General features: G+C 71.1%; 37 protein-coding genes and 3 pseudogenes (1 of these 40 running past the window's edge). 15 read left to right on the top strand and 25 right to left on the bottom strand.

Translation table 11 applies throughout. The features are described from left to right. A protein-coding gene (locus ABD126_RS32245; RefSeq protein ID WP_343938146.1) for an SAM-dependent methyltransferase crosses the window boundary here: on the top strand, nt 1-53 show its final stretch. Its footprint begins 772 nt before the window's first position; the window shows 53 of its 825 coding nt (coding positions 773-825); its start codon lies beyond the left edge, outside the window; the stop codon is at nt 51-53. Nucleotides 54-428: 375 nt separating this feature from the next. Here ABD126_RS32245 and ABD126_RS38870 read toward each other — a convergent pair. Then, a pseudogene (locus ABD126_RS38870) lies at nt 429-806 on the bottom strand (glycosyltransferase); the annotation flags it as partial. A 199-nt stretch (nt 807-1005) separates the two neighbouring features. Between ABD126_RS38870 and ABD126_RS38865 the strand changes: the two are divergent. Further along, nucleotides 1006-1278 (top strand): hypothetical protein, encoded by a 273-nt coding sequence (locus ABD126_RS38865; protein ID WP_425542913.1) that lies wholly within the window; start codon nt 1006-1008, stop codon nt 1276-1278. A 59-nt stretch (nt 1279-1337) separates the two neighbouring features. Here the strand turns inward: ABD126_RS38865 and ABD126_RS32235 are convergent, their stop codons facing one another. From ABD126_RS32235 to ABD126_RS32215, 5 genes are all read right to left on the bottom strand, one after another. Beyond that, nucleotides 1338-4025: a beta-L-arabinofuranosidase domain-containing protein gene (locus ABD126_RS32235; RefSeq protein WP_343938144.1), complete on the bottom strand. Its 2688-nt coding sequence runs from the start codon at nt 4023-4025 to the stop codon at nt 1338-1340. A gap of 16 nt (nt 4026-4041) precedes the next feature. Continuing rightward, nucleotides 4042-5355 carry a glycoside hydrolase family 43 protein gene (locus ABD126_RS32230; RefSeq protein WP_343938141.1) on the bottom strand — a complete coding sequence of 438 codons (1314 nt, stop codon included), beginning with the start codon at nt 5353-5355 and terminating at the stop codon, nt 4042-4044. Nucleotides 5356-5357: 2 nt separating this feature from the next. Then, entirely contained in the window at nt 5358-6686 is a 1329-nt protein-coding gene (locus ABD126_RS32225; RefSeq protein ID WP_343938139.1) for a family 43 glycosylhydrolase, read from the bottom strand. Nucleotides 6687-7346: 660 nt separating this feature from the next. Next, a complete protein-coding gene (locus ABD126_RS32220) occupies nt 7347-9047 on the bottom strand; it encodes a glycoside hydrolase family 27 protein (protein ID WP_425542912.1) in 1701 nt (566 codons plus the stop codon). 220 nt (nt 9048-9267) lie between these two features. Continuing rightward, on the bottom strand, nt 9268-10338 hold the full coding sequence (locus tag ABD126_RS32215) for a LacI family DNA-binding transcriptional regulator (RefSeq protein WP_343938135.1): 1071 nt from the start codon (nt 10336-10338) through the stop codon (nt 9268-9270). A 45-nt stretch (nt 10339-10383) separates the two neighbouring features. Here ABD126_RS32215 and ABD126_RS32210 point away from each other — a divergent pair, with 45 nt between their 5' ends. The 4 genes from ABD126_RS32210 to ABD126_RS32195 are packed head-to-tail and all read left to right on the top strand — an operon-like array spanning nt 10384 to nt 15490. After that, nucleotides 10384-11700: an ABC transporter substrate-binding protein gene (locus ABD126_RS32210; RefSeq protein ID WP_343938133.1), complete on the top strand. Its 1317-nt coding sequence runs from the start codon at nt 10384-10386 to the stop codon at nt 11698-11700. Nucleotides 11701-11704: 4 nt separating this feature from the next. Continuing rightward, nucleotides 11705-12568 carry a carbohydrate ABC transporter permease gene (locus tag ABD126_RS32205; protein WP_343938130.1) on the top strand — a complete coding sequence of 288 codons (864 nt, stop codon included), beginning with the start codon at nt 11705-11707 and terminating at the stop codon, nt 12566-12568. Beyond that, nucleotides 12565-13404, top strand: coding sequence for a carbohydrate ABC transporter permease (locus ABD126_RS32200; protein ID WP_343938128.1), 840 nt, complete (start codon nt 12565-12567; stop codon nt 13402-13404). Before ABD126_RS32205 ends, ABD126_RS32200 begins: the two co-directional genes overlap by 4 nt. Before the next feature lie 25 nt (nt 13405-13429). Then, a complete protein-coding gene (locus ABD126_RS32195; protein WP_343938126.1) occupies nt 13430-15490 on the top strand; it encodes a family 43 glycosylhydrolase in 2061 nt (686 codons plus the stop codon). Nucleotides 15491-15705: 215 nt separating this feature from the next. Here the strand turns inward: ABD126_RS32195 and ABD126_RS32190 are convergent, their stop codons facing one another. Together ABD126_RS32190 and ABD126_RS32185 are read right to left on the bottom strand one after the other, a co-directional pair. Further along, complete coding sequence (locus ABD126_RS32190) at nt 15706-17490, bottom strand: glycoside hydrolase family 6 protein (protein WP_343938124.1); 1785 nt, start codon at nt 17488-17490, stop codon at nt 15706-15708. Between the two features lie 135 nt (nt 17491-17625). Next, on the bottom strand, nt 17626-20577 hold the full coding sequence (locus ABD126_RS32185; RefSeq protein WP_343938122.1) for a glycoside hydrolase family 3 C-terminal domain-containing protein: 2952 nt from the start codon (nt 20575-20577) through the stop codon (nt 17626-17628). 211 nt (nt 20578-20788) lie between these two features. Here ABD126_RS32185 and ABD126_RS32180 point away from each other — a divergent pair, with 211 nt between their 5' ends. The 6 genes from ABD126_RS32180 (at nt 20789) to ABD126_RS32155 (ending at nt 28390) form a co-directional block, all read left to right on the top strand. Next, the gene (locus ABD126_RS32180) at nt 20789-22468 is read left to right on the top strand and encodes a type 2 periplasmic-binding domain-containing protein (RefSeq protein ID WP_343938120.1); all 1680 of its coding nucleotides are present in this window, start codon (nt 20789-20791) and stop codon (nt 22466-22468) included. Continuing rightward, a complete protein-coding gene (locus ABD126_RS32175) occupies nt 22465-23403 on the top strand; it encodes an ABC transporter permease (RefSeq protein ID WP_343938118.1) in 939 nt (312 codons plus the stop codon). Before ABD126_RS32180 ends, ABD126_RS32175 begins: the two co-directional genes overlap by 4 nt. Beyond that, the gene (locus tag ABD126_RS32170) at nt 23400-24368 is read left to right on the top strand and encodes a carbohydrate ABC transporter permease (RefSeq protein WP_343938116.1); all 969 of its coding nucleotides are present in this window, start codon (nt 23400-23402) and stop codon (nt 24366-24368) included. Before ABD126_RS32175 ends, ABD126_RS32170 begins: the two co-directional genes overlap by 4 nt. A gap of 76 nt (nt 24369-24444) precedes the next feature. After that, nucleotides 24445-25482, top strand: coding sequence for a LacI family DNA-binding transcriptional regulator (locus ABD126_RS32165; protein WP_343938114.1), 1038 nt, complete (start codon nt 24445-24447; stop codon nt 25480-25482). A gap of 144 nt (nt 25483-25626) precedes the next feature. Continuing rightward, nucleotides 25627-27582 (top strand): beta-galactosidase, encoded by a 1956-nt coding sequence (locus ABD126_RS32160; RefSeq protein ID WP_343938112.1) that lies wholly within the window; start codon nt 25627-25629, stop codon nt 27580-27582. A 115-nt stretch (nt 27583-27697) separates the two neighbouring features. Then, nucleotides 27698-28390: a GH12 family glycosyl hydrolase domain-containing protein gene (locus ABD126_RS32155; RefSeq protein WP_425542914.1), complete on the top strand. Its 693-nt coding sequence runs from the start codon at nt 27698-27700 to the stop codon at nt 28388-28390. 66 nt (nt 28391-28456) lie between these two features. Here the strand turns inward: ABD126_RS32155 and ABD126_RS32150 are convergent, their stop codons facing one another. The 5 genes from ABD126_RS32150 to ABD126_RS32130 form a co-directional block, all read right to left on the bottom strand. After that, a complete protein-coding gene (locus ABD126_RS32150; protein ID WP_343938108.1) occupies nt 28457-29557 on the bottom strand; it encodes a ricin-type beta-trefoil lectin domain protein in 1101 nt (366 codons plus the stop codon). A 316-nt stretch (nt 29558-29873) separates the two neighbouring features. Continuing rightward, nucleotides 29874-31205 (bottom strand): CE1 family esterase, encoded by a 1332-nt coding sequence (locus tag ABD126_RS32145; RefSeq protein ID WP_343938106.1) that lies wholly within the window; start codon nt 31203-31205, stop codon nt 29874-29876. Between the two features lie 74 nt (nt 31206-31279). After that, on the bottom strand, nt 31280-32725 hold the full coding sequence (locus ABD126_RS32140; RefSeq protein WP_343938104.1) for a glycoside hydrolase family 62 protein: 1446 nt from the start codon (nt 32723-32725) through the stop codon (nt 31280-31282). A 229-nt stretch (nt 32726-32954) separates the two neighbouring features. Next, the gene (locus ABD126_RS32135; RefSeq protein ID WP_343938102.1) at nt 32955-34373 is read right to left on the bottom strand and encodes a cellulose binding domain-containing protein; all 1419 of its coding nucleotides are present in this window, start codon (nt 34371-34373) and stop codon (nt 32955-32957) included. Between the two features lie 218 nt (nt 34374-34591). Then, nucleotides 34592-35503: a PaaX family transcriptional regulator gene (locus ABD126_RS32130; RefSeq protein WP_343938100.1), complete on the bottom strand. Its 912-nt coding sequence runs from the start codon at nt 35501-35503 to the stop codon at nt 34592-34594. 118 nt (nt 35504-35621) lie between these two features. Between ABD126_RS32130 and ABD126_RS32125 the strand changes: the two genes are divergently transcribed. After that, nucleotides 35622-36941 (top strand): extracellular catalytic domain type 1 short-chain-length polyhydroxyalkanoate depolymerase, encoded by a 1320-nt coding sequence (locus tag ABD126_RS32125; RefSeq protein ID WP_343938098.1) that lies wholly within the window; start codon nt 35622-35624, stop codon nt 36939-36941. Between the two features lie 74 nt (nt 36942-37015). Here the strand turns inward: ABD126_RS32125 and ABD126_RS32120 are convergent. The 6 genes and pseudogenes from ABD126_RS32120 to ABD126_RS32095 form a co-directional block, all read right to left on the bottom strand. Continuing rightward, a pseudogene (locus tag ABD126_RS32120) lies at nt 37016-38251 on the bottom strand (RICIN domain-containing protein); the annotation flags it as partial. 89 nt (nt 38252-38340) lie between these two features. Next, nucleotides 38341-40032 (bottom strand): ThuA domain-containing protein, encoded by a 1692-nt coding sequence (locus ABD126_RS32115; protein ID WP_343938094.1) that lies wholly within the window; start codon nt 40030-40032, stop codon nt 38341-38343. A 17-nt stretch (nt 40033-40049) separates the two neighbouring features. After that, nucleotides 40050-42869 (bottom strand): PQQ-dependent sugar dehydrogenase, encoded by a 2820-nt coding sequence (locus ABD126_RS32110; RefSeq protein WP_343938092.1) that lies wholly within the window; start codon nt 42867-42869, stop codon nt 40050-40052. Between the two features lie 25 nt (nt 42870-42894). Next, nucleotides 42895-44355 (bottom strand): glycoside hydrolase family 10 protein, encoded by a 1461-nt coding sequence (locus ABD126_RS32105; protein ID WP_343938090.1) that lies wholly within the window; start codon nt 44353-44355, stop codon nt 42895-42897. 89 nt (nt 44356-44444) lie between these two features. Beyond that, nucleotides 44445-45752: a beta-xylosidase gene (locus ABD126_RS32100; protein ID WP_343938088.1), complete on the bottom strand. Its 1308-nt coding sequence runs from the start codon at nt 45750-45752 to the stop codon at nt 44445-44447. Between the two features lie 117 nt (nt 45753-45869). Further along, the gene (locus ABD126_RS32095) at nt 45870-46880 is read right to left on the bottom strand and encodes a LacI family DNA-binding transcriptional regulator (RefSeq protein WP_343938086.1); all 1011 of its coding nucleotides are present in this window, start codon (nt 46878-46880) and stop codon (nt 45870-45872) included. A 143-nt stretch (nt 46881-47023) separates the two neighbouring features. Here ABD126_RS32095 and ABD126_RS32090 point away from each other — a divergent pair, with 143 nt between their 5' ends. Then, nucleotides 47024-49843, top strand: a complete 2820-nt coding sequence (locus ABD126_RS32090) for a glycosyl hydrolase family 95 catalytic domain-containing protein (RefSeq protein ID WP_343938084.1) — start codon at nt 47024-47026, stop codon at nt 49841-49843. Between the two features lie 256 nt (nt 49844-50099). Here the strand turns inward: ABD126_RS32090 and ABD126_RS32085 are convergent, their stop codons facing one another. The 6 genes from ABD126_RS32085 to ABD126_RS32060 all read right to left on the bottom strand — a co-directional run bounded on the left by ABD126_RS32085 (nt 50100) and on the right by ABD126_RS32060 (nt 57282). Then, complete coding sequence (locus tag ABD126_RS32085) at nt 50100-51236, bottom strand: inositol-3-phosphate synthase (protein ID WP_343938294.1); 1137 nt, start codon at nt 51234-51236, stop codon at nt 50100-50102. 13 nt (nt 51237-51249) lie between these two features. Beyond that, nucleotides 51250-52257 (bottom strand): sugar phosphate isomerase/epimerase family protein, encoded by a 1008-nt coding sequence (locus ABD126_RS32080; protein ID WP_343938082.1) that lies wholly within the window; start codon nt 52255-52257, stop codon nt 51250-51252. 2 nt (nt 52258-52259) lie between these two features. Beyond that, the gene (locus ABD126_RS32075; RefSeq protein ID WP_343938081.1) at nt 52260-53534 is read right to left on the bottom strand and encodes a Gfo/Idh/MocA family protein; all 1275 of its coding nucleotides are present in this window, start codon (nt 53532-53534) and stop codon (nt 52260-52262) included. 17 nt (nt 53535-53551) lie between these two features. Then, nucleotides 53552-54583 carry a substrate-binding domain-containing protein gene (locus ABD126_RS32070; RefSeq protein WP_343938079.1) on the bottom strand — a complete coding sequence of 344 codons (1032 nt, stop codon included), beginning with the start codon at nt 54581-54583 and terminating at the stop codon, nt 53552-53554. 69 nt (nt 54584-54652) lie between these two features. After that, nucleotides 54653-55669: an ABC transporter permease gene (locus tag ABD126_RS32065; RefSeq protein WP_425542911.1), complete on the bottom strand. Its 1017-nt coding sequence runs from the start codon at nt 55667-55669 to the stop codon at nt 54653-54655. 50 nt (nt 55670-55719) lie between these two features. Then, complete coding sequence (locus ABD126_RS32060; protein WP_343938077.1) at nt 55720-57282, bottom strand: sugar ABC transporter ATP-binding protein; 1563 nt, start codon at nt 57280-57282, stop codon at nt 55720-55722. 202 nt (nt 57283-57484) lie between these two features. Between ABD126_RS32060 and ABD126_RS32055 the strand changes: the two are divergent. Continuing rightward, a pseudogene (locus ABD126_RS32055) lies at nt 57485-57671 on the top strand (hypothetical protein); the annotation flags it as partial.

Here is a 57671-nt window from a genome sequence, read left to right as displayed (position 1 = left end):
CGAACATGAACATGCTCGTCTACGCCGGCGTAGCCCAAAAACCCACCCCCTGACCACCCCCTGACCACCCCCACCAGCGCCGCAGGCGCCAACGGGCTGCCAAGCACAGGAAGGGCCTCGGTGGCCTGCCGCGCGGCGAGCGCCGCTTTGATCGCGGTTGAGCACGGACACGGCCGCAACCCCGCCCGTCGCCGGTGACTCCGTCCCTCGCCGGAAATCTTCGCCCCGGTGTATCCACGCCCGCGCCCGCCGCTCTCTACTTGTGGGGCTCGGGGGAGCTGCGGGTGCGGGTCGGCCGACCGCCGTCTGGCCGACCCGCACCGACCACCCGACGCGCGCACACCGCCCCCCGGCAAGGGCGGCGCTCGTCTCAAGGGTAAGACCAGGTGCGGCACCCCGGTGGCGAACGTGCCCATCGTCGCCCCGGCACCACCGTGGTGCACGACAAGGTCGACGTGCGGCAGCAGGTCGGCCTGCGGCAACCACGGCCGCACCACCACGTTCCCCGGCACCTCCCCCAACGCCTCCACCTCGACGCTCGGACCGGTGGACACCAACACCCGCACGTTCAACGTCGCCAACCCCGCGATCGCCGTCCGCAACACCCCGGCGTCGCCGAACGCGGTCCCCAACGTCAGGTACACCAGCGGTTCCCGGTGCTCCCGCACCCACGACGGCAGCTCACCCGGCTCCGAGAACGGCGCCGAGAACGGCACCGGCCGCAACGGGACCGCGCGGGTCACGGCGAACTCCGGGTCCTGCACCGAGGGCGGGCAGATGTCCAGGTAGGGGTTGCCCAACGACATCAGGTCCCCCTCGGGCAGCTCCACACCGAGGTCCGCGGCGACCTCCGCCAGGTTTCTCCGCAACGCCTCCGGAGGCCCTGTCGGCCGCCACATCCGTCCGAACGAGTGGCACACGGCGGGCACGTCCGCGACCTTCGCCGCCAGGCCCGCGCCGGGGTTGGCCAGCTCGTGCACGACCAGGTCCGGCTTGCGGTCGAGGATGATCGGGACCAGGTCGGCCGCGCACCGGCGCGGCAGGATCGACCCGAACACCCTCGACACCCGCTCGGGCCGGAAGTCCGGCGACCGGCGCGCGGCCGGCCCGGCGTTGGCCAGGTCGAACGCGGCGAGCATGTCCATGCCGCCCGTGACGTGCTCGATCCCGTGCGCCGTCACCGCCGGCGCGAACGGGGCCGTGGTCACGAACGCCACGTCGTGGCCCACCTCGCGGGCGGCGATGGCGAGCGGCATGAGCGGGAAGGTGTGTCCGTAGGAGCCGAGGCTCGAAAAGAGGATTCGCACCGTCCAGAACGTAGTGGGGGCCGGTTCCGGTCAGATGAAACGCCACAGGTGGTCGTCGGTGCCGTTGTCGTCCCAGAGGACGACCTGCGCGCCCGCCGCCGTGGACGCGTCGGCGACGCCCAGCACCCGGCCGCCGTTCGCGCACTGGATGCGGAAGCAGCCGTTGCTACCGTAGCGCAGTCGCCACAAGTGGTCCGATGTTCCGTTGTCCGACCATTGCACCACTCGGGAGCCGTTGGCCGTGGTCGCGTTCTCCACGCCCAGCACCTTGCCGCTGTGGCCGTTGCGCAGCCGGAAGTAGCCGCCGGTGTCGGGCACGGCCGTCCACAGGTGGTCCGCCGTGCCGGTGTCACCCCACTGGATCACCGGGCCGCCGTCGGCGGTGGACATGTCCCGCACCCCCAGGACCAGGCCACTGCGCAGGTTCCGCACCCGGCGCGCACCGAAGGGCACGAACCGCCACCGGTTGTCCGGCGTGCCGTTGTCCTGGTCCTGCACGGCCTGCGCGCCGGCCGCTCCCGAGCCGTCGAGGATCGCGAGCAGCTTGCCGCTGTGGGCGTTGCGGATGCGGTGGGTGCCGTCGCCGTCGTCCACGACCGTCCAGCGGTGGTCGGCGGTGCCGTTGTCGGCCCACTGGAGCACACGGGCGTTGTCGGCGGTGGACATGTTCTCCACGCCCAGCACCTTGCCGCTGTTGCGGTTGCGGAACCGGACCGCGGCACCGTCGACGACCGGCTCCCAGTCGTGGTCCGCCGTGCCGGTGTCGTTCCACTGCACGGCCAGGCCACCGTCGGCGGTGGACATGTCCCGCACCCCGAGGACCATCCCGCTGCTCGCGTTGACCAGCCGGTATCCCCCGCCGGCCGCGGACGTCCGCCAATAGACGGTGTAGTTGTGGCCGTGGGCGTCGTAGAACGGCCCCAGAGCGACACTGGACCCGTTGGCCCTGGCCGTGAACGCCAACCCGCTCGTGCGGGTGATCGAGCCGACGTCGAGGTTCGGCAACACGCTCAACGCCGTGTTGCCGTAGTTCCCCGACAGCACCACCGGTCCGTAAGTGACCGCGGCGACCCCCGCGTCGTCGTTGGCCGCGCGCAACACCACCCGCATCGGCAGCCGAACCGCGACCGTGTCACCGGAGGCCCACGACCGGGTGATCTCGGCGTAGCTGCCCGGCGAGGCGTCCTGCGCGACACCGTTGACGCTGATCGTCGCACCGCCGGCCCACGCCGGGATGCGCACCCGCATCGTCCACGTGCCGCCGACCGTGCCCGTGACGGTGAGCGTCGTGGTGTCGCGCGCCGGGTAGGCGGTCGTCTGGGTGACCACGATCCCCCGCGCCGACCAGGTCAGCACCGACGGGATGAACAGGTTCACCGTCAACGTGGTCCCGTTGTGGAAGTAGACGGAGTCCATCAACTTCGTGTTGGTCTCCAACGCCGTGCCCTGGCAGCACCAGAACGTGCCGTAGTCGGTGCTGAAGCTGCCCCCGCCCATCAACGGCCCCACCTGACCGCGCCGGCCGCCGGGGTTGAGCGCGGTGAAGTAGCAGACGTGGCCGTGCGGGTCGGCCGGGTTCTGCTGCCCCAGCAGGTGGTTGAGCAACGCCTGCTCGTAGAAGTCGAAGTACGCGGCGTTGTCCGGCTCCAACTGCCACAGCTCGCGGGTCAGCTTGAGCATGTTGTAGGTGTTGCACGCCTCGGCGCTGTCGGGTCGCAGGTACGCGGCGATGGCGTTCGGGGCGCGGAAGTGCTCGGCCTGGCTGTTGCCGCCGATGGCGTAGGTGTGCGCGGTGACGGTCGCGGTCCAGGCGTTGCGGGCGATGTCGCGGTAGCGGGTGGCGCCGGTGGCCTTGTACTCGCGCGCCGCCCCGACCCACTTGGGCACCTGGGTGTTGGCGTGCAGGCCGTCGAGCCGGTCCTGACCCGCCGCCAGCGGGTCGAACACGGCCGCGTGGTCGAACCGCTGCGCGGTGGCCAGCCAGCGGGAGTCGCCGGTGTGCTGGTACAGGTCGGTCAGCACCGCGCTCATGCCGCCGAACTCGGTGCGCAGCGTGGTCTGCATCTGGCTGTAGCTCAACCGGGCCGTCCGCCAGTCCACCCACCCCGCGAACCGCAGCAGCACGTCCCGCGCCTGCGTGTTGCCGATCAACCGCCACACGTCCAGCAGGCCCGCCAGCGTCTTGTGGATGCAGTAGTACGGCACGCCCCGCCGGGTGCCCGACTCGACCACGGTCAGGTCCGACTCCGGGAACCCGGACAGGTAACCGGGGTTGAACCCGGCCGCCGCGTTGTTCGCCTGGCACTTGGCCAACTCCGCGACCATGTGGTTGGCCTTGTCCCGGCAGGCGGTGTCGCCCAGCACCGCCCACGCCTGCGCCCACGCGGTCAGGAAGTGCCCCTGGCTGTGCGTGCGGAACTCGAAGTTCGGGGCCTCCCACCCGCCGCACGCCGCCGCGCCGCCGGTGGACAGCCGGTGGTTGGCGCGGAAGTTGTAGAGCAGCCGCTCCACGTCGACGAACCGCAGGTAGTTCAGCGTGCGGTTCTGGTTGTCCAGCCACCGGCTCGCGGACAGCCGGACCTGGCCCGGCTCGAACGGGTGCACCGCCACGCCGATGTCCGGCCGGACCGGCGGCACCGCGGCCACCGCCGTCCCGGTGGCCAGCGTGGCGGGGACCGCGAAAGCGGCCTGCAACACCGTGCGTCGGTTGAAAGGCATCGGGACTCCCGGGTGGTCAGGCCAGCGGCGCGGTCACGGTGAAGGAGGCGTCACCGGCGAAGGTGGCGTCGCCTGCCCGGGGGTCCAGGCGCAGCGCGTAGTCGTAGTGGCGCAGGTAGCGGCCGGGGAAGTTGTAGGACTCGAACGACGTCGTGCCACCCCCGGCGAGCCCGGCCCGTCCGCAGAACGTGGCGTCACCGCGGAACAACGCCGTCCCGTCATCCCGGGCCAACACCAGCCGCATGTTGTTGTGCCGCAGGTAGTGGCCCGGGTAGTTGACCGACTGGAACGAGTAGCACCCGGCGTGGGCCAGCCCCGCGCCGATGGTGAACGTCGCGTCACCGCGGTCCGCCGCCGTCACGACCGGGTCGATCCGGACGAGGTTGTCCCGGTGCCGCACGTGCCGATCCGGGAAGTTGGCCGACCGCAACGACCGGTTCCCCACCGGCACCGCCGTGCTGTCGCCGACGTCCTCCCGCAACACCGTGAAGTGCCGCGCGGTCCCGGTCAGGCCGGGCAGCTCCACCTTCGCGCCGAACGAAGCCAGGTCCCCGCTGTCGGCGAAGTAGTAGCGTCCGGCGGCGTACTGGTCGAAGTAGATGCGCCACCGGCCGTCCGGCAGCCGCACCAGCGCCGGTCCCTCCAGGCCCGAGCCCCAGCCGGCCCAGTCGCCGGTGCCGACGAACTGCCACGGGCCGTTCAGCGAGGTGGCGGTGGCGTGCTCGATGTACTTGGTGGTCTCGTTCTTGAGGAAGTTGTGGTAGGTGCCGCCGACCTTCACCAGGAAGCTGTCGATGTAGTTCGCCGGGATGCCCAAGGGCACCGGCGCGGTCCACGCCGAGAGGTCACCGCTGGTGGCCGTGATGCGGTAGGGCCGGAACTGGCCCGCCGTGCCGGTGGTGGAGGCCGAGAACACGACGTGCACGCTGCCGTCGCCGTCCCGGAACCACTCCGGCGCCCACGTGCTGCCGGTCGAGCCGTTCAGGCCCACGGTCACGTTCCGCAGGAAGGTCCACGTCGTATAGTCGGCGCTGCGCGCGAACCCGATCGTGTTGCCGGTCCACCCGGTCGTGTAGACGACGTAGTAGTAGCCGTCGCTGTGCCGCAGGACGCTGGGGTCCCGGATCAACCCGGACGGCGGCCGATAAGCGTTGGCCCGCACCAGGTTGAAGTTCGACGCGTTCGACGAGTCGTACACGTACATGTTCGACTCGCTGCTGTTGGTGAACGCGGTCATCAGGTAGTGCGGCGCCGGACCGGCCGCCTGCGCCGGCGTGGCGACCAGCAACGACGCGCCCAACGCGAGCACGAGCGCCCAGACGAGTCTCATCTTCACTCCAGCACGAACGTCGCGTCGGCCCGCCCCAGCGCGTCGGGCGCGGTCCGCAGGACCATCTGGTAGTCGAAGTGCCGCAGGTAGTAGCCGGGGAAGTTCACCGACTCGAACGACACCGCCGACCCCGACGCCAGCCCGGCGCGCCGGAAGAAGCTGGCGTCGGCCCGGAACCCGGCACCACCGTCGTCCCGCTCCACCCACACCTCGTGGTTGCGGTGCCGCAGGTAGTAGCCCGGGAAGTTGGTCGACTCCAACGACACCGTGCCCGAGCCGGACAACCCGGCGACCACGCGGAACTGCGAGTCCGCCAACGGCTGCACGCCCGCCTCGATCCGCGCCCGGTACTCCCAGTGCCGCACGAACCGGTCGGGCACGTTGTAGGACTTCAGCCGCACCGGCGTGGCGCCGTCGGCGACCGGGATGCCGAAGTCGGGCGTGCCGTCCGCGCGCCAGTAGAACTTCTGCACGCGCGTGCGGCGGTTCGGGTCGCGCAGCGGGTCGCCGGCGATGTCGCGGTAGTTGCGGTCGTGGTAGACCAGGATGTCGCTCTGCCCGTCCTCGGAGACGGTGAACGAGTTGTGCCCGGGACCGTACTGCCCGGTCGCGGCGTTGCTCGCGAACACCGGAACCGCCGACTTGCTCCACGAGCCGGGGTTGAGCAGGTCCGCCGACGCGCTCGCGCTGAGCATCCCCAGGCAGTAGTTGTGGTCGGTGGCGCTGGCGGAATAGGTGAGGAACACCCGCCCACCACGCTGCACCACCGCCGGCCCCTCGGCGACCTTCACCCCACCGCGAGTCTCCCAGTCCAACGTCGGCACGGTCAGCCGCGCCACCGCCCCGGTGATCTGCCACGGGTTCGCACCCATGCGGGCCAGGTACACGTTGGAGTTGGTGGCAATCCCAGGCTCAGCCTGCGCCCATGTCAGATACCGCACGCCACCCACCACGAAGGTGGACATGTCCAACGAAAAGGTGTCCCACGGAACGTTCACCCGGCCACGTTCGACCCACGTGCCGGTCAACGGGTTGGCGGAGGCGTTCTCCAGCACATACGGCCGGATGCGCCACACGTCGTCAGTACGACCGGCAGCGAAGTAGACGTACCACTTGCCGTTGATGAAGTGGATCTCCGGGGCCCAGATGTGCGCCCCCATCTCCCCACTGGCGTGCCGCCGCCAGATCACCGACTCGGGCGCACTGGCCAACCCTTGGATCGTGGTAGCACGCCGCAACACGATCCGGTCGTACTCCGGTGCCGTGGCGGTGAAGTAGTAGTAGCCGTCGGTGTGCTTGACGATGTGCGGATCGGCACGCTGGTTGGCCACCGGATTGGCGTACTGAACGGCCGGCGAGGCAGCGGCCACAGGCGCACACACAGCAACCACCAAAGCCACGACCACGGCCGCGAAGCCAGATCGTCGGGAAAGGCGCACGTCCATCGGGCAGTCCTCTCTCCACACGCCACGGTCGGCGTTGACCCCACCCACTGTTGTTATCGCTAACAACCACAACACCAACAGCAGACGGTAGGCGTGCTTGCGGGCTCTATGATTAGCGCCACCAAGCCGGTGCTGTCAACAGCCCACCCACCCGCAAACTGTTAACGCTCACACCCACATCCATCATCACCCGCCCAACCCGCCGCCCGACCGCCGCGCGAAGCGCGACTGCTTTCTCCGGGCTGCCAAGCCAAGGAAGGGCCTCGGTTCGTTCCCCGTACGGCCTGGGCGCAGCCCAACCACGCTTGGGGGTTCTTGGCAACCACGCTTCACCGGTTGCCAAGAACCCCCAAGGGTGGTTGCCTCCGGCAGGCCGTACGGGGAACGAACCGACGCCCTTCCACCCCCCCGGGGGCCTGCCGCGCGGCGAGCGCCGCTTTTCGCTCTTCGCTTTCGCTCTTCGCTTTCGATCTTCGCTTTCGCTCTTCGCTTCAGCTCTTCGCTCTTCGCTCTTGAGAGCGCGTCAGCGCATGAGAGCGTGAGAGCTCAAACCCGAGCCCACCGCTGATTCCCCTGACCATTGCACGTCCACAGCACCAGCCGCGCCCCGTTCACCGTAGCCGCCCCCTCCACATCCAGGCACAACCCGGCCCGCACGTTCCGCACAGACCCGTCCGACCCGAACGTCCAACGCTGGTTGTCCTGTCCGTTGCACGGCCACGTGATCACCCGCGTGCCATTGGCAGTGCCACCGTTGTACGCGTCCAGGCACTTGTCGCCGAAGACCCGCACCTCGCCGCCCGCCCACGTCGTCCACAGCTGGTTGGCGGCGGTGTGGCAGTCCCAGATCAGCACCGTCGCGCCGGCGGCGGTCGAGGCGTTGTCCACGTCCAGGCAGCGGCCCGACCCCGCACCACGCACCCGTGCGGTCGTGTTCGCCAGTGGGGTGCCACCGGACACCCGGAACGCCGCCACGCCATGAGCCGGGACGTTCGCCGCAATCGTGCCCGTGCTCGTCGAAACGGCTCCGGTCCACTGGTCGGTCAGCGTGAAGCCGTTGCCGGACAGGCCGACCTGGGCTGCCGTCGTCGTGATGGTGGTCGCCGCGCTACCCCGGTTGAACAGGCCCACCGCCACCGAACCGTCCGACAGGGGCTTGGCGAAGACCTCGGTGGCACCGTCGTCGCGCACCCGTCGCCCGCCGGCGCCCAACGCGTCCTGGTTCACCGCCAGCAGGCGCGGGTTGCGCAGGATGGCGCTGACGTCCGCCGACATCGTGCGGATGTCGTTGCCCGCCATGAGGGGTGCGGCCATCAGTGCCCACAGGGCGAAGTGGGAGCGCGACTCGGTCAGGGTCAGGCCCGGTCGGCCCACGACCAGCATGTCCGGGTCGTTCCAGTGGCCGGGGCCGGCTTGGGCGGCCAGCGGGGCGTTGACGTCGAGCACGTTGCCCACGCCCATCGGGTAGCTGTTGGTGTTGCCGTTCTGCCAGATGTCCAGCAGGTCCTCGGTGGTGCGCCACAGGTCGGCAACCTGGCCCCAGTCGTACTTGTCGCCGGTGATGGCGTGGAAGCTGTTGGGGTTGATGCTGTAGACGATCGGGCGGCCGGTGGCGCGCAGGGCGTCGCGCATGAGGGTGAACCGGGCGACCTGCTCGTCCCGCGTCCCGGCCGAGGAGCACCAGTCGTACTTGAGGTAGTCCACGCCCCAGGACGCGAACGTGCGGGCGTCCTGGACCTCGTGGCCCTTGCTGCCGGTGGAGCCGGGGTGGTTGCCGACCGTCTGCGCGCACGTCCGCTCGTTGGGCACCTGGTAGATGCCGAACTTCAGCCCGCGCGCGTGGATGTAGTCACCCAGCGCCTTCATGCCGCTGGGGAACTTGGTCGGGTGCGCGCGGAGGTTGCCGGCGGCGTCGCGCTGGGGGTCGAACCAGCAGTCGTCCACGACGACGTACTGGTAACCGGCGTCGCGCATGCCGGAGGACACCATGGCGTCGGCGGCCTGCCGCACCTGGGTCTCGGTGATGCCGCAACCGAAGCTGTTCCAACTGTTCCACCCCAAAGGCGGCGTCAGCGCCGGACTCCCGGGCGCAGCGACCCCAGGCGCAGCCAGGATAGGAGCAGCCGGGACAGGATCGGCCGGGACAGGATCGGCCGAAGCGGCCTGATGGGGAGCGGTCGCCGCGGTCGCGGCCAGGACCAGTGTGACGGTGGCGCGGCGGATCGCCGCCCAGGGTCGGATGGGCATCGGGTCTCCCTGTGTCGTCGTCGACACCCGCAATGTAACCAGGCCGTCACAGCCGGTCAAAGCTAATCATGTGAGCGCTAACTTTAGCCACTGACCAATCCAACCACAGCACAAACGCCACACAGCCACCCCCGACCCAAAATCCACCCACCATCTTGTGAGCGTGAACAACCGCCGGCACACTGCCGTTCCGCAGCACTCGGCGCGACCCGGGGAGGTCTCAGCGGGCCCGGTCGGCGGTGCGTGGCGGGGCTACCGAGCCGCCCTCGCGCACCGGCATCGGGACCCGGTGGACCACGGGCGTCCGGTCGCCGCGCCGGCGCCGTTCGAACAGCCCGAGCAGCACCTCGACCGCCCGCACGCCCAGCTCGTGGTGGGGCAGGGCGACCGTGGTCAACCGCGGACGCAGCCAGGAGGCGATGGGATGGTCGTCGAACCCGACCACCGACACGTCGTCCGGCACGGACAGGCCGGCCTCGCCCAGCGCCTGGTACGCGCCGAACGCCAAGCGGTCGTTGAAGCACACCAGCACCCCCGGCCGGTGGTGCCGCAGGACCTCCCGCGTCGCGGCGTAGCCGTCCTCGGGCATCCACTTCGGACACCGCTGGGCGCTCACCACCTCCACCCCGGCGGCCTCGAACACCTCGCGCAGCCCGACCAGGCGCTCCACGGCGGCGGTGCTGTTGGGCGGGATGTCGTCCACCCCCGGCCCCGCGCCGATCAGGTGGACCCCGGACCGGTGCCCGGCCTCGACGACGACCCGAGCCGCCGAACGGCCCGCCTGCACCTCGTCGGGCACCACCGAATGGACGGTCGAGCGCGAAACCGACGTGGCGTTGAGCAGCACCGCCGGACCGTCGTGCAGACCCTCCGGCAGCGCGACCTCCCGGGTGTACATGGCGGCGAAGACGATGCCGTCCACGCGGCGGTCGTGCATCGCCTCCACCAGCGCCCGCTCGACCACCGGGTCACCGCCGGACTCGCCGACGAACACCATGAACCCGCGCCGGTGCGCGGCCTCCACCGCGCCCCGGATCATGTCGCCCGCCAGACCGGAGGACGCGACCGTGTCGGAGATGAACCCGATGGTCTGCGAACGCCCGGTGCGCAGCCCGACCGACAGGGTGTTGCGGCGGTAACCCAGCTCGTGCGCGGTGGCCCGCACCCGCCGCTCGACCGCTTCGGAGATGCGCAGCTCCCGCGCGCGCCCGGACAGCACCAGCGACGCGGTCGTGGCGGACACCCCGCTCGCCTCGGCCACGTCGGCCAGCGTCACCCGCCTGCGTCCCACGAGTCGGCACGCTAACACGATTTAGCAACGCGAGAGGAGACACCGATGCCCCACCGCGCCGGCGCGGTCCTGGCCGCGCTGACCCTGCTCGCGGTCGGCTGCGCCGCGCCCGGCACCGCGAACAATTCCGTTGTGGACACTCGCACCACCCCTGGTTGCGGCACCGAGGACATCACCCTCCAAGCCCGGTTCGAAACCGGTTTCCCACTGGCGAAAGCGCTCGCCGAGGAGTTCACCCGGCAGCACCCGCACGTCACCTGGAGCATCCGCGAGGAGCAGTTCGACGTCCTCACCCGCAACGCGCTCCGCGTGCTCGCCGACGACCCGCCCGACCTCATGCGGCTGCCACAGGTGTCGGAGGCGGTGCGCGCCGGTCTGCTGCGCGACCTCGACGGCTACGCCCGCGCACTGGGTTGGGACCGCCGACCGCCGGCGCAGACCCGTCCCCTGCGCGTCGCACCGGGCGGGCGGCCACGCGGCGAGGGACCGCTCTACGCGACCGGACTGTCCACCAGCGTCACAGGTGTCTTCTACAACAAGGAAATCGCCACAAAACTAGGTCTGAGCGAACCACGCACCCTCGCCGACTTCGATGCCACTCTAGCCCGCGCCAAGGCCGCCGGCACCACCCCCATCGCCGGCTTCAACGGCGGCGCGACCGGCGGCCTGACCTTCCCCCTGCAAAGCCTGATGGGCGTCTACAGCTCGCCCAAAGCCATAGACGACTGGACGTTCCAACGCCCCGGCGGGACCATCGACACCCCCGCCACCACCGAGGCCGCGCGGCACCTCGCGCGCTGGCTCGCGGCCGGTTACTTCGACCCCGACCTCAACGCCACCGACTACGCCCGCATGCTGGACCGGTTCACGTCCGGCCGGGCGCTGTTCATGGTCAACGGCGACTGGGAGTCTGCCGCACTGGACCGCCGGATGCCCGGCCGCGTCGGGTTCTTCCTCATGCCGCCGCTGCGCGCGGGCGGGCCGCGGGCGGCGATGGCCGGTCCCCCGACCTTCGCGATACCGGCGCGCGCCGCGCACCCGGACTGCGCGGCGGCGTTCCTGGACTGGGCGGCCACCGACCCGACCGCCCGCGACCTCGTCGTGCGCGTCGGCGGCGCCCGGCCGCTCGGACCGGCGACGGCCTGGCCGGTCGACCCGGGCTCGGTCACCGCCGCGACGTTCGCCGCGACCGACGAGGTCCAGGCGGGCGACACCGCCATGGACTTCATCGCCAACGCGACCGGCTCGATCTACGCCAAGAGCTGGACGCCCCAGCTCCAACGGCTCGTGGAGGGCGACCAGACCCCCGAGGGGCTGCTGCGGCGGGTCCAGGCCGACTACCTCGCCCAGACCGGGGGCTGACCCGGTGCGGACCCGGTGGGCCGGTTGGCTGTTCGTGCTGCCCGCGTTGGCCGTGCACGGGGTGTTCGTGCTCCGGCCGTTGGCGCTGGTCGCGCAGTACTCGCTGTACCGGTGGGACGGCGTGGGCCCGGCGGTGTGGGTGGGGTGGGCCAACTACGCCGCCGTGCTCACCGACCCCGACCTGCGCCGACCGCTGCTCAACGCCCTGCTGCTGGTGGTCGCCTTCACAGCCGGCCCGGTCACGATCGGCCTGGCCCTCGCCGCCGCGCTGCGGCCCACATCAGCCCTACGAGCCGCATCAGCGCGACCGCTGTCCACGCTGCTGCTCGTGCTGCCGCAAGCCGTGCCGCCGATCGCCGCCGGGCTCGCGTGGAGCGTGCTGCTGTCCTCGACCGGCGCGGTGAACCGGGTGCTCGACGCGATCGGCCTGGGATCGCTGAGCCGCGCGTGGCTGGGCGACTCCGCCACCGCGCTCACCGCCGTGGGCCTGATCGGGGCGTGGTCGCTGCTCGGGCTGTGCACCCTGCTCCTGTCCGCGGGCGTCCGACGCCTCGACCCCGCGCTCTTCGAAGCCGCCCGCCTCGACGGCGCGGGCCGGTGGCGCGAGTTCCGCGCCGTGACGCTGCCGGGCGTGCGCCGGGAGGTCGGCGTGTGCGTCGTGATCACCTCCCTGGCGGCGCTGTCGAGCTTCGACGTCGTCTACGTGACCACGAAGGGCGGCCCCGGCGGCGCGACGGCGGTGCCCGCGCTGGAGGTCTTCCACCTGGCGTTCACCGAGCGCGCGGTGGGGACGGCGTCCGCGCTGGCCGTGGTGCTGGTGGTGCTCGTGCTCGCCGTGACCACCCCTGTCCTGCGGTGGTCACGGTGAAAGCCGGGACGCTCCGGCCCGCCGGAACACTCCGGCCCGCCGGAACGCTCCTTCGGGCCGGGCTGGCCGTCGTCACCCTCCTCCCCCTGGCCGAACTAGTGGTCACCGCCCTGCACCCGCCGGGCACCTACCCGCCCGGCCTGACCTGGCCCGACGACCCCCACTGGTCGAACTTCGCCACCGCGTTCCGCTCGGGACACGCCGACCGGGCGCTGCTGTCCGGCGCGCTTCTCGTCCTCGCCGTGGTGCCGGCGGTCCTGGCGCTGTCGACGGCGGCGGGGTACGCGCTGGCCCGGCTGCCGTTGCCCGGCCGGCGGGTGGTGTCGGGGCTGTTCCTGGTCGGGCTCGTGCTGCCCCGCGAAGCCATCGTGCTCCCCCTCTACCAGCAGGTCCGCGACCTGAACCTGCTCGACACCACCGCCGGGCTCGCGCTGGCGCTCAGCGCGGTCCACCTGCCGTTCGGGGTGCTGTGGATGCGGACCCACTTCGCCTCGACGCCCGCCGAACCGGCCGAGTGCGCCCGCGTGGACGGTGCCGGCCCGTGGGCCGTGCTGCGGTACGTGCACCTGCCGCTCGCGGGTGACGCGCTGCGGTCGCTGGCGCTGCTGCTGTGCGTGTGGACGTGGAACCACCTGCTGTTCGCCCTGGTCCTGGTGGACGACCCGCTGCGCCGGACGGCGGCGGGCGCGTTGGACGCGTTCCAGGGCCGTTGGGGCACCGACGTGCCGCTGCTGTGCGCGGGCGCGCTGCTGGTCACCGCACCGGTGGTCGTGGCGCTCGCCCTCACGCACCACCGTTTCGCCGACGCCCTGGTGCGGGGCGTCGCGTTCCGATGATCACCGACGATCGAAGGAGCACCCCATGGCCGAGCCAGGCCACTCCCCCACCCGACGACGACGGGCCACCGTCATCGTCACCGTCATCACCCTCTTAAGCAGCCTGATGGTCACCGTGAGCACGACCCCCAGCTCCGCGGCCACCGTGGACACCACCGCCTGGTACGTGCTGGTGAACCGCAACAGCGGCAAAGCCCTCGACGTCTACAACTTCGCCACCAACGACGGCGCGCGCATCACCCAGTGGGCGCGCGGCGACGGGGCGAACCAGCAATGGCAGTTCGTGGACTCCGGCGGCGGCTACTACCGCCTGAAGTCCAAGCACTCCAACAAGGTGCTCGACGTGACGGGCGCGTCCACCGCCGATGGCGCCGCCGTCGTCCAGTGGGCCGACCACAACGGCGGCAACCAGCAGTTCCGCCTGGCCGACTCCCCGGACGGGCACGTCCGGCTGGTCAACCGCAACAGCGGCAAGGCCGTCGAGGTGCAGAACGCCTCCACGGCCGACGGCGCGAACGTCGTGCAGTACAGCGACTGGGGCGGCGCCAACCAGCAGTGGCAACTGGTGAAGGTCGGCGGCACCACCGGCCAGTTCACCAACCCGGTGGTGTGGCAGGACTTCGCGGACGTGGACATCATCCGCGTCGGCGACACCTACTACGCCACCGCGTCCACCATGCACTACTCGCCCGGCGCGCCGATCCTGCGCTCGTACGACCTGGTGAACTGGGAGTACGCGGGTCACGCGGTGCCGTCGCTGGAGTTCGGGTCGAAGTACAACCTGAGCGGCGGCCAGGCCTACGTGGACGGGATCTGGGCCTCGACCTTCAACTACCGGCGCAGCAACGCCACCTTCTACTGGGCCGGCTGCATCGACTTCAACGACACCTACATCTACACCGCCTCGGCGGTCGACGGGACGTGGACCCGGCACGCCCAGATCGACAACTGCTACTACGACGCCGGCCTGTTGATCGACGACAACGACACGATGTACGTGGCGTACGGCAACACCACGATCAGCGTGGCCCAGTTGTCGCCGGACGGCCGCAGCCAGGTCCGGGCGCAGCAGGTGTTCCAGACGCCGTCGAACGTCGGCACGCTGGAGGGAGCGCGGTTCTACAAGCGGGGCGGCAGCTACTACATCTGGCTGACCCGGCCCGCCAACGGCCAGTACGTGCTGAAGTCCGACAACGGCCCGTTCGGCCCGTACACGATGCGGCAGGTGCTGCTCGACCTGCCGGGCCCGATCCCCGGCGGCGGCGTGCCGCACCAGGGCGGGCTGGTGCAGACGCAGAACGGCGACTGGTACTACATGTCCTTCGTCGACGCCTACCCCGGCGGCCGGATGCCGGCGCTCGCCCCGATCACGTGGACCTCCGACGGCTGGCCGGTGCTCCAGACCGTCAACGGCACGTGGGGCGCCACGTACCCGAAGCCCAACCTGCCCGCGCCACCCCGGCAGGTCAAGCCGATGGTCGGCACGGACACGTTCACCGGCCCCGCGCTGGGCCCGCAGTGGGAGTGGAACCACAACCCCGACACCAGCCGGTACGCGGTCGGCAACGGCCTGCGCCTGGCCACGGCCACCGTCACCAACGACCTGTACGCGGCCCGCAACACCCTGACCCACCGCATCCAGGGCCCGACCTCGACGGCGACCATCGAGCTGGACTACAGCACGATGCGTGACGGCGACCGGTCGGGTCTGGCGATGCTGCGGCAGTCCTCGGCGTGGATCGGCGTCAAACGGGACAACGGGACCACCCGGGTGGTGATGACCACCGGCCTGGCCATGGACGGCAACTGGAACACCACCAGCACCGGCGCCGAAGTGGCCGGGGCCGCGGTGAGCGGCGGGCGGATCTGGTTGCGGGCCAACGCCGACATCCGGCCGGGCAGCGGGCGGCAGGCCCGGTTCTCCTACAGCACCGACGGGGTGAACTTCACGCCGTTGGGATCGGCGTTGACGTTGAACAACGCGTGGCAGTTCTTCATGGGCTACCGGTTCGCGATCTTCAACCACGCGACGCAGGCCCTGGGCGGCGCGGTCACGGTGCGGAGGTTCGACCTGACCACACCGTAGGGGTCTGACCACACCGAAAATGACGGTTCCCCACTCGGCGGAGGCGTTGCCGAGTGGGGAACCGTCTCAGGGCCGGGAGTCCATGCCGTTCCCGCCCTGTGCGGCGGACACGCCCGGTGTCGGGGTCGTGGGGACCCATCCGTCTCGCGACGGTCCCCGGTTCCCCACCACGACCCCGCGGGTGTGCCCGCCCGACCACGGGCCGGCTTCCCCCGTCAGAAGGCCGGGTAGGCGTTCTGGACCAGGGAGGCGAAGCCGGCGGGGAACCAGGAGCCGGCGTGCGGGGCGCCCGGCATCGCGCCGGTCAGGTTGCCGCCGTTGGCCTGGTTGTCGCCGCGGTAGTTCGGGTCGCACATCGGGTCGTGCTGCTTGCCCTCCTCGTTCGGGCCGTCGGTCTTGGTCGCGATGCCGTCGGACTCACCCGGCGGCTTGACCCAGATGTAGGCGTCGAACCCGGGCCGCGGCGCGGCCGTGGGCCGGGCCCCGATGCCCGCGCCGGCCTGGTTGCACCAGTTGCCGCGGTGCAGCTTGCGGTCGATGCGGCCGGAGTTGACGTAGGCGTCGGCCGTCGTGCCGCTCGCGCCGGTGGGCCGGTTCGGGCCGCCCCAGCCGTTGCGGGAGGTGTCGATCACCATGCCGATGCCGCTGGGGAACCCGGCGGCGATGAACCGGTTGCGCATCTCCGTGCCGAAATCGGCCTCGTCGAAGAACGGGTTCCACTGGTAGTAGTTCGCCGCCTGGAGCTGCGTGCCGCCGATGTTCAGCGTCGGGTCGGGCAGGTGGACCTCGTCGGTCGGCGAGGTGTTGGCCATGTTCGACACGAAGCCGTCGACGCTGTTCACGCCCTTGGTGGTGCCCTTGATCGTGTTGGCGATCAGCGTCACCGCGGGACCCATGTTGGAGTTCCAGCCCAGCCACCCGGAGTGGGCGATGTCCACGTAGTTGTAGACGTTCGGGATCGCGCTGAGCTTGTTCAACGCGTACTGGATGCCCTGCACGTACGCGCCGCTGGAGTTGGCCTCCGCGCACTTGGGCTTGGCCAGGTTGGTGACCAGGTTGGGCAGCGAGTCCGGCTCGACGATGTTGACGATCCGCAGGCTGCTGTACTTCGGGTCGGCGAGGATCGCCGCGATCGGGTCGATGTACTCGGCCTTGTAGCGGGCCAGGCCGTTCTCGCTGACCTTCAGCTCGCCGTTGGACGCCAGCGCCGCGCAGTCGCGGTTGGGCAGGTCGTAGATGACGACCTGGATGACCACGGGGGTGGTGCCGCCCGCCGCCTGCCGCAGCGCCTCGTCGAGGTGGCCCCGGAGGCCGCGCCCGGCGGTGATGGCGCCGATGCGGTCCATCCACACGGCGGTGGAGTGCTGGGCGACCTTGCGCATGGCGGTGCCCAGGGTGCCGCCGGTCGCGTCGGCCGTGGCGTTGACGTTGGCGACGAAGTCCGGGTTCAGGTAGCCCTTGGCCCCCACGAACGGGTTGGCCACGTGCTCACCGGGCTCGCCCGGGTCGGTCGGCGTCGTGCTCGTCGTGGTGGTGGTCGTGGTGGTCGTGGTAGTGGTGGTCGTCGTGGTGGTCGTGGTGGTGGGGCCACCGCCGCACGTGACGCCGTTCAGCTTGAACGACGTCGGAGCGGGGTTCGAGCCCGAGAAGGAGCCGTTGAACCCGATGCTCGCGCTCCCGCCGGCGGGCAGCGACCGCGCCCACTCGGGGTTCTTCGCCGTGACGTGCTGCCCGGACTGGGTGAAGGTCGCGCTCCAGCCGTTGGTGACCCGCTGGTTGCCGGGGAAGTCCCATTCCAGGGTCCACCCGTCGGAGATCGCGTCGCCGACGTTCTTCAGCGTGATGCTCGCGGTGAAACCGGTGTCCCATTGGTTCACCTGGTAGTCGACCGCGCACCCGGGAGCCGCGCCGGCCGACGTGCCGCCCAGGACCAGCAGCCCCGAGCACAGGGTCAGGGCGGCGGCAGCGGCGCCGCCGCGGGCCAGGATCGTTGGTTTCATTCAGGGTCCTCGTAGCGTCGTTGCCGTGGTGAAGGACTTGTACCTCGATATGGGAGCGCTCCCAGAGGGCCAAGGTAGCGACGGCGTTACGAGGGAGTCAATTAGTGCCCGATGCTAAATTTCCCGCCTTTTCCTTTAGCAGGAAGGGAAGGCCTGTTCCGCAATTGTTTCGGTGAAGTGGAAGGACGACAGCCGGAAGTCGCCGTGCAACGTGACCCACACGTCGTGCACACCGACCACCCCCGCCACACCCGCCGACTCAGCCGCGCCGGCCGGCTCGACCGAGCCTGCCGCCTCCGCCGCGCCGGCTTCCGCCACGCGGGCCACCCCTGCCACGCCGGCGGCTTCGGCCAGGTCGGCCACCACGGTCGTCCACGCGTAACGACCACCCGTCACCGGGACCTCGACCACCGCGAGCGGCCGGTCGGCCAGGTGGAACTCCAGCCGCGCCGCGCCGGTCCCCTCGTTCGCCACCCGCGCCGCCACGCCGACGGCACCGGTGAGGTCCGCCGCGCGGTACAGGAGGGTCGCGGGACGGGTCGGGTCGGTCGGGGTCACCGCGTCGCCCGTCGTGCGCGTCGCGTCGGTCAGGGTGGTGTTGGCGTAGTCGTCGAAGTCGACGGCCCGGGTCTCGCGGCCGACCAGGGCGCGCGGCGTCGGGGCCGGGCCGGTCACGGTCAGCGGGGCGGTCAGCACGGCCTCCCGCGCCGAGCGGGCCACCACGACCTCGTACTCCCCCGGGTCGACGGTGAAGCCGCCCGTGGCGACGTCCCAGTGGGCCAGGCGTTCGGCGGGCAGCCGGAAGACCAGCGTCCTCCGCTCGCCGGCGGCCAAGCTCACCTTGCGGAAGTCGGCCAACCGCAGGATCGGAGCCTCGTAACGGGCTTTGAGCGCGCGGACGTAGAGCTGGACGACCTCGGTGCCCGAGCGCGGGCCAGCGTTGGTCAGCGTCACCGCGACCTCGACCGCGCCGGCCGCGGCCGGCTCCGAGGTGGACAGTCGCAGGTCCGAGTACGCGAAGTTCGTGTAGGACAGGCCGTGCCCGAACGCGTAGAGCGGCGCGGCGCGGTGGTACTGGTAGGTCCAGCCGGCCTTGACCACGTCGTAGTCCAACGGGTCGGGCAGCTCGTCGTCCCCCCGGTACCAGGTCTGGGGCAGCCGCCCGGACGGGTCGGCGTCGCCGAGCAGGACCGCGGCCAGGGCGCGGCCGGTCTCCTGGCCGCCGTGGGAGGTCCACAGCACGGCCGGCAGGTGCTCGTCGGCCCAGTCGACGGCGTAGGGGTAGGCGCTCATCACGACCAGCGCCGTCTCCGGGCGGACGGCGGCGACCGCGCGCAGCAGGGCCTCCTGGGACTCGGGCAGCGCGGTGCCGGTGCGGTCCTGGGTCTCGCGGCCGTTGATCAGCGGGTGGTTGCCCAGGACGACGATCGCGACGTCGGCGGCGGCAGCGGCGGCGCGGGCCTCGCCGACGCCGTCGAGCAGCAGTTCCCGGTGCCAGCGCTCGGCGGTCTCGGGCGTCTCGGCGGTGAGGGCGACCCGGCCGTCCGGGTCCACCGCCGCGTAACGGCCGGAGTGGACGCCGCGCAGCAGCACGGTGTCGCCGTCGGCGGCGGGGTCGACCTCCAGCCGGAAGGTCTCGTGCACCTCCCACGTCTTGATCACGTCCTGGGCGACGGCCAGCGGGCCGTCCTCGGCGGTCAGGTGGCGACCGGTCTCGGCGCACCGCAGGGTCACCACGTCGTCGCCCCACTCGACCACGTCGAACGCCGTCCCGCCCAGCAGGTCGCCGCTGGTGCGGCAGCGCAGGGCGATCCGGTCGACGCCCTCGACGCACACCACGTCACCCAGCCGCTCGCGCAGCCCCTCCGCGACGGTGACCCGGTAGGGCATGGTGCCGCTGTACCAGTCCTCGTGCAGCGCGTCGGCCAGCGGACCGAGCACCGCGACCCGCGGCGACCCGGACAGCGGCAGCAGGCCGTCGTTCTTCAGCAGCACCACCGATTCCGTCGCGGCGCGGGCGGCGAGGGCCCGGTGCTCGGGGCAGTCGACGACCTCGGGGACGATGCCCGCGTACGGGTCCAGCCCCGGGTCGAACTCGCCGAGCCGGAACCGCAGCGCGAGCTGCCGCCGCACGGCCCGGTCCACGTCGGACTGGTCGATCAGACCGCGCTCCAGCGCCTCGCGCAGCCGGCCGACCGGGGTCGCGCTGTCCTCGCCGTGGTCGGTGAAGCTGTCGATGCCGGCCTTGAGCGCGGCGGCGTGCGCCTCCGCGTGGTCGTCGAAGTAGTGCTCCGGGTCGACCAGGTTGGACGGGGCCTCGGCGTCGCTGACCACGAACAGCTCGTGCCCGGTCGGCTCGGCCCACCGGCGCAGCTCGTCGGCGATGAGCGGGCTGACGTGGCACGGCCGGCCGTTGACCAGGTTGTAGGCGGCCATCGCGCCGGTCGCCGCGCCGGAGGCGACGACGGGCCGGAACGCGGCCAGGTCGTACTCGTGCAGCACGCGGGGCCGCACACCGGAGGACGTGGTGCAGCGGTCGTCCTCGTTGTTGTAGGCCAGGAAGTGCTTGAGCACGGGGGCCGCGCGCAGGAAGCGGGGGTCGTCGCCGGCCAGCCCCCGGCAGTAGGCCTCGCCCAGGCGCGCGGTGTGCAGCGGGTCCTCGGAGTAGCCCTCCTCGTTGCGGCCCCACCGCGGGTCGCGCAGCGGGTTCAGCACCGGAGCCCACGCCTGAAGACTGGTGGCGCCGCTGCCGACGACCGGCGGGTGGTGGTAGTGGAAGGCGCGCAGCTCCACGGAGGTCGCCTCGGCCACGGCGCGCACCAGGTCCTCGTCCCAGGTCGCGCCCAGACCGACCGCCTGCGGGAACACCGTCGCGACGCCGAGCCACGCGACGCCGTGCAGGACCTCGGACCCGGTGCGGAACGCGGCCAGCCCCAGGCGCGGGACGGCGGGCGCGTACTGGTGCAGCATCGCCAGCCGCTCGTCGGGGGAGAGCCGCCCGAGGAGGTCGTCGACGCGCTTGTCCAGCGGCAGGTCGGGATCGCGGAAGGGAAGCCGCTCGGGCGCGGACACGGGCGAGGCACTCACGTGGCGTAGACCCTTCGGGTGGGCGGCAAGTGAAGCGCTTCGACAATGACACCCACCCCAAGGGCTGTCAATTCGCCAGGTACCGCAACGTTCTTGCGCAAACCGCCCCTTGCCGCAGCCCAGGGCACGCCCTAGTCTCGCCACATCGTTCAAGCGCTTCGACAGTTCACCGCACACCCAGCGTCCACTTCACCGTAGAAGGGCCATCCGCATGGGCATCGAACTGAACCGCCGGAGGTTCCTGAACCTCACCGCCACGGTCGCGGGTGTCGCCGCCGCGCAGGGATTGTTCTCCGCGTGCGGCGCCGGCGGCGGTCCGCAGCAGCTCGGTGCCAACAGCGAGGGCCTGAAGGCGGCGCTGCCCGCCCACGTGCCCACCACGACGGTCAAACCGGACATCCCGTCGGTGGCGGGCGGCCCGGACGTGCTCACCGACCCCGGTTTCCTGCGCTACCCGACCGACCGGCCGGTGACCGTCCCCGGCGTGCCGGGCCGCGGTGGCCGGTACAGCGCGGTGACCCCGCTGTGGGGCACGATCCCGCCCGCGGACAACGGGTTCTACCAGGCGATGAACAAGGCGCTGGGCGTCACGCTGGACATGAAGCCCGCCGACGGCAACAACTACAACACCATCGTCCCGACGATGACCGCGGCCAGGAAGCTGCCGGACTGGATCCAGCTCCCGGCGTGGTGGAACCCCAACTTCAACGTCGGCGGCCTGGCCGGGTCGCAACTGGCCGACCTCACCCCGTACCTGTCGGGCGACAACATCAAGAAGTACCCCAACCTCGCCGCACTGCCCACCGGCGCGTGGCGCGCGGGCGCGTGGGGCGACAAGCTCTACGGCATCCCGTGCTTCTCCTCGGGCTTCCAGATCGCCGGCACGATCTTCTACCGGCGGGACGTGTTCGACGCCAAGGGGATCACCGCCGACCAGGTCAAGTCCGCCGACGACCTGATGAACCTGGGCAAGGAGCTGACCGACGCCAAGGCCGGCGTGTGGGCCTTCGACGACATCTACACCTACTTCTACACCGCGTTCGGCGCGCCCCTGAAGTGGCGGGTCGAGGACGGCAAGCTGGTGCACCTGTTCGAGACCGAGCAGTTCCTCCAGGCGGTGGACTGGCACCACCGGCTGGCCACCGCCGGTTACGTGCACCCGGACGCGCTGGCGGGCGACAACGCCAACGGCAACACCCGGTTCTACGCCGGCAAGACGCTGATCTCCGGCGGCGGCATGGGCGTGTGGAACCTGGCCGACCACCAGTCCGGCACGGCGGCGAACCCGTCCTACCGGCGCGGCGCGCTCGACGTGTTCGCCGCCGACGGCAAGAGCAAGCCCGTGGTCTACATGGGCGCGTCCACCAGCATGCTCAGCTACCTCAACGCCAACCTCAAGCCCGAGCAGATCGAGGAACTGCTGGCGGTGGCCAACTACCTCGCCGCGCCCTACGGTTCCGCGGAGTTCACGCTGGTCAACTTCGGTGTCGAGGGCGTGCACCACACGATGGACAACGGCGTGCCCACGGCCACCGAGCAGGGCAAGAAGGAGGTCCAGGCGCAGACCTACCCGTTCCTGGCCGCACCGCCCCACGCGATCCAGAACCTGGGCGCGGACGCCGTGACCCGGGACTACACCGCCTGGCAGGCCGCCAACGCGCCGGCGTTGGCCAAGCCGGTGTTCTGGAACATGAACATCGGCATGCCGCAGGCGCAGACCACCGCCGAGGCCGCGCAACAGGTCACCGACACCGTCAAGGACTGCTACCACGGCAAGAAGAAGGTCGCCGACGTGCAGGCCGCCGTCGCGAGCTGGAAGTCCGGCGGCGGTGATCGCCTCAAGCAGTGGATGACCGAGAACGTGCTGAACAAGTACGGCACGGGGCAGTGACCGCGCCGCGCACCCGCCGCCGGACCGGGCCGGGGTGGCGGGTCAGGCTGCGCCGGGACCGGTCGCTGCTGCTGATGACGGCCCCGGCCGTGCTGCTGCTCGTGGTGTTCAACTACGTGCCGCTGTTCGGGCTGGTGACCGCGTTCCAGCAGTACGACCCGCTGGTCGGGGTCTGGCACAGCCGGTGGGCCGGGGTGGAGCAGTTCCAGCGGCTGTTCGGCGACCCGCTGTTCTGGGGCGCGCTGACCAACACCCTCTACCTCAGCTTCGTCCAACTGGTGCTGTTCTTCCCCGTCCCCATCGCCCTGGCGCTGCTGCTCAACTCGTTGCTCAGCCGGCGGGTGAAGAACTTCGTCCAGTCCGTGGTGTACCTGCCGCACTTCTTCTCGTGGGTCCTGGCGATCACGATCTTCCAGCAGATGCTGGGCGGCGCGGGCGCGCTCAACCAGTTCCTGCGCGGCCACGACCTGGCCACGTGGGACGTGATGACCGACCCGGACACGTTCGCGCTGCTGGTCACCGCGCAGGTGGTGTGGAAGGAGGCCGGCTGGGGGGTCATCGTGTTCCTCGCCGCGCTCTCGGCCATCAACACCGACCTGTACGAGGCGGCGGCGGCCGACGGCGCGGGGCGGTGGCGGCGGCTGTGGCACATCACCCTGCCGGGCCTGCGCGGGGTGATCGTGCTGCTGCTGGTGCTGCGCCTGGGCAACGCGCTGACGGTCGGCTTCGAGCAGCTGCTCATCCAACGCGACGCCGTCGGCCACGAGACGGCCGACGTGCTGGACACCTTCTCGTTCTACTACGGCATCGCCACCGGCGATTACAGCTACGGCGCGGCGGCGGGGCTGTTCAAGAGCGTCATCTCGCTGCTGATGATCTGGGGCGCCAACAAGCTGGCACACGCCTTCGGCGAAGACGGGTTGTACCGCAGATGACGCAGACACTCACACCCCGCGTCCCCGACGTCGAGCCAACGTCCGCGCCGCCGCGCCGCACGCGCCGGGACGGCCGCCCGCCGTGGGAGGAACCGCCCACCGCCGTGGGCCAGGCCGGCAAGGGCGTCACCCTGGGCGGCGTCCTGGCGGTCATGGTGGTGCCGCTGTGGATCGTCGTGGTCACCAGCCTGTCCACCCAGGCCGCGGTCAACCGGGCCGGCGGCCTGGTCGTCTGGCCCGACGAGATCACCTTCGAGGCCTACCGGCTGATGCTCGCCGACTCCACCGTGCGCACCGCGCTGCTGGTCAGCCTGGGCATCACCGCCGTGGGCACCGTCGTGTCGATGGCCGTGTCGGTCCTGTGCGCCTACGGCCTGTCCCGCGCCCGCTCGCTGGGTCACCGCTTCCTGCTGGTGCTGCTGATCGTGACCATGTTCGTCAACGGCGGCCTGATCCCGACGTTCCTGGTGGTCACCGACCTGGGCGGTTACGGGGAGTGGTGGGCGTTGATCCTGCCCAGCGCGGTGTCGGTGTTCAACATCCTGGTCCTGCGCTCGTTCTACTCCTCCACCTCCGCCGACCTGATCGAGGCCGCGCGCATCGACGGCGCGGGCGACTGGCGCATCCTGTGGTCGGTCGTGCTGCCCACCTCACGCGCGGTGACCGCCGTGATGGCCCTGTTCTACGGGGTCGGCTACTGGAACTCGTTCTTCAACGTCATGCTCTACATGCCCACCGACAGCGAGAAGTGGCCGTTGCAGTACGTGCTGTTCACCTACGTCAACCGCGGCAACGCGCTGCCCGGCTCGGTCAACTCCGGGTTCGGCACCCAGTTCGCCCAGACCGCGCCCCTGTCGTTGCAGATGGCCGTCGTCGTGCTGACGCTGGTCCCGCTGCTGGTGGTCTACCCGTTCGTCCAGAAGCACTTCCGCACCGGCGTGCTCACCGGCGCGATCAAGGGGTGACCGGGCAGACTCGACGGACCCGGCCGGGCGCGGGTCCCGCGCAGACCGAAGCACAACCGAGCAGGAGCAGCGACGCATGGTGACACTCGCCGACGTGGCCAGGCACGCGGGCGTGTCCGCGAGCACGGTCAGCTACGTGCTCAGCGGCAAGCGCACGATCTCCGAGGAGACCCGGCGCCGCGTCGAGAGCGCCGTGGCCGAACTGGGCTACCACCCCAACGCGCGGGCGCGGGCGCTGGCCGCCCGCCGCTCGCACATCATCGCGCTGGTCGTGCCGCTGCGCTCGGACGTGTACGTGCCGATCATGATGCAGATCGCCATCTCGGTCACCGTCGCGGCCCGCAAGCACGGCTACGACGTGCTGCTGATCACCAACGACGAGGGTCCGGAGGGGGTCCGGCGGGTCGCGCTGAGCGGGCTGGCGGACGGCGTGATCCTGATGGACGTCGAGCTGGACGACAAGCGCATCCCGGTGCTGCGCGAGCTGGGCACCCAGGCCGCGCTGATCGGGCTGCCCGACGACCGGGCCGGGCTGTCGTGCGTGGACCACGACTTCGCCGCCGCCGGCGCGCAGTGCGCGGACCACCTGGCCGACCTGGGCCACCGCGAGGTCGCGTTCATCGGCTACGGGTCGAGCACCTACCAGCGGCACGCCGGGTACGCCGAGCGGACCCTGGCCGGGTTCCGCGAGCGGGCACGGGAACGCGGCCTGCGCTTCGTGCACCGGCCGTGCGAGGGCACCTACGAGAGCACCGCGGGGACGCTGGCCCGCATCCTGTCCGACCGGCCCGGCACCACCGGGTTCGTGGTGCAGAACGAGGGCGCCATCGGCCCGCTGCTCAGCCTGCTGCGCACCAGCGGGCGGACCGTGCCCGAGGACGCCTCGGTCATCGCCCTGTGCCCGGAGCTGCTGGCCGAGCAGTACGCGCCCAGCCTCACCGCGGTCACCGGCCCGGCGCAGGAACTCGGCCAGGTCGCCGTCGAGCACGTCATGAAGCGCATCACCGCGGCCGGGCGCGGCCGGCGGCCCGACGACGAACTGGTCCTGCTCAGCCCCGTCCTGACGGTCCGCGAGAGCACCGGCCCCGCCCCCAAACGCGACCCCGAACCCTGACCCGCCCTCCCCACAGCCCTGACTCCCCCAGACCGCCCGACCCCCGACCGCCCGACTTCCAACCGCCCGACCCCCGACCGGCGCGCGCGAGGCCCTCCACCGGTGGGCCGGCCCTGCCGTGCCCCGATCCCGCCGGGAGCGCCCGTGCACCCCAGCCTGACCGACCGCCTCGGCGGCCTCGCGTTCGGCGGCGACTACAACCCCGAGCAGTGGGGCCGGCCCGTCTGGGCCGAGGACGACGAGCTGATGCGCCGCGCGCGGGTGAACCTCGCGACGGTCGGCGTGTTCTCCTGGGCGCTGCTGGAACCCGAGGAGGGCCGCTACGACTTCGCCTGGCTCGACACCCACCTCGACCGCCTGCACGCCAACGGGGTCGCCGTCGACCTGGCCACCCCGACCGCGTCCCCGCCGCCGTGGTTCACCCTCGCCCACCCCGACGCCCTGCCGGTCACGCCCGACGGCACCCGGCTGGTCCACGGCAGCCGCGACACCTACTGCCTGGCCGCGCCCGCCTACCGCGACGCCGCCCGCCGCGTCGCGTCCGCCCTGGCGCAGCGCTACGGCGACCACCCGGCGGTGGCGCTGTGGCACGTGCACAACGAGTACGCCACCCTGTGCTTCTGCGACCACGTCGCCGCCGCGTTCCGGGACTGGCTGCGCGACCGGCACGGCTCGCTGGACGCCCTGAACGACGCGTGGGGCACCGCGTTCTGGAGCCAGCGCTACGGCTCCTGGGAGCAGGTGCTGCCGCCGCGCGCCACCCAGTGGCACCACAACCCCGGGCAGGCGCTGGACTTCCGCCGCTTCGGCTCGGACCTCGCCCTGGCCGCCTACCGCGAGCAGCGCGACGTGATCCGCGCCCACAGCGACCGGCCGGTGACCACCAACCTCATGCTGCCCGGCTACCAGAACCTGGACCTGTGGGCGTTCGGCCGGGAGGTCGACGTCGTCGCCATCGACCACTACCCGGACGCTCCCGGCCTGGACGCTGCGGCGGACACGGCGTTCGGCGCGGACCGGGCGCGCTCGTTCGGCGGCGGCCGGCCGTGGCTGCTGATGGAGCAGGGCGCCAACACCGTGTACGCGGGCGATCGCACGCTCGCCAAGGAACCCGGCGACATCCTGCGCCACAGCCTGGGCCACATCGCCCGCGGGTCCGAGGGCGCGCTGTTCTTCCAGTGGCGGCAGTCGCGGGCGGGCGCGGAGACGTGGCACTCGGCGATGGTGCCGCACGCCGGTCCGGACAGCCGCGTCTTCCGCGAGGTCGTCGAACTGGGCGAGGTGGTCGCCCGGCTCGGCGAGGTGGCCGGGTCCACCGTGACCGCGCCGGTGGCCGTGCTGCACGACGCGGACGCGTGGTGGGCGTCCGAAGCGGACGGTCTGCCGTCCGGCGACCTGGACTACCACGCGGCGCTGCGGCGGGCGCACCGCGCGCTGTGGGACGCCGGGGTGGTCGCCGACTTCGCCCACCCCGACCACGACCTGTCCCGCTACCGGCTCGTGCTGGCCCCCGCGCTGCCCCTGCTGTCCGACGCCGCCGCCGAGAACCTGCGGGACCACGTCGAGGGCGGCGGCACGCTGCTCGTCGGCCACTTCAGCGGGGTCGTGGACGAACGCCCACACGCCCGGCTCGGCGGCTACCCCGCGCCGGCCCTGCGCGAGGCCCTCGGCGTCCGCGTCGAGGAGCACCGGCCGCTGCGGCGCGACGAGCGGATCACCCTGTCCGACGGCACCGGGGCCACGACGTGGAGCGAGCACGTGCGGCTGGAGGGCGCGGAGGCGGTCGCGACCTACACCCACGGGATGCTCGCCGGCCGGCCCGCGCTCACCCGGCACGGCCGCGCCTGGTACCTCTCGACGCTCCCGGACCCGGCCGACTACGGCGCGCTGGTCCGCCGCCTGCTGGACGAAGCCGGCGTCGAACGCCCCTGGCCGCCCGGTGTCGAGGCGGTCACCCGCGGCCGGTGGCTGTTCCTGCTCAACCACGGCGCGGACACCGTGCCACTCCCCCGCCCCGCGCACGACCTGGTCACCGACCGGGTCGTGGCGCACGTCCCACCCGGCGGCTGCGCCGTGCTCCGCACCGACGAGCAGGCGTGATGTCGTCCCGCTCATCGAAGTCGCGGCACGTCGGCCCCCGCACCCGGGCGCGTGGGACGTCCGGGGCCTCCAAGACCCCGCCGCACCTCCATCCCGACTCGACGGAGAGCACATGATGGGCAAGCTGATCCGAACGACAGCCCTGGCCGCCGCGACCCTGCTCGCGGCCACGATCACCGCACCCACCGCCCGGGCGGCCACCTTCGAGTCCTCGGACAAGTGGGCGACCTGGTCCAACGGCGGATACACGGTCCGCAACAACGTGTGGGGCAGCGGCGTCGGGTTCCAGGCGATCTGGGCCAACTCGTACGGCAACTGGGGCGTGTGGGCCAACCACCCGAACACCGGCGGGGTGAAGTCCTACCCGCACTCCGGCAAGAACATCGGCCGGCCGCTGAGCCGGATCGGCGGCATCAGCAGCAGCTTCGACGTCACCGTGCCCGGCGGCGGGGCGTACACCACCACGTACGACATCTGGGCGCAGAACCACGCGTACGAGATCATGGTGTGGACGAACAAGTTCGGCGCCGTCGGCCCGATCGGCGGCTACCAGACCACCGCGACGGTGGGCGGGCACAGCTGGGACGTCCACCGGGGTTCCAACGGGTCCAACGCGGTGTTCTCGTTCGTCCGGCGGGGGAACACCAACGCCGGGACGGTGGACCTCAAGGCGGTGCTGGACTGGATCCGGGCGCGGGGCTGGTACGGGGACGTGACGGTCGGCGAGGTGCAGTTCGGTTTCGAGATCACGTCGTCGAGCGGCGGGATGGACTTCCGCAGCAACAGCTTCTCGATCTCGAACTGGTGATCGTCTGAAAGAGCGCCGCCCCGCGGGTCTCCTGCCCGCGGGGCGGCGAACTCCGTTGCGTGGAGGTCAGATCCGCCACTGCTGGTTGGACTGGCCCGTGCAGGACCACAGCTGCAGCTTGGTGCCGTTGGCGGTGCCGTAGCCGGAGGCGTCGAGGCACAGGCCGGACTGCACGTTGGTGACGGTGCCGTTGGAGTTGACGTTCCACTGCTGGTTGGCGCCGCCGTGGCAGTCCCAGATCACGACCTGGGTGCCGTTGGCCGTGCCCGACCCGGAGGCGTCGAGGCACTTGGTGCCGTAGACGGTGAGCGCCTTGCCGCTGGTGTGCGTCCACTGCTGGTTGGTGCCGCCGTGGCAGTCCCAGAGCTGGAGCTGCGTGCCGTTGGTCGTGGTCGCGCCCGGGACGTCCGCGCAGCGGCCGGAGGGGATGCCGACGATCTGCTTGCCCGGCGCGACCGGGTCGCCGATGCTGCCCGGCACCGAGCGCAGTGCGGAGTACCAGGTCGCGGCCATCTTGTCGTAGCCGGTGGCGGTGGGGTGGACGCCGTCGATCAGGTCGGCCGTGGTGAGGGCGGAGTGCATGTCGACGAGGCGCACGCGCTTGCCGGCGTTGACCTTGCTCTGCACCATGCCGGGGATGGTGGCGTTGTAGGCGCGGGCGGCGGAGTTCTGGCCGGCGTTGGAGATCGGGATGATCGTCGCGACGAACACGTCCGCGTTGGGGACGGTCGCGGTGATCTTGTCGACGAGGGCGCTCAGCCGGCCCGGCGCGCCGGAGAGGTTGTAGTTCTGGAGGACGTCGTTGGTGCCGATGTGCAGCAGGACCGTGCGGGGGTTGGTGTTGCGCAGCCAGGTGACGACGTTGGCGTCGATCTGGTCGATGCGCCAACCCGGGTGCCCCTGGTGGTCGTGGTCGCCGAGCGAGGCGGGGCCGTTGAACTGCGAACCCACGAAGTCGACCCGGTAGTTCCCGGACCCGAACCGCTGCCACAGGCCGATGCGGTAGCCGCCGGGGACCTGGGTGCCTTCGGTGATCGAGTCGCCCAGGGGCATCACGCGGGTGCCGCCGTTGGACTCGGCGTGGGCGGGGGTGGGGGCGGTGGGCAGCAGTGCGGCGGCGACCAGGGTGGCAGCGAAGGCGGACAACCGCCTCAACCGTGCGCGCATCGGGTTCTCCCTCATCGTCGAGGCGGAGATGTTAACGCTAACAGTGGACTGGAGGCGGAGATCCGGTGTCAAGCGATCGACCACTTGAGACGGTTGCCCGCAAGCACGAGTGGCGACCGATGACACCGAGCCAGGTCGAGCCGCGGACGGGCTCGGGCTGCGCGTGCGGCGAGATCAGACCGGGCGGGACCGCCCCACCACCAACGCCTGACCACGCACCACTCACACCACGCCTGATCATCGGCCGCCACTCGCGGGCACACCGCGGCGCGAAGGGTGGCGGACAGCGCCGCCGCCCTTCGCGCGAAGCGTCCGGTCAGACCACCGTGCAGTTGGCGCCGTTGAGCGTGAACGACGTCGGCTCGGCGGTGTTGCCGGTGTGCGTCGCCTGGAAGCCGATGCTCACCGACCCGTTCGGCGCGATGTCGGCGTTGTACCCGACGTTGCGCGCCGTCACCTGGCCCGAGTTGGGCGAGTACGACGCGTTCCAGCCGCTGGTGATCGTTTGGCCGCCCGGCAGGGTGAAGACCAGGGACCAGCCGCTGATCGGTGAGCTGCCGGTGTTGGTGATGACGATCTCCGACGTCAGGCCGGTGTTCCAGGCGTTGACGGCGTCGGTCACCCGGCAGCTCTCGCCGGGCGGGTTGCCGGTCGTGGTGGTGGTCGTGGTGGTGGTCGTCGTGGTCGTGGTCGTCGTGGTGGTGCTCGTCGGCGGGGTGTCGCCCTGGAACTGCGAGATGAACTTCCACGCCTCGGTCTTGGTCCACGTCCGGGCGCCGTCGTCGCAGCCGCAGCCCTCCACGGGAGCCGGGGCGTGGCCGCCGTCGAAGGCCGCCCACTGGACCGGGTAGCCCGCTCGGCACGAGTACGTCGTGGTGATGTGCGTCCGGCTGCCCACCCCCGGTTCGCGTGGACTCTGCGCGGCGCAGCCGTTGTTGCGGACGAACGTGTCGCGCAGGCCCCGGCCCAGCCCGATGTTCAGGACGTTGTCCGAGATGCCGTGGATGCCGAAGTACGCGATCGGCTGGGTACCGCCGGCGCACCCGCTCAGCTGCGCGCCCGCGTACACCACAACCGCGCGGAACACCGTCGCCCGCGCGCACGCCAGCGCGTAGCTCATGCCGCCGCCGTAGCTGAACCCCATGGCGAACCGCAGCCCCGTGTCCACGCACAGGTCGCTCTCGACGCGCCTGATGATGTCGTCGACGAACGTGACGTCCTCGCCGCCGGAGTTGGCCCAGCCGGCGTTGAAGCCCTGTGGCGACACGAGGATCGCGCTGTTGTTCGACTGCTCCTGCATCCCGTAGTACGCCCAGGCCGCGCCGCTGCTGCCACCCGTGGCGACGTCGTTCATGCTGCCGCCGCGCCAGTGGAAGCCGAAGATCAGCCGGTACTGCCGGGTGTTGTCGTAACCGTCGGGGACGCGCAGCACGAACTGGCGGCTCTTGCCACTGGTGGTGATGGTGTGCGTCCCGCTGCGCAGGGTCGGCGCCTTGCCGCAGCCGGCGCTGGCCGCCAGCGTGCCGACCGACGTGGACGACGTGGTGGACGTGGCCTGGCCGACGCCGGCGACGACCGCCGTGGCGACCAGCGCCACGGCCAGGAACACGGCGGCCGATGCCGGCCCGAAGAGTCTGTGCCTCGACATTGAGCAGCTCTTTTCTGCCGTCTACTGGGAGGGTTGCGTGCGGCGGCGGATGGGGGCGCGGGTCCCGCGTGCCCTCAGCAGGTGGAGTTGGTCTGGGTCAGCAGGCCCAGGCGCCAGGGCAGCCGGTTGTACTCACCGCCCGCGTTGGGGTCCAGACCCTGGTACAGGTAGCTCAGCTGGCACGGGCTGATCTCCATCGTCTGGTCGACGTTGGTGCGCACCACCTCGCCGTGGCTGATGTCCCGGGTCCACTGTCCACTCGGGAACGTGACGTTGTTGGCGCGGGCGAACGGGTTGGCCTCGGTGTCGGCCAGCGCCGCCCACGGGCCGGTGACCTGCGGCGCGGTCCAGGAGCGGAAGTAGCGGCGGCCGTCGGTGCCGATCGCCTCGTGCACCAGGAGGTACTGCTGCCTGCCCGCGATCTTGTAGACGTTCGACGCCTCGAACAGCCTGTTCTTGTCCGCGTCCTGCATCGCGATCACGGTGTTGGTGAAGCCGTTGGGGAACTGCGACAGGTTCGTCTCCGACCGGTAGAGGTGGCCGTTGTCGTCGGAGGAGAACAGGTAGCACTTGGCGCTGTCGCAGACGGTCCAGAAGTCCACCCAGTAACCGTTGCCGATGTTGTCGCGGATGATCTGCGGCATGCCGCCGGCGTAGAAGTTCCTCGGTGCGGACCACGTCGCCGGGTTGGCGATGTCGGTGTTGGTGGAGTACGAGGCGTTGTCACCGGTCTGGTAGACCAGGTACCACAGCCGTTGCGGCGCGAAGTAGAACACCTGCGGCGCGGCCTTGTAGCCGGTGCCGATGGCCGTGCGGTCCAAGTAGTGGTGCGGAGCGGAGGACGCCTGGGACCAGTCGGTGAAACTGGTGTACATCAGGTTGTAGCCGTTGGTGTAGGTCGAGGCGAACACGTGGTACTTGCCGTTGTGGTAGACCACGCTCGGGTCCTTGACCGCCACGTTGGGGTGGGTGGCGTCGGGTTTCGGGCTGATCAGGATGCCGCTGGAGGACCAGCGGAAGCTCGACGGCAGGCTCCCGGTCGGCGGGGTGCCCGTGGTGGTGGTCGTGGTCGTGGTCGTGGTGGGGACGACGCCTCCGGTGCAGGGGGTTCCGTTGAGGCTGAAGGCTTCCGGCGCGGGGTTGCTGCCGGTCCACGAGCCGTTGAAGCCGAACTCGACCTTGCCGCCGGTGGAGATGGACCCGTTGTAGGAGACGTTCTTCGCCGCCACCTCCGTGCCGCTCTGCGTCACGTCGGCGTTCCACGCCTGCGTCACCCGCTGGCCGGCGGGGAACGACCACGTGAGGGTCCACCCGTCGACCGCGTCGCCGACGTTGGTGATCGCCACGTTCGCGGTGAACCCGCCCTGCCACTGGGACGGGGAGGTGTAGGCGACCGAGCAGCCCGGCGCGGCCGAGGCCGGCGCGGAGACCGCCGTCAGCACGGACAGGGCGGCGACCGGCGCGAGCGCCGCGACGGCGACCTTGGCCCGTCGCGACGAGAAGCGTCGTATCGAGAGCATGACCAGACCTTCCTGGGATCGGTCGGGCAGCCGAGCGTTTCGAAATTTTCGACAGGGAAGCTGTTAACTTTCGGGCCAATGTAACGAGCGAGACACCCAGCGTCAACGGCGGCTTGTTAGCGCTCACGCGCCCTGATCTGCGCCTCCGAGGGCGAGTTCCGCCGATGCTTGTTAACGCGAACAAGCTACGGCTCAAGGCGCAGCAGCACGGCGGAAGGGACCGTTGGCATCACCACGCCAGGCCGAGCCGGGCGACGTGGTCGGCCAGCGAGCCGGACAGCAGCCGGTGGTCGCGCGCCGAGTAGTGCCAGTCGCAGCCGAGCAGGTCCAGCGCGGCGCTGCCGTCGTAGCCCCAGAAGCGGACCCGGCTGTCGCCCTGGTCGTTGCGGTCCCGCACGACCTGGCGGGCGGCGTCGGGGAGGGTCCCGGAGCCGTGGGCGCTGACCAGGATCGTGGCGCCGGGGCCGTAGCGGGCGCGCAGCTTGTCGAGGAAGCCCTGGTAGGCGGACTTGTAGGCGGCGAGGAGGCTCTCCGGGGTCCACGGCTCGCCCGGGTTGATCGCGGTGGAGAAGTCGTTGGTGCCCAGGCCGACGACGACGAGCTGCGGCTTCCACGTGCCGGGGTTCTGCCACACGTCACCCTCGACGTGCAGCAGCGCGCGGTCGTAGAAGGTGCGGTAGGTGACGTTGGGGGAACCGCCGTTGTAGTTGCGCACCATGCCCATGCCGGAGAACGCGTTGACCTGGTAGTCGGCGTTGAGCGAGCGCGCGGTCAGCGCCCCGTAGCTCAGGTCGGTGTTGGTGTTGCGGTGGACCCCGCCGTTGGACGAGCAGTCCCGCTGGGTGGACATGTTGCCGTAGCCGGCGGTCAGGGAGTCGCCGATGAACTCGATCTGCCGGGTGCGCGCCGCGGGCTTCTCCAGCACCTGCCCGCCCTGCGCGGCCACGAAGCCGCCGAACTGCCCGGCCGCCCACGTGCTCTCGGTGCGTTTGACCAGCCGGACGCGGTGCTCGGTGTCGCTCAGGCCGTTCACCCAGTGGGTGGTCTTGCCGGGGGTGACCAGCGTGGCGACGGTCGTGCCGTCGACCTGCACGTCGTAGTCGTTGTTCGCGTCGTCCAGCACGATGCCGACGCCGGTCCCCCGGACGCGGCCCTCGAAGTAGACGCCGGGCCAGGAGTAGCGGGCGTCCGGGGTGACCCGGCCCGCGGTGTGGGCTCGGGCGAGCGGGTCGGCGGGCGCGGGCGCGCCGGTGCACGCGGTGCCGTTGAGCGCGAAGTCGGCGGGCGCGGGGTTGGACCCGCCCGCGTTGGCGTTGAAGCCGAACGACGCGGACGCGCCGGCGCCCAGGGCCGCGTTCCAACTCGCGTTGACCGCGGTGACCCGCGCGCCGGACTGGGTGGCCGTCGCGCCCCACGAGGCGGTGACCCGCTGGCCCGCGCCGAACGACCACGTCAGCCGCCAGCCGTTGACCGCGTCGCCGAGGTTGGTGACCCGCACGTCGGCGGTGAACCCGCCCGGCCACTGGTTGGTCACGTCGTAGTCGACCCGGCAGCCCTCGGCGGCCTGGGCCGGGGCGCTGGTGATGGTGCCGGCCGCGGTCAACGCGGCGGTGAGGACGGCGGTGGCCGCCACCCGGGACCGGTGCACTGGGTGTCCTCCGTGGATGGTCGACGCAGCGCGGAAGGCGCGCGGGGAAACGGGATCGACAGGACGGCCGCGCGGTCATCTGTCCACTGTGGCCTGAACCGGCCGTCCGCGCAGCTCCTGGGAACGCTTCCAAGAAGGTAGCGGAGATGTCCCGAACCGTGAAGACCTCAGTTCCGCCCGAACCCGACCCCGGGACGGGCAGCGTGAACCCGAGTGACTCAGAGCCCTGCCACCAACTCCGCCACCGTGTGCGCCCGAACCCCGGGGCCGGCCACCTCCCGCACGTGGTCCTCCGCTGCTCCCGCCAGCCCGTCGTAGAGCGCCGCGAACAGCTCCCGCGCGGGCTCACGCGGCCAGTCCGGCGGCAGCAACACCCGGGGCAACCCGGGATCCAGCACGGGCAACCGCCGATAGGTGTCCATCACCTCGGTACGAGTCCGGACCGCCTCCGCCCCGGTGATCCCACCAACCCGCCCCCGCACCGGCTCCCAACGCCGGATGAACGCGTCGTACCGCTCGGCGATGGCGGCCGTGTCCCAAGCCTCCACCGGGTCACGCCCCACCGACTCCCCCAGGTCGACGTGCCGCGCCCGGAACACCGTCAACGCCCCGGAGGCCAGTCCCACCAGCTGTGACCGGGCCTCACCGGTCAGGTCGTGCGGCGAGATCCACAACCCGTCGTAGAGCGGCGCGCACCCCAGCCACCGCAACTTCCCCCGCAACTCCCGCCGCCCCGCGACATCCCCCTGGGGCAACGTGAAGGCGATCAACGTCCAGCACCGGTCCCACTCGTAGTCCGGCGCCGGGGCGAAGATCACCCGACCACCGGCCGCCAACACGGCCGCCGCGCCCACCGTCAACCGGTACGAACTGGTCCGCCCCCGCCGGCTGCCCTCCAGCACACCCCTGCGGGCCAACCGACTGATCGTGGCCCGCGCACCGGCGTGGCTCACCCCGGCCTCGCCGAGCAACGCCACGAGCGCTCCCGTCGGCAACCAAGCCCGATCACGCAGGGTGTAGTCGGCCAACAGCGTGACGGCCAACCCCTGGGGCGATCCCCCGCTCTGCCTACGCGGCAACCGGACCCCGTCGTCCGGGAAGATCTCCTCGATGTCGTACGGGCTAGTCACGAGCCGACTTTAACCGGGCGATCGAGACGCGATGTTTGACAGTTCCCGGTCCCGCCGCCAGGCTAAGTGTCACACCGCCACCTTCCTCGACCGTGCGCGAAACGAAGGGGTCAAGCGCATGAAGGTCCTACCGAGCGTGGTGTTCGCCGCGGTGACCGCACTGACCGTCACAGCCCTGGTCACCGCCACTCCCGAACCGGCATCGGCCGCCACCCTGACCGAGGTCGCGAACTTCGGCGACAACCCCGGCGGGATGCGGATGCACGTCTACGTGCCCGACTCCCGCCCCGCCGCTCCCGGCATCGTCGTGGCGATGCACGGCTGCGGCGGATCGGGGCCGGGCTTCCACCAGAGCAGCGAGTTCTCGTCGCTGGCCGACCGCCACGGCTACGTCGTCATCTACCCGAGCGCCCAACAGCAGGCGGGCTTCGGCAACTGCTTCGACACCTGGTCCGACGCCGCCAAGCGACGGGGCGGCGGCAGCGACCCCAGCTCGATCATCTCGATGATCAACTACGTCGAGCAGCGCTACGGCGCCGACCCCGGCAAGGTCTTCGCCACCGGTTCCTCCTCCGGCGGCATGATGACCAACCACATGCTCGCCCTGTACCCGGACGTCTTCAAGGCGGGCGCGGCGTTCATGGGCGTCCCGTTCAACTGCTTCGCGAACGCCGCCGACTACCCGCCGGGTTCCAGCAAGTGCACCGGGAGCGGAGGCGCCAACCGCACTCCCCAACAGTGGGGCGACGCGGTCCGCCAGGCGTACCCGGGTTACACCGGTGCACGCCCCAGGATCCAGTTGTGGCACGGCACCAACGACACCCTGGTCCCGTACTCCCTGCTCCAGGAGTCGATCGAGCAGTGGACCAACGTCTTCGGCCTGTCCCAGACCCCCACGAACACCGACACCCCCCAACCCGGCTGGAACCGCCGCCGCTACGCCGACAGCACCGGAACGGCCCAGGTCGAGGCCTACAGCATCCAGGGTGCCGGCCACACCCTCCCCAGCGCCGGCATGGCCGCTCAGGCCCTCGCCTTCTTCGGCCTGACCAGCCCGGGCACCACCACCACGACCACGACCACCACCACCACGACCACCACCACGACGACGCCCAACCCCGGCACCTGTCAGGTGACCGCCGCCATCAACGCCTGGAACACCGGCCTGACCGAGAACATCACCCTCACCAACACCGGTCCCACGACCATCAACGGCTGGACCTTGACCTTCACGTTGCCCGGCGGCCAAACCATCACCAGCGGCTGGAACGCCACCTACGCGCCGGCGTCGGGCCAGGTGACGGCGAAGAACGCCCCTTACAATGCCGCCCTCCCGCCCAACACGCCCACGACCATCGGCTTCCAAGCCACCCACACCGGCAACACCTCGAAGCCGACCGGCTTCACCCTCAACGGCACCCCTTGCACGATCACGTGAATCTCCGCGACCACTGCCGATGGAAAGCCCGGCGCCCCGAGGAGGAGCGCCGGGCTCATCGCCGAGCAGAGCTAGAACTGGGACAAGAAGCGCCAGGCCTCACCCTTGGTCCAGGTCCGCACCCCGCTCTCACAAGCACACCCGTCCACCGGCCCCGGCATGTGCCCACCGTCGAACGCCGCCCACTGCACCGGATACCCCGCACGACACCCGGAGTACGCCGTCGTGATGTGCGTCAGGCTGCCGCCCCCGGGCTCACGCGGACTCTGCGCCGTGCACCCGTTGGCCCGCACGAAGGTGTCCCGCAACCCCCGTCCCAGCCCGATGTTCAGGACGTTGTCCGAGATCCCGTGGATGCCGAAGTACGCGATCGGCTGGCTACCACCGGAACACCCGCTCAACTGCGCCCCCGCGTACACCACCACCGCGCGGAACACCGTCGCCCGAGCACAAGCCAGCGCATAGCTCATCCCGCCGCCATAGCTGAACCCCATGGCGAACCGCTGCCCGGGATTCACGCACAGCGCACCCTCGATCCGCCGGATCAGGTCGTCGACGAACGTGACGTCCTCGCCACCCGAGTTCGCCCACCCGTTCCCCAAACCCTGCGGCGCGACGAGGATCGCGCTGTTGTTCGACTGCTCCTGCATCCCGTAGTACGACCACGCCGCACCACTCGTCCCGCCCGACGACACGTCGTTCATCGTGCCGCCGCGCCAGTGGAACGCGAAGATCAGCCGGTACGCCCGGTTCTGGTCGTACCCGGTCGGCACCCGGACGATGAAGCTCCGGGACTTCCCGTTGCTCGTGATCGTGTGCGACCCGCTGCTCAGCCCAGGCGCCTTGCCGCACCCGGAGCCGCCCGGCGTGCCGCCACCGTCGACCTTCGCCAGCTGCCACTGCTGGTTGTTCCCGCCGTGATCGCTGTACTGCACGACGTTCGCACCGTCCGCGGTGGACGCTCCCTGGACCTCGACCGCCTTGTTGCTGTTCCGGTTGATCAGCCGCACGTGGCCATCGGCCGAGTCGGCCAGCCGGAACTGCTGGTTGGCCCCACCGTGATCAGACCACTGCTGGACCGCCGCGCCATCGGCGGTGGAAGCCCCCGACACGTCCAACACCTTGCCGGAGTGCCGCGCCTTCACCCGGTAATAACCACCGCCGGAGTCCACGAACTGGAACTGCTGGTTGGCGCCATCGTTCCGAGTCCACTGCGAGACCCGGACACCGTCACCAATGGCCGCACCGTAAACGTCCAGTGCCTTGCCGCTGTTGCGGTTGACCAGGACGTACCAGGCATTGGTGTCCACGGTCGCCGCCGAGGCCGCCGGTGCGCCGAACCCGGAAAGCGTTCCGGCCAAGAGCAGCGTCACAGCACCTGCGACAACGCCCCGGCCACTCATGGCAACGTCCAGCGCTGGTTGGTGCCACCGTGGCAAGACCAGACGATCAACGCCGTACCGTCCGCCGACGACCCGCCGTTGGCGTCAAGGCACTTGCCCGAAGCGTTGACCAGCGACCCGTTGGACCCGACAGTCCAGTTCTGCGCGGAACTGCCGTTGCACGTCCACAACCTCACCGCGCTGCCATCACCGGTGCCGGCCGCGTCCATGCACTTGCCCAACGCCCGCAGCGTCGATCCCTCGACGGTCCACTGCTGGTTCGCCCCGCTGTGACAGCTCCACAACTGGATCCGCGCACCATCAGCCGAGCTGTTGCCACTCACATCGACGCACTTCCCGCCGGCCGAACGGATCGGCCCGGTCCGCGGCGTAGTGCCGCCCAGCTCCTTGATGCGCACGTTGCGGAACGACACGTCATCGCCGGTCCCGTGGTTCTGCAAGCCGATGTGCCCGGAGGCCAACGACCGGACCGGATCGGCGTTGGTGAAGTCGTTGATCTTCACCCCGTTCAGGAACACCTGGAGCCGCTCGCCTTCCACCAGCAGCTCGAACGTGTTCCACTCCCCCGGCGGGTTCAACGCCGCGTCCCGGGCCGCGGTGTCGGGCGCCTTGAACCCGTACACCGACCCGGTGGTCCGGTCCGGCGTGTCGGTGGCGTCGATCTGCACCTCGTACCCGTTGGCCATCGCCGAGTTCGGATCGGAACTGGCCGGGAACCCGACGAACACCCCGGAGTTGTCGTCCCCGTCGACCCGCCAGTCCGCCTTCAGCGAGTACGACCGGAACTCCTTGGCGCTGTACCAGTACAGCCCCATCCCTCCGGATGACCGCAGAGTCGCGTCGGAATTGGCGAAGCTGCCCGGCCCGGCCTGCGACCACCCGGTGGTGGAACCGTTGTAGAGCGCGGTGTACCCGGTCTCCGGCCGGCAGTCGGCCTTGGCCCGACCGGACGCGTACCGCAGCCCGCCCAGCACCATCGACCGGAACCCGGCCTCCGAGTACGACGACTGCGTGTGACCGCTGCCGGTGTAGAACGACCGCCCGCCGCCGACCGACTTGCACCACGTGTGCGGGTGGTCGCCACCCATCGAGCCGCCCGAGTACGTCGACTCGTCCAACGTGGCCAGCACCCGGGCCGTGGACCGCGGGTTGGTCCGGTAGTTGTACCACTCGTCGGTGCGCACCCAACTGGAACCCAGGTGGGCGGTCGCCGGGTGCGCCCGGTTCTCCACCCGCACGGTCGCCTGCTGGATCGCCGGGTGCGACGAGAAGTACGCGCCGACCAGCTCGCCGTAGAACGGCCAGTCGTACTCGGTGTCGGCGGCGGAGTGGACGCCGACGTACCCGCCGCCGCCCCGGATGTAGGACTCGAACGCGGTCTGCTGGGTCGCGTTCAACACGTCTCCGGTGGTGTTGAGGAACACCACGGCCTCGAAGCGGGCGAGGTTGGTGGCGTTGAACTGGGCGGAATCCTCGGTCGCGGTCACCGTGAAGTTGTTGGCCGCGCCCAGGTCTCGGATCATCTGGGTGCCCACGGCGATGGAATCGTGCCGGAACCCCGCGGTCTTGGAGAACACCAGCACGTCGTAGGGCGTGTCCACGGCCGCGGCCGGTGGCGCGCCGACCACCGCACCGGCGACCAACACCGCCGAGGCGGCGCCGAACGCCCTTCTCACAAAGGATTTCATCTCAACCTCCCACAGGCCTAGGGCAGCGTCCAGCGCTGGTTCGCACCGCCGTGGCAGGACCAGACGATCAGCGCCGTCCCGTCCGCCGTCGAAGCACCGTTCGCGTCGAGGCACTTGCCGGACGCGTTGACCAGCGACCCGTTCGCACCGACCGACCAGTTCTGAGCCGTGCCGCCGTTGCAGGTCCACAACCGGACCGCACTGCCGTCGGCGGTACCGGCCGCGTCCATGCACTTGCCCAGCGCCCGCAGCGTCGAACCCTGGACCGTCCACTGCTGGTTCGTGCCGCTGTTGCAGGTCCACAACTGGATGCGCGCCCCGTCAGCGGTACTGCCGCCGCTGACGTCCACGCACTTGCCGCCCGCGCCGGTGATCGGACCGGTGCGCGTCCCGGTCGACGCCCCCAGGGTGAACGCGTCCACGTCGAACAGGAAACCCGTGCCACTGCCGGCGAACGTCAGGTACAGCGGACCCGTCGTGGTCGGCACGCCGGTCAAACCCGTCGAGACCTCGGTGAACGTGTCCCAGCCGCCGGTCACCGGCACGGTCGCGGCGCCCAGCGCCGGCCCGGTCGGCGAGCCGGTGCGCACGGTGATCGTGCCGCCCGCCCCCGCCGACGACACCCGCGCGGTGAACCGGGTCGCGCCGGTCAGGTTGTAGGGCTGGAAGGCGATCCAGTCCCCGTTGTGCACATCGCCGACCGTGCGACCACCCTCGGCCGCGGTCTTGTCGTACAGCCCCACACCCGACTGGGACGTGTAGTGCTCCGCCTGCCGGTGCCGCAGCTGAAGGGTGTGCTGGGTGTGCGTGGTGGCCGGCGGCACGCCGTTCGCCCCGTTGTCGGTGTACTCGGCGTCGAACACCGCGAACAGGTTCGCCGCCGTGTCGTGCTCGCCGTCCACGGGGATCTGGAGCGTGCCCGAGCAGCCGGTCTTGGACGTGATCGGGTGGCCGTGGCTGTCGTGGCCGAGGATGTAGGACACCTTCACCCGGGTGCAGTCGATCGTGCCGTCCTCGGCGTCGGTGACCGTGACCGTGTACGGGATGGTGTCGCCGAAGCTGAACAACGACCCGTTGGGCGGTGTGTTCAGCGTGACCACGGGCGCGGCGTTGCCGACCGTGATGGTCAGGTTGGTGCTGCCGGTGAGGCCACCGGGGTCGCGCACGGTGAGCGTCACCGTGTACTGGCCGTTGGCGGTGAAGGTCTTGCTCGGGTTGGCCGCGGTCGACGTGGTGCCGTCACCGAAGTTCCACGAGTACGTCAGCGCGCCGCCCTCGGGGTCCGAGGAGCCGTTCGACGAGAAGTTCACCGCCAGCGGCGCACCGCCGGACGTGCGGTCGGCGGACGCGTTGGCGATCGGCGCGCGGTTGTTGCCGCTGCCGATGTACTCGATGCGGTAGAGCGCGGAGCCGGCGTCGCCGCTGCCCCAGCCGGTGCCGTAGTCCAGCACGTACAGCGCGCCGTCCGGGCCGAAGGAGGCGTCCATGACCTGCGTGCCGCGCCACGGGAAGTCGCTGACCTGCCCGGCCGACCCGTCGGCGTTGACGTCCACGACCTTGATCCAGCGGCGGCCGAACTCGGTGGTGAACACGTGGCCGTCCAGCGACTGCGGGAACTTCACCGGGGACGGGTTGGCCGCGTCGTACCGGTAGACCGGGGCGCTCATCGGCGACTCCGAACCGCAGCCGAACGCGGCGAACGAGCAGTTGTCGTACTTGATCCACGCCGCCCGCGCGGCGGGCAGGGTGCCCAGGCCGGTGTTGTGGGGCGAGTTGTTGACCGGCGCGGCGCAGTTGAACCGGCTGCCCGACGGCCCGGACGGGAACGTGAAGTCCACGTAGGCCTCGGCGGAGGTGTTGCCGCCCACGCAGTACGGCCAGCCGTAGTTGCCCGCCGACGTGATCCGGTTGAACTCCACCATGCCCGCGGGGCCGCGGGTGCTGCTCGCCGCGCCCGCGTCGGGGCCGTAGTCGCCCAGGTAGATCGTGCCGGTGGCCTTGTCGACGTTGAACCGGAACGGGTTGCGCAGGCCCATCGCGTAGATCTCGGGCCGGGTGCGGGCGGTGCCCGGGGCGAACAGGTTGCCCGCCGGGATCGTGTAGGTCCCGTCCGGGTTGACCTTGATCCGCAGCACCTTGCCGCGCAGGTCGTTGGTGTTGCCCGCGCTGCGCTGGGCGTCGTAGGCGGGGTTGCGGCCGGAGCGCTCGTCGATCGGGGTGTAGCCGCCGGAGTCGAACGGGTTGGTGTCGTCGCCGGTGGACAGGTACAGGTTGCCGGCCGCGTCGAAGTCGATGTCGCCGCCGACGTGGCAGCACATGCCCCGGCTGGTCGGCACGTCCAGCACCGTGACCTGGCTGGCCGTGTTGAGGGTGAAGTCGGTGTTGAGGGTGAAGCGGGACAGCCGGTTGACGCCGTTCCACGCCGAGAAGTCGGTGCCGGCCGACGGCGCGTCACCGCCCGGGGTGTTCAGCGGCGGGGCGTAGTAGACGAAGACGTGCCGGTTGGTGGCGAAGTTCGGGTCCGCCGCGATGCCCTGCAAGCCCTCTTCGTCGTGCGTGTAGACGGGGATGGTGCCGATGACGCTGGTGGCGCCGGCCGCGGTGGTGCGGCGGATGGCGCCGTTGCGGGAGGTGTGCAGGACCGAGCGGTCGGGCAGGACGGTCATCGACATGGGCTCGCCCATCTCGGCGACGCCCTTGGCCAGCTCGACCTGCTGGAAGTCGGCGGGGTTGACGCCGTGCGCGGCGGCGGGCGGCGCGGTCGCGGTGGTGACGGCCACCGCCCCGGCCACCGCGAGCAGGGCGGCCGAGAGCGCCGCGGTCAGTCTGTTCTTCATGGGGGGCAACACCTTCGGTCTCGGGTCAGGCGCGGGTGAGGGTGAAGCGCTGGTTGGCGGCGCCGGTGTGGGTCCACTGGGAGATGCGCGCGCCGTCGGCGGTCGAGACGCCCCAGACGTCCAGCGCGAGGCCGCTGGCCCGGTTGACCAGGCTGACCACGCCGCCGCCGTGCTCGACCACCCGCCACTGCTGGGCCGCCGAGTTCGTGTCCGGCTGCTGGGTGACGTCCGCGCCGGACGCGGTGCCGGCCGGTTGCAGCACCAACCCGCTGTGCCGCGCCCGGACCCGGTAGTGGCCGTCGCCCGAGGACAGGAAGTCGAACTGCTGGTTGAGGCCGCTGCCGGCGGTCCACTGGATCAGCTGGGCGCCCGCCGCGGTGGACGCGCCGGAGATGTCGGCCGCCTTGCCGCTGTGCGTGGCGACCAGCCGGTAGTTCACGCCGACCTGGACCCCGCCGCCGCTGGTGCCGCCGTTCAGCACCGACAGGACGGCGTCGTAGGCGGGCTTCTTGTTCCCGGAGCGGTCGAACAGCAACGGGTTCTCGCCCGACCGCCACGAGTCGCTGTCCCGGATGCCCCACACCGTGATGCCGGTGCAGCGCGGGACGTTCAGGCAGGCGCGGACGGTGTTGGCGTACCCGGTGGTCGGCGCGCCGGCGATGTCCAGCTCGGTGATCTGCACGTCCACGCCGAGCGCGGCGAAGTTGGTCAGCGTCGTCTGGAAGGTGGCGGGCGGTCCGCCGGAGCCGAAGTGGGCCTGGAAGCCGACGCAGTCGATCGGCACGCCGCGGGCCTTGAAGTCGCGGACCAGGGCGTACATGCCCTGCGTCTTGGCCGCGTTCCAGTCCTCGACGCTGTAGTCGTTGTAGCAGAGCTTGGCGGCGGGGTCGGCGGCGCGGGCGGTGCGGAAGGCCTCCTCGATGAACCCGCTGCCGAGCACGTCGCGGAACACCGAGGGGCGCAACTGGGTGGTGCCGTCGGCGAACGCCTCGTTGACCACGTCCCACGAGTCGATCTGGCCGCGGTAGCGCGTCGCGACGGTGGTGATGTGGTTGTTCATCACGCTGCGCAGGGTGGCGGCGTCGCGGATGTCCCGGACCCAGGTGGGCAGTTGGGAGTGCCAGACGAGGGTGTGGCCGCGCAGGCGTTTGCCGTTGGCGCGGGCGTGGTTGGCGATGCGGTCGGCGCCGCCGAAGGTGAACGTGCCGCGGGAGGGCTCGGTGGCGTCCCACTTCATCTCGTTCTCGGCGGTGATGGAGTTGAACTCGCGGTTGAGGATCGTCGTGTACTGGCTGTCGCCCAGGCGGCCCGCGGCCACGGCCGCGCCGAAGTAGCGACCGCTCTGGGCCGCCGCAGCGCCCAGCGTGGTCTCGGCCGCTGTCGCCGGGGTCGGCACGAGCGTCACCGCGGCGGCCAGGGCGAGTGAAGCGGTGGCGGAGCGCAGGAGCGTCCGCCTCCGACGGGTCGGGCGGGTGTGCAGGGTCATGGTTCTCCTTCGCCGTTGGAGGATGGCCAGGTTCCGGGAGCGCTCCCAGAAGTACGCGGCCGGCGCGGGTGCCGTGCTGACCGCGTGGGTCAGCGAGCGGGTAGCAGCGTGATGGTGAAAGCGTCTTCGGCGGCGTGGTGCGGCAGGTGCACCGTCGTGCCGTGGTCGGTCAGGGTCACGACCGCGTCCCGCACGGTCACCGGCCCGTCCACGGCCGCGCCGCCGTTGTGCGGGATGCGTTCGACGAGCACGCGCACCCGGTCGTCCACCACGATGCCGCTCGTGGTGTCCAGGCGGTGCAAGCCGACCACGACGTCCCCGGTCGTTCGACCACCGACGAGCACCTTCGCGCTGCCGACGGTCTTCGTGGCGAAGGCGTCGTGGTCCGCGCCCGGGAACACCGACGCGGTCACGCCGGTCTGCGTGCCGTAGAACCGGTAGACCCACCACTCGCCCCTGGGCCGGTGCCGGCCGGACGCATCCCGGACCAGCAGGCCGGCCAGGTCGTCGTGCAGGTCGCCGCCGGCGGCCCAGTTGGCGCGCAGGCCGTCCACACCGGCCCGTTCCAGCCGCGCGACGTACCACGCGCCGCCGGCGGGGTGCTGCTCGTCCGCGGCCCCGTACTCGTTGATCTGGCACGGGCGTCGGACGCCGCGGGCGGCCAGGCTCGCGTCGGCCGCCGCCGCGGTCGCCACCGGGTCGCCGGGCAGCGCGTGCCAGCTGACGACGTCCGGCACGACGTCGTGCGCGCACGCGAAGTCCAGGAACCGCGTCCACCAGCCGGGCCCGGTCGTCGGCACGCCGGCCGTGCTGGGGCCGACGACCGCGTGCGCCGGGAACTCGGCGCGCACGCGGCGGTGCGTGCGTCGCCACAGCTGAAGGTACTGCGCCCGCGGGCGGTTCCAGAACGCCGCGAGGTCGGGCTCGTTCCACAGGTCCCACCGCACGGGCGCGCGGGTCGCCCGCACGTCGGCCACCACGCGGGTGAGGAAGTCGTCGTAGTCGGCCCAGTCGCCGTCGTCGCCGGGGAACCGGGCGATCGGGTGGCCGTCCGCGCCCCACAGGTCGTGCAGCAGCAGGACGAACTCGCCGCCGAGCGCGCGGGCGCGCAGCAGTTGGGCGCGGGTGGCCCGCCACCGCCGGTCGTAGCGGCCCGACACCCAGCCGCCCGGGCTGTCCAGCTGCGCGCCGCCCGCGCGCAGGGCGCGGAAGCGGAGGTCGTGGAAGAAGCGGTCCGGCGGGGCGGACGCGTCCTCGGTCATGCCGTAGAGCCAGCCGGAGGCCCGGTGCGTCGGCGCGCCGCCGGTCACGGAGAAGTCGACGCCCACGGACCCGTCGGGTGACGGTCGCGCGGTGATGACGGCGGCGGCGCTTAACCCGTGGCGGGTGGTGTCCACATCGAACTCCCGGAGCCGAACGAGGGTCGAACCGGTTCGAGCGCTCGGATCACCGTACGCCGGGCTTCGGCGACCACACAATGGCCGCCACAACGCGAAACGTTTCGCGCAACTGTTTCAGCGGCGCCTGGCCCCGGTGCTCGACCGCAGCGTCACCGGCGGCACCAGCAGGGCGTGGCGGGGCTGCGCCGCGGGGTCGGCGATGCGTTCCACCAGCAGTTCCAGGGCGATCCGGGCCATCTCGACGGCCGGCACGTCGGCCGCGGTCAGCGGCGGGTGGAAGTCCTCCGCGAGGTGGTCGGCGACCACGCCGGTGATGGAGAAGTCGCGCGGCACCTCCAGGGAGGCGCGCTGCAACGCGCGTTGCAGGCCGGGCAGGGCCGCCTCGTTGATCGTCACCAGCCCGGTCACCCCGGGCAGGCGGGTGCGGATGTCCTCGAAGCAGGCGAACCCGGCCCCCGGCTCGTCGGGGCAGGTGACCACGTGCGCCCGGACGCCGCGTTCCCCCGCCGCCTCCAGGAGGCCCGCCGTCGAGCGCGCGGCGGGCCCGTACCCGGAGGCGACCAGTTCCGCGGACCGGTTCACCAGCACCACCTCCTCGTGGCCCAGGTCGGCCAGGTGGTGCACGCACCGCCGGATCAGCGCCGCGTAGTCGACGTCCACCCACCACGACGCGCCGGGGTCCTGGACGTGGCCGATGGTGACGAACGGCAGGCCACTTTCCTCCAGCCGGGCCACCCGCGGGTCGTCCAGCAGGATCTCCATCAGCACCACGCCGTCCACGCGCCGCCCGGTGACGATCCGCTCGAAGGACCGGTCGTGCCGGCCGCCGCTGGGCGAGACCAGCACGTCCAGGTCGTGCGCCGCCGCCGCCTCCACCACGCCCGCGACGAACCCGAGCTGCACGCCGGTCAGCCGCGCGCCGGCGGGCGGGATCACCAGGCCCAGCGTGCGGGTGCGACCCTCGGCCAGGGCGCGGGCGCTGGCGTTGGGGCGGTAGCCCAGCTCGCTGATCACGTCGTTGATCCGCTTGGCGGTGGCCTCGGCGACCGGCCGCTTCCCGCTCAGCGCGTAGGACACCGTGCTGCGCGCCACGCCCGCGCGCCTGGCGATCTCGCCGATGTTCATGCGCTCACCGTCCAACCGATTCGACGCGCCGTTCGACGCGTTCGACCACAGGCGATCATACGAGCCTTGCGCAGCGTTGCGCCCGTCATTACGTTGACGTGACGCCGCTCCGCTCGAACCGGTTCGACCCGTGGAGCACACCCATGACGGAACTTTCCCGACGGCAGGCGATCGTGCTGGGCGCGGCCCTGACGTCCGTGGGCCTGCCCGTGACCGCGCACGCCGCGTCCCCGGCAGGCGACCTGTCCCTCTGGTACGACGAGCCCGCCGGGACGGACTGGCTGCGAGCGCTGCCGGTCGGCAACGGCCGGCTGGGCGCGATGGTGTTCGGCGGCACGGACGCCGAACGGTTGCAGCTCAACGAGGACACCCTCTGGGCCGGCGGGCCGCACGACTACACCAACCCCCGGGGCGCGGCGTCGTTGGCGGAGATCCGGCGGCTGGTGTTCGCCGACCAGTGGACCCAGGCGCAGGACCTGGCCAACCGCACCATGCTGGGCGAACCCGCCGCGCAGCTGGCCTACCAGCCCGTGGGCGACCTGCGACTGGTCTTCCCCGCGCCGGGCACGGTGAGCGGCTACCAGCGGTGGCTGGACCTGACCACGGCGACCACGGTCGTCACCTACGTGGCCAACGGGACCAGGTTCCGGCGCGAAGTCCTCGCCTCGGCCCCCGACCAGGTGATCGCCGTGCGCCTGACCGCCGACCGACCGGGGTCGATCTCGTTCACCGCGTCGTTCGGCACACCCCAACGCGCGACACCGTCCAGCCCCGACGCCACCACCATCGCGCTGACCGGCGTCTCCGGCGACCACCGCGGCATCCCCGGCGCGGTCCGCTTCACCGCCCTGGCCCGCGCCGTCACCGCCGGCGGCGGCACCACCAGCTCCGGCGGCACGCTGCGCGTGACCAACGCCGACAGCGTCACCCTGCTGGTCTCCATCGGCACCAGCTACGTCGACTACCGCAACGTCAACGGCGACCACGCCGGCATCGCACACCGACACCTCAACGCCGCACCGGCCCACGACACGCTGCGCGCCCGGCACGTCACCGACTACCAGCGCCTGTTCACCCGCGTCACCCTCGACCTGGGCCGCACCCCGGCCGCCGACCAGACCACCGACACCCGCATCGCCAACCACGCCACCACCAACGACCCGCAACTGTCGGCGCTGCTGTTCCAGTACGGCCGCTACCTGCTGATCTCGTCGTCCAGGCCGGGCACCCAGCCCGCGAACCTGCAAGGCATCTGGAACGACCAGATGGCCCCGTCGTGGGACAGCAAGTACACGTTGAACGCCAACCTGCCGATGAACTACTGGCCCGCCGACACCACCAACCTGGCCGAGTGCCACGAGCCGGTGTTCGACATGATCGACGACCTGACCGTGACCGGCGCGCGGGTGGCGTCGGCGCAGTACGGCGCGGGCGGCTGGGTGACCCACCACAACACCGACGGCTGGCGCGGCGCGTCGGTCGTGGACGGCGCGCTGTGGGGCATGTGGCCCACGGGCGGGGCGTGGCTGGCCACCATGATCTGGGACCACTACCTGTTCACCGGGGACGTCGACTTCCTGCGCTCCCGCTACCCGGCCCTCAAGGGCGCCGCCCGGTTCTTCCTGGACACGCTGGTGGAAGAGCCGAGGCTGCGGGTCCTGGTGACCAACCCGTCGAACTCGCCGGAACTGCCCCACCACTCCGGCGCCTCCATCTGCGCCGGCCCCACCATGGACATGCAGATCCTGCGCGACCTGTTCGACGGCTGCGCCAAGGCGAGCGAGATCCTCGGAGTGGACGCGGACTTCCGCAGCCAACTATCGTCCGCACGGTCGAGGCTCGCGCCGATGAAGGTCGGTTCCCGCGGCAACATCCAGGAGTGGCTGCACGACTGGGTCGAACCCGAGACGAACCACCGCCACGTCTCCCACCTCTACGGACTGCACCCGAGCAACCAGATCACCAAGCGAGGCACCCCGGCCCTGTTCGACGCGGCCCGACGCACCCTCCAACTGCGCGGCGACGCGGGCACGGGCTGGTCACTGGCGTGGAAGATCAACTTCTGGGCGCGCCTGGAAGAGGGAACACGAGCACACGACCTCATCCGAGCGTTGATCAGACCGGACCGCTTGGCCCCGAACCTGTTCGACCTGCACCCGCCGTTCCAGATCGACGGCAACTTCGGGGCCACCTCTGGCATCGCGGAAATGCTCCTGCACAGCCACAACGGCGAACTGCACACCCTGCCAGCCCTACCACCGGCCTGGCCGACCGGAAGCGTCACAGGCTTGCGCGGCCGTGGCGGCTACACCGTAGGGGCAACGTGGGCCAACGGCCAAGCCACGACCATCACCATCGCAGCAGACCGCACCGGCCCCGTGAAGCTGCGCAACAGAACCCTCACCGGAACCGTCGAACTCCACGACACCACAACCGGAACACCGGTCACGTTCACGCGCCCCGAGCCGGACGTGATCACGTTCGCAACCCAATCCGGCCACACGTACCGCGTCACCGTGACGGCTTCAGGAAGTGTGGTCGAGCCGGGCGTGCACTACCGACTGGTTGCGGCGCACAGCGGAAAGGCAGCAGACATCAACGGCGCTTCAACAGCGCCAGGCGCACTGTTGATCCAGTGGACAACGGGAAGCGGCCTGAACCAACAGTTCGACTTCATACCTTCCACCGACGGCCACTACCGCGTACGCGCCCGTCACAGCGGCCTGGTCCTCCAAGCAACCAGCACAACAAGCGGCGCGGACATCGTCCAACAACCAGACACCAACTCGACCGCCCAACAGTGGCGCTTGGTAGACCACGGCGGCGGCACGATCTCACTGGTCAACCGCCTGAGCGGCCTGGCCCTGGACATCTGGCAAGCCGCAACCACGGACGGCACCAGGATCTCCCAGTGGTCCGTCACAGGCGCAACAAACCAACGCTTCCACCTAAGCCGAGCCTAGCGCCGCAGGCGCCACGGGCTACCAGCCACAGGAAGGGCCTCGGTTCGTTCCCCGTACGGCCTGGGCGCAGCCCAACCACCCTTTGGTCTTCTCCGCAACCAGCTTTTCCGGTTGCGGAGAAGACCAAAGGGTGGTTGCCTCCGGCAGGCCGTACGGGGAACGAACCGACGCCCTTCCACCCCCCGGGGGCCTGCCGCGCGGCGAGCGCCGCTTTTCAGCTCTTCGCTCTTCGCTTTTCAGCTTTTGATAAAGCGCTTCAGCGCAATCCGGCTGCCCACACACCCAAGACACGAGCTTGCTCGTGCAGCCTGTGCTCGTCAGTACCCAAAGGATCTTTGAAGAAGAAGGCCAACGCTTCCTGAACCCCCGACCTCCCCGCCGCGTGCGCCGCAGCCAGCAACCTCGCCAAGTCGAGCACGAGTGGCGCGGCCAGCGAGGAGTCCAACCCCGTCCAGGTGGTTTGCAGTGTCATCCGCGCGCCGAGGAAGCCCTCGAACGACACGTGATCCCAAGCGGTCTTCTGTTCACCGAGATCCGGCACGTAGTCGATGTGCAACGGCGCGGTGACGTCTTCACCCAGAAGCGACGCCAACCCCTTCGCCTTCGAAATGGACTTGCTCCGAGCATGACCCGGATCGGCAAGGGTCGCCCCGTCACCCCCACCCAGCAGGTTGGTGCCGGTCCAAGACCGCACTCTCAGAGCCCTGGACACAAACATCGGAGCCAAGGCCGCCCGCAGCAGGGTCTCCCCGGTCTTGCCGTCCCGCCCTGCATACGGCACACCCTGCCGGAGCGCCAGTTCGTCCAGGGCGGGCAGAGCCACCCCCGTAGACGGGGTGAAGTCGGCGAAGGCGCAGCCCGCCCGAAAGGCCGCGTAAGCCACCAACGAGCTGGGCGGCAGCACAGCCCGCCCAGGCACTTCCAGTTCGTCGTCCAACGCCGCCAACGACCCGGACCCCACCGTCACCGGCGGCTCGGTGGAAGCCACATTGACCACCACCACCCGACTCAACTGGTGCCTGCCCCGAAAGTCCTCGATGTCCTCAACCAGTCTGCGGGCGGCGTCCGCCTGGCTACCGGTGCACGTACCCGGTTGGTAGCCAGCCAGAATCTCCGCGTCCACCGCAGCCAACTCATCCGACAACCCAGCGGCCAAGCCGGGCGGCAGAACACCGTCACGCGTAAGCAACTCCGCCCGCTTCACCAAAGGCGTTGTCACCACATCATGACCGCCAACCACAAACGCCCGCCACGGCGACAAAGGCGCGTCCAACAACTCCGTGACGCACCCAACGGGCTCCACCAGCCCGGACCTCAACGCAAGCAGTCCGGTGATCGCGGTAGTGGCCACCGACCCCCGGCCACCGTTGAGCCACAACCCGATCCGTTCCAGTACCGTCACGGCGTCAGTCCCCAGCGGCGAAGGCCGCGTCGAACGACGCCGCAGGCGGGTCAAAAGCGTTCCGCCGCACGAAGTCCAACGCCTCCGGGGCACCCACCAACCGGTCCATTCCGGCGTCCTCCCACTCCACACTCACCGGCCCGGCGTACCCGATCGTGTTGAGCATCCGGAACGCCCGCTCCCACGGCACGTCTCCACGCCCGGTGGACACGAAATCCCACCCCCGGCGCGGGTCGCCCCACGGCAGGTGCGATCCCATCCGCCCGTTGCGGCCGTCGCCGACCTGGCGGCGGGCGTCCTTGCAGTCCACGTGGTAGATCCGGTCGCGGAAGTCCCACAGGAAGCCGACCGGGTCCAGGTCCTGCCACACGAAGTGCGACGGGTCCCAGTTCAGGCCGAACGCGGGGCGGTGGCCGACGGCCTCCAGAGCCCGTGCCGTGGTCCAGTAGTCGTAGGCGATCTCGGACGGGTGAACCTCGTGCGCGAACCGCACCCCGACCTCGTCGAACACGTCCAGGATCGGGTTCCACCGGTCGGCGAAGTCCTGGTACCCGGCGTCCACCATCTCCTTCGGCACGGGCGGGAACATCGCGACCGTCTTCCAGATGGACGAGCCGGTGAAGCCCACCACCGTGTCCGCTCCCAAGCGCGCCGCGGCGCGGGCGGTCGCCTTCATCTCCTCGGCCGCGCGCCGGCGGACGCCCTCGGGTTCGCCGTCGCCCCAGATCCGCGCCGACAGGATGCCCTGGTGCCGCTGGTCGATCGGGTCGTCGCACACCGCCTGGCCGGTGAGGTGGTTGGAGATCGTCCACACCTTCAGGTCGTGCTCGGCGAGCAGCGCCAGCCGGTCGGCGACGTAGTCGTCGTCCTCGGCGGCCCGCCACGGGTCGAGGTGGTCGCCCCAGCAGGCCAGTTCCAGGCCGTCGTAACCCCAGCCGGCGGCCAGCCGCGCGACCTCCTCCAACGGCAGGTCGGCCCACTGGCCGGTGAACAACGTGATCGGACGTGCCATCGTCACTCCCCTACACGACTTGCGCTGGTCGAATCGCTCCCCTGAACGGCCTGCCGAGCACCAGACGCCGCGCTCCCCTGAACGGCCTGCCGAGCACCGGACGCCGCGCTCGCCTCGACGGCCTGCCAAGCACGAGACGCCGCGCTCGCCTCGACGGCCGCCAGCACGCGCTGCAACCGCAGCCCGTCACCGAACGACGGACTCGGATCGACACCGGCCGCGATCGCGCGGACGAAGTCCACCGCCTGGTGGGTGAACGCGTGCTCGTACCCCAGCACGTGCCCCGGCGGCCACCACGCGCCGACGTACGGGTGGTCGGGTTCGGTCACGACGATCCGGCGGAACCCGGCCACCGCGGCGTCCTCGCCACCGTCGAAGAAGTGCAGGACGTTCATGTCCTCGAAGTCGAACGCCACGCTGCCCGCCGAGCCGTTGACCTCGATCCGCAGGGCGTTCTTGCGGCCACTGGCGAACCGGGTGGCCTCGAACGACCCGAGCGCGCCGCCGGTGAAGCGGGCCAGGAACAGGGCGGCGTCGTCCACGGTGACCGGGCCCGTGCGATCGGACACGGCGGTGCCGGACAGGCCCGAGTGCTCCGCCGCCAACGGCCGTTCGGTCACGAAGGTCTCCATCGTCCCGCACACCTCGGCGATGGTGTCCCCGAGGACGAACTGGGCCGCGTCCACGATGTGCGCGCCGATGTCGCCCAACGCGCCCGACCCGGCCTTCTCCTTCTGCAACCGCCACGACAGCGGCGCGGCCGGGTCCACGATCCAGTCCTGGAGGTACTGCGCGCGCACGTGGTGGACGCGCCCGAGCCGACCCCGGGCCACCAGGTCGCGGGCCAGGCTCAACGCGGGCACGCGCCGGTAGGTGAACCCGACCATCGCCCGCACGCCAGACGCGGCGGCCCGGTCGGCCTCGGCCACCATCGCCTCCGCCTCGGCGACCGTGTTGGCCAGCGGTTTCTCGCACAGCACGTGCTTGCCCGCGGCCAGCGCCGCCACGGCGATCTCGGCGTGCGTGTCGCCGGGCGCGCAGATGTCGACCACGTCCACGTCGTCGCGCTCCACCACCGCCCGCCAGTCGGTGGCCGCCTCCGCCCAGCCCAGGCGGTCGGCGGCGGCCCGGGTGCGCCCGGGGTCCCGGCCGCACAGCACGGCCATCACCGGCCGCAGCGGCAGGTCGAAGAAGCGCGGGGCCACGCGCCACGCCTGGGAGTGCGCCGATCCCATGAACTCGTGGCCGATCATCGCAATGCGCAGTTCCGGTGTCATCACGAACTCCCCAGGACTCAGGACTCGAAGGCCGCGGGCAGGTAGCGGTCGACGTTGTCCTTGGTGACGACCGGGGCGTACAGCTCGATCTGACGCGGGATCTCCACCTCCACCAGGTCGCCCAGGCTCTTGCCCTGCACCGCGAGCCGCGCCAGCCGGATGCCGTCCGCGCCCTGCGTCGACGGGTAGACCACGGTGGCCTTGTGCAGCCCGTTGTCCGCCTTGATCTCCCGCATCACGTTGGCCGACCCGGCACCTCCCACCAGGAAGAACTCGCTGCGCCCGGCGTTCTTGACCGCCGCGGTCACGCCGACGCCCTGGTCGTCGTCGTGGTTCCACACGGCGTCCAGGCGCGGCGCGGCCTGCAACAGGTTCGCGGCGGCCTTCTCGCCGCTCTCCACGGTGAACTCGGCGGCGACCCGGTTGGCCACCTTCAACCCGCACTCCCGCAGGGCGTCGGCGAAGCCCTTGCTGCGGTCCTGGGTCAGCGGCAACGAGTCGATGCCGGCGATCTCGGCGACCACGGCGTCCGCCTTGCCCTTGAGGCGCTCGCAGATGTAGGTGCCGGCGGAGACGCCCATGCCGTAGTTGTCCCCCAGCACGGTGGAGCGCGCGGCGAACGGGCTGTCGAACTCGCGGTCCACGTTGATCACCGGGATGCCGGCCTTCATCGCCTTGAGCGCCACCGGGGTCAGCGCCGCGCCGTCGAACGGGAGCAGCACGATGGCGTCGACCTTGTCGTTGATGAACGTCTCCACCTGGCTGATCTGGAGGTTCACGTCGTTCGTGCCCTCGACCAGGCGCAGTTCGACGTCGGAGTACCTGGCCGCCTCCGCCTTGGCCGCGTTGGTGATGGCGGCCATCCAGCCGTGGTCGGCGGCGGGGGCGGAGAAGCCGATGACGACCTTCTCGCCCGGCTCGTCGTTGGCGACCTTCGCGCCGCCCTGCCCGGTCGTCCCGGACGGCGGCGCCGCGGTGTTTCCCGTGCACGCGGTGAGCGCCAGGAGCCCGGCGCAGGCGAGCAGGCGGACGAAAGCCCTGTGTGGCATGGGTGTGCTCCCGGAATGTGTGGCGGTCGAAGGTCAAGCACTGCCGCAGCGGGTCGGGTGCTGCGGCGGTCAAGCACCACCACGGCGCGCCAGCCGCTGCTGGAGGAGCACGGCGACCACGATGATCGCGCCCTTCGCGACGGCCTGGGCGGAGGTGGAGAGGTTGTTGAGGGTGAACACGTTCGACAGGGTGGTGAAGATCAGGACGCCGAACACGGTGCCCGCGATCGTGCCGCGCCCGCCGGAGAGCAGGGTCCCGCCGATCACCACGGCGGCGATCGCGTCCAGCTCGTAGAGCGCGCCGTGGGTGGAGCTGCCGGTGGTGGTGCGGGCGATGAGCATGACCGCGGCGATGCCGCAGCACACGCCGAGCAGGGTGTAGAGCACGACGGTGTGCCGCCGCACGTCGATGCCCGCCAGGCGCGCGGCCTCCGGGTTGCCGCCGACGGCGAACGTCCGGCGGCCGAAGGTGGTGCGGTTGAGCAGCACCCAGCCGCCGGCGGCGACCAGGGCGAAGATCACCACCAGCACGGGCACTCCGAGCACCGACGCGTCGAAGAAGGCGGTGAAGCCGGGGACGTTCAGGATCTGGGTGCGGCGGTTGGAGATGATCTCGGCGAGGCCGCGGGCGGCGGCGAGCATGGCCAGGGTCGCGATGAACGCCACGATCCGCCCGTAGGCGACCAGCACCCCGTTGACCACGCCGCAGCCCGCGCCCACGGCCAGCGCGGTGAACACCACGACCAGCCAGTGCGTGTCGGCGGCCATGCCCTGGGTCGCGAGGGTGGTCGCCCAGACCGACGCCAGGGCGACGATCGCGCCCACCGACAGGTCGATGCCGCCGCCGGTGACCACGAACGTCATGCCGATGCTGACCACCCCGATCACCGAGGCCAGCCGCAGGATGGTCAGGACGTTGTCCAGGTCGGCGAACCGGTCCCCCGCCGTCGCCACGCCGACCAGGCACAGCAGGACCAGGGCCACGACCAGGCCGGTGTTGCGGCCGGGCGCGGAGGCCAGGAAGCGCCCGGCGGTGCGCGGCGCGGCGTCGGCGACCACGCGGCGGTTCCCTCCATCACCGATCACGCGGCGGTTCCCTCCACGACCGGTCGTGCCGCGGTTCCCTCCTTGACCGATCATGCGGCGGTTCCCTCCATGACCAGGTCCAGGACCCGGGACTCGTCGATCTCCTGCGCGGGCCCTTCGTGCACGACCACGCCCTCGCGCACCACCAGCACCCGGTCGGCCAGCCCGAGCACCTCCTCGATGTCGCTGGACACGACCACCACGGCCACGCCCCGCTCGGCCAGGTCGCGGACCAGCCGGTAGATCTCGCCACGCGCGCCCACGTCCACGCCCCGGGTCGGTTCGTCCAGCAACAACACCCGGCAGCCGCGCAACAGCCACCGCGCGAGCACGACCTTCTGCTGGTTGCCGCCGGACAGCGCGCGCACCACGCGGTCCACATCGGACGGTCGGACGTCCAGCGAGGAGGTCAGTTCGGCGGACCGGGACCGCTCGGCCGCTTCGTCCAGGAAGCCCAGGCGGGCGAACAGCGGCAGCGACGACACGGTGATGTTGCGGTAGACGGCCTGGTCCAGCAGCAGGCCCTGGCTCTTGCGCTCCTCCGGGCACAGGCCCACGCCCGCCCGCACGGCCGCGCCGACGCTACCGGGTCTGAGCCGCCGCCCACCGACCACCACCTCACCCGCCGCAGGCTTCCGCGCCCCGTAGACGGCTTCGAGGATCTCCGAGCGCCCCGCCCCGACCAGCCCGGCCAACCCGACCACCTCCCCCGCGCGAACCGCGAAGTCCACGCCAGCGCGACCGGCCGAGTCGGCACGTGTGCCCGCCGCCGAGTCGGCACGCGACGAGCCAACGGAACCGCCCACCACCAGCCCGCGCACCACCAACGCCTCAGCGGCATCCTCTGCCACCGGGCGGCGTGGCGGGTAGGCGTTGCGCGCCTCCCGGCCCGTCATCAACCGGATCAGCTCCGGCGTGCCGACCGCGCGGGCGTCGAGGCCGGTGGCGACCGTGCGGCCGTCCTTGAGCACGGTCACCCGGTCGCCGATCTCGCGGATCTCCGCCAGCCGGTGCGAGATGTAGACGACGGCCATGCCCTGCGCGGTCAGCTCCCGCACCACGCCGAACAGCGTGCGCACCTCGTCCTGGTCCAGCACCGCCGACGGCTCGTCCAGCACCAGCAGCCTCGCGTCCCGCGACAGCGCGCGGGCCATGCTGACCACCTGTTGCCGCGCGGCCGGCAGCGAGCCCACGTCGCGGTCGGGCGGGATGTCCCGGTGGCCCAACCGCTCCAGCAGGGCGCGGGTCCGGCGGCGCGTTTCGGCGCGGCGGGTGAAGCCGGCGGAGGACAGCTCGTGGCCCAGGAAGACGTTGTCCGCCACCGACAATCCCGGCACCAGGTCCAGTTCCTGGTAGATGGTCGCCACGCCCGCGCGCATGGCCGCGGTCGGGTCGGGGAACGACACCACCTCGCCCAGCACGCGGATCTCGCCCTCGTCCGGGCGGTGCGCGCCGGCGAGCACCTTGATCAGGGTGGACTTGCCCGCGCCGTTCTGGCCGAGCAGGCAGTGCACCTCGCCCGCGCGCACGTCGAAGTCCACGCCGGCCAGGGCGGTGACCCCGGGGAACCGCTTGACCAGGCCCCGGACGGACAGCAGCGGTGCGGTCGTCATGGGTGTGCTCCACGTTGTTAGCGCTAACACCAGCGGGTCAGCGTAGCGCGGCGCCAAGCCACGCGACAGGGCATGGCGACTTTCGGACAGCGAAGCGATTCGATCCAGCGATGCGTTGTCCGTTCGACGGATGCCCGCGTAGCGTGCAGGGTCGGTCGAACCGGTTCGATGCCCCCTGCCGCGCATAGGGAAGGAAGTTCTGATGCGCCACAGATTGCGGAGGGCGGCCTCGATCCTCGGGGCCGCGTTACTGGTGCTGGGGCTGAACGTCCCGGTCGCCTCGGCCCACCCCGAGGGCCTGCACGTCCTGCTGTTCAGCAAGACCGCCGCCGGCGCGTACCGCCACGACTCGATCCCGGCCGGCATCGCGATGTTCGAGAAGCTGGCGG

Origin of the sequence: Saccharothrix mutabilis subsp. mutabilis (assembly GCF_039521145.1) — a bacterium.
Lineage (GTDB): Bacteria > Actinomycetota > Actinomycetes > Mycobacteriales > Pseudonocardiaceae > Actinosynnema > Actinosynnema mutabilis.
The sequence above is the reverse complement of the archived record's forward strand: the minus strand, read 5'-3'. Positions and strand labels throughout refer to the sequence as shown.

Excerpts from the sequence above, each read along its gene's own strand:
- ABD126_RS38865 (WP_425542913.1), top strand. The coding sequence starts at position 1,006 with ATGATCGGGACCAGGTCGGCCGCGCACCGGCGCGGCAGGATCGACCCG.
- ABD126_RS32235 (WP_343938144.1), bottom strand. The coding sequence starts at position 4,025 with ATGCCTTTCAACCGACGCACGGTGTTGCAGGCCGCTTTCGCGGTCCCC.
- ABD126_RS32230 (WP_343938141.1), bottom strand. The coding sequence starts at position 5,355 with ATGAGACTCGTCTGGGCGCTCGTGCTCGCGTTGGGCGCGTCGTTGCTG.
- ABD126_RS32220 (WP_425542912.1), bottom strand. The coding sequence starts at position 9,047 with ATGCCCATCCGACCCTGGGCGGCGATCCGCCGCGCCACCGTCACACTG.
- ABD126_RS32210 (WP_343938133.1), top strand. The coding sequence starts at position 10,384 with ATGCCCCACCGCGCCGGCGCGGTCCTGGCCGCGCTGACCCTGCTCGCG.
- ABD126_RS32195 (WP_343938126.1), top strand. The coding sequence starts at position 13,430 with ATGGCCGAGCCAGGCCACTCCCCCACCCGACGACGACGGGCCACCGTC.
- ABD126_RS32190 (WP_343938124.1), bottom strand. The coding sequence starts at position 17,490 with ATGAAACCAACGATCCTGGCCCGCGGCGGCGCCGCTGCCGCCGCCCTG.
- ABD126_RS32180 (WP_343938120.1), top strand. The coding sequence starts at position 20,789 with ATGGGCATCGAACTGAACCGCCGGAGGTTCCTGAACCTCACCGCCACG.
- ABD126_RS32170 (WP_343938116.1), top strand. The coding sequence starts at position 23,400 with ATGACGCAGACACTCACACCCCGCGTCCCCGACGTCGAGCCAACGTCC.
- ABD126_RS32165 (WP_343938114.1), top strand. The coding sequence starts at position 24,445 with ATGGTGACACTCGCCGACGTGGCCAGGCACGCGGGCGTGTCCGCGAGC.
- ABD126_RS32155 (WP_425542914.1), top strand. The coding sequence starts at position 27,698 with ATGGGCAAGCTGATCCGAACGACAGCCCTGGCCGCCGCGACCCTGCTC.
- ABD126_RS32150 (WP_343938108.1), bottom strand. The coding sequence starts at position 29,557 with ATGCGCGCACGGTTGAGGCGGTTGTCCGCCTTCGCTGCCACCCTGGTC.
- ABD126_RS32145 (WP_343938106.1), bottom strand. The coding sequence starts at position 31,205 with ATGTCGAGGCACAGACTCTTCGGGCCGGCATCGGCCGCCGTGTTCCTG.
- ABD126_RS32140 (WP_343938104.1), bottom strand. The coding sequence starts at position 32,725 with ATGCTCTCGATACGACGCTTCTCGTCGCGACGGGCCAAGGTCGCCGTC.
- ABD126_RS32125 (WP_343938098.1), top strand. The coding sequence starts at position 35,622 with ATGAAGGTCCTACCGAGCGTGGTGTTCGCCGCGGTGACCGCACTGACC.
- ABD126_RS32115 (WP_343938094.1), bottom strand. The coding sequence starts at position 40,032 with ATGAAATCCTTTGTGAGAAGGGCGTTCGGCGCCGCCTCGGCGGTGTTG.
- ABD126_RS32110 (WP_343938092.1), bottom strand. The coding sequence starts at position 42,869 with ATGAAGAACAGACTGACCGCGGCGCTCTCGGCCGCCCTGCTCGCGGTG.
- ABD126_RS32105 (WP_343938090.1), bottom strand. The coding sequence starts at position 44,355 with ATGACCCTGCACACCCGCCCGACCCGTCGGAGGCGGACGCTCCTGCGC.
- ABD126_RS32095 (WP_343938086.1), bottom strand. The coding sequence starts at position 46,880 with ATGAACATCGGCGAGATCGCCAGGCGCGCGGGCGTGGCGCGCAGCACG.
- ABD126_RS32090 (WP_343938084.1), top strand. The coding sequence starts at position 47,024 with ATGACGGAACTTTCCCGACGGCAGGCGATCGTGCTGGGCGCGGCCCTG.
- ABD126_RS32080 (WP_343938082.1), bottom strand. The coding sequence starts at position 52,257 with ATGGCACGTCCGATCACGTTGTTCACCGGCCAGTGGGCCGACCTGCCG.
- ABD126_RS32075 (WP_343938081.1), bottom strand. The coding sequence starts at position 53,534 with ATGACACCGGAACTGCGCATTGCGATGATCGGCCACGAGTTCATGGGA.
- ABD126_RS32070 (WP_343938079.1), bottom strand. The coding sequence starts at position 54,583 with ATGCCACACAGGGCTTTCGTCCGCCTGCTCGCCTGCGCCGGGCTCCTG.
- ABD126_RS32060 (WP_343938077.1), bottom strand. The coding sequence starts at position 57,282 with ATGACGACCGCACCGCTGCTGTCCGTCCGGGGCCTGGTCAAGCGGTTC.